Annotated in this window: 47 protein-coding genes; 12 read left to right on the top strand and 35 right to left on the bottom strand. The window is 45.2% G+C overall.

The window, feature by feature from the left end; translation table 11 throughout:
* Nucleotides 1-513: 513 nt before the first annotated feature.
* Nucleotides 514-1,428: a LysR family transcriptional regulator gene (locus BMZ71_RS06820; RefSeq protein WP_218142780.1), complete on the top strand. Its 915-nt coding sequence runs from the start codon at nt 514-516 to the stop codon at nt 1,426-1,428.
* Between the two features lie 82 nt (nt 1,429-1,510).
* Nucleotides 1,511-2,452, top strand: coding sequence for an NmrA family NAD(P)-binding protein (locus tag BMZ71_RS06815; RefSeq protein WP_086989132.1), 942 nt, complete (start codon nt 1,511-1,513; stop codon nt 2,450-2,452).
* A gap of 125 nt (nt 2,453-2,577) precedes the next feature.
* Here BMZ71_RS06815 and BMZ71_RS06810 read toward each other — a convergent pair whose 3' ends face one another.
* The 3 genes from BMZ71_RS06810 to BMZ71_RS06800 all read right to left on the bottom strand — a co-directional run bounded on the left by BMZ71_RS06810 (nt 2,578) and on the right by BMZ71_RS06800 (nt 4,808).
* Nucleotides 2,578-3,186, bottom strand: coding sequence for a DUF4230 domain-containing protein (locus tag BMZ71_RS06810; protein ID WP_086989131.1), 609 nt, complete (start codon nt 3,184-3,186; stop codon nt 2,578-2,580).
* 105 nt (nt 3,187-3,291) lie between these two features.
* Complete coding sequence (locus tag BMZ71_RS06805) at nt 3,292-3,669, bottom strand: hypothetical protein (protein WP_086989130.1); 378 nt, start codon at nt 3,667-3,669, stop codon at nt 3,292-3,294.
* Between the two features lie 11 nt (nt 3,670-3,680).
* On the bottom strand, nt 3,681-4,808 hold the full coding sequence (locus BMZ71_RS06800) for a hypothetical protein (RefSeq protein ID WP_086989129.1): 1,128 nt from the start codon (nt 4,806-4,808) through the stop codon (nt 3,681-3,683).
* A 431-nt stretch (nt 4,809-5,239) separates the two neighbouring features.
* Here BMZ71_RS06800 and BMZ71_RS06795 point away from each other — a divergent pair, with 431 nt between their 5' ends.
* Both BMZ71_RS06795 and BMZ71_RS06790 read left to right on the top strand, forming a co-directional pair.
* Nucleotides 5,240-6,337: an RNA-guided endonuclease InsQ/TnpB family protein gene (locus BMZ71_RS06795; RefSeq protein ID WP_086989128.1), complete on the top strand. Its 1,098-nt coding sequence runs from the start codon at nt 5,240-5,242 to the stop codon at nt 6,335-6,337.
* 152 nt (nt 6,338-6,489) lie between these two features.
* Complete coding sequence (locus BMZ71_RS06790; protein WP_086989135.1) at nt 6,490-8,214, top strand: ABC transporter ATP-binding protein; 1,725 nt, start codon at nt 6,490-6,492, stop codon at nt 8,212-8,214.
* A 285-nt stretch (nt 8,215-8,499) separates the two neighbouring features.
* Here the strand turns inward: BMZ71_RS06790 and BMZ71_RS06785 are convergent, their stop codons facing one another.
* Nucleotides 8,500-9,273 carry an ABC transporter ATP-binding protein gene (locus tag BMZ71_RS06785; RefSeq protein ID WP_086989127.1) on the bottom strand — a complete coding sequence of 258 codons (774 nt, stop codon included), beginning with the start codon at nt 9,271-9,273 and terminating at the stop codon, nt 8,500-8,502.
* Nucleotides 9,274-9,447: 174 nt separating this feature from the next.
* Between BMZ71_RS06785 and BMZ71_RS06780 the strand changes: the two genes are divergently transcribed.
* From BMZ71_RS06780 to ilvA, 5 genes are all read left to right on the top strand, one after another.
* Nucleotides 9,448-10,317, top strand: a complete 870-nt coding sequence (locus tag BMZ71_RS06780) for a patatin-like phospholipase family protein (protein WP_086989126.1) — start codon at nt 9,448-9,450, stop codon at nt 10,315-10,317.
* Nucleotides 10,318-10,676: 359 nt separating this feature from the next.
* Nucleotides 10,677-12,386, top strand: coding sequence for a biosynthetic-type acetolactate synthase large subunit (ilvB, locus tag BMZ71_RS06775; protein WP_086989125.1), 1,710 nt, complete (start codon nt 10,677-10,679; stop codon nt 12,384-12,386).
* Between the two features lies 1 nt (nt 12,387).
* Nucleotides 12,388-12,651, top strand: a complete 264-nt coding sequence (gene ilvN / locus BMZ71_RS06770; protein ID WP_086627981.1) for an acetolactate synthase small subunit — start codon at nt 12,388-12,390, stop codon at nt 12,649-12,651.
* A gap of 87 nt (nt 12,652-12,738) precedes the next feature.
* On the top strand, nt 12,739-13,734 hold the full coding sequence (gene ilvC, locus BMZ71_RS06765) for a ketol-acid reductoisomerase (RefSeq protein WP_086989124.1): 996 nt from the start codon (nt 12,739-12,741) through the stop codon (nt 13,732-13,734).
* 83 nt (nt 13,735-13,817) lie between these two features.
* A complete protein-coding gene (ilvA, locus tag BMZ71_RS06760; protein WP_086989123.1) occupies nt 13,818-15,080 on the top strand; it encodes a threonine ammonia-lyase IlvA in 1,263 nt (420 codons plus the stop codon).
* A 374-nt stretch (nt 15,081-15,454) separates the two neighbouring features.
* On the opposite strand, the gene BMZ71_RS06755 is transcribed toward ilvA, so the two are convergent.
* From BMZ71_RS06755 to opp3b, 5 genes are all read right to left on the bottom strand, one after another.
* Nucleotides 15,455-17,104, bottom strand: a complete 1,650-nt coding sequence (locus BMZ71_RS06755; RefSeq protein ID WP_086989122.1) for a peptide ABC transporter substrate-binding protein — start codon at nt 17,102-17,104, stop codon at nt 15,455-15,457.
* A 160-nt stretch (nt 17,105-17,264) separates the two neighbouring features.
* Nucleotides 17,265-18,209 (bottom strand): ABC transporter ATP-binding protein, encoded by a 945-nt coding sequence (locus BMZ71_RS06750; protein WP_093234127.1) that lies wholly within the window; start codon nt 18,207-18,209, stop codon nt 17,265-17,267.
* Nucleotides 18,209-19,354 (bottom strand): ABC transporter ATP-binding protein, encoded by a 1,146-nt coding sequence (locus BMZ71_RS06745; protein ID WP_086989120.1) that lies wholly within the window; start codon nt 19,352-19,354, stop codon nt 18,209-18,211. Before BMZ71_RS06745 ends, BMZ71_RS06750 begins: the two co-directional genes overlap by 1 nt.
* 11 nt (nt 19,355-19,365) lie before the next feature.
* Nucleotides 19,366-20,412 (bottom strand): oligopeptide ABC transporter permease, encoded by a 1,047-nt coding sequence (gene opp3C, locus BMZ71_RS06740; protein ID WP_177187525.1) that lies wholly within the window; start codon nt 20,410-20,412, stop codon nt 19,366-19,368.
* 2 nt (nt 20,413-20,414) lie between these two features.
* Entirely contained in the window at nt 20,415-21,359 is a 945-nt protein-coding gene (gene opp3b, locus BMZ71_RS06735; protein ID WP_068560758.1) for an oligopeptide ABC transporter permease, read from the bottom strand.
* 169 nt (nt 21,360-21,528) lie between these two features.
* Here opp3b and BMZ71_RS06730 point away from each other — a divergent pair, with 169 nt between their 5' ends.
* Nucleotides 21,529-21,891, top strand: coding sequence for a DUF3899 domain-containing protein (locus tag BMZ71_RS06730; RefSeq protein WP_068560756.1), 363 nt, complete (start codon nt 21,529-21,531; stop codon nt 21,889-21,891).
* Nucleotides 21,892-21,945: 54 nt separating this feature from the next.
* On the opposite strand, the gene BMZ71_RS06725 is transcribed toward BMZ71_RS06730, so the two are convergent.
* From BMZ71_RS06725 to parE, 9 genes are all read right to left on the bottom strand, one after another.
* Nucleotides 21,946-23,622 (bottom strand): peptide ABC transporter substrate-binding protein, encoded by a 1,677-nt coding sequence (locus tag BMZ71_RS06725; protein WP_086989119.1) that lies wholly within the window; start codon nt 23,620-23,622, stop codon nt 21,946-21,948.
* A gap of 333 nt (nt 23,623-23,955) precedes the next feature.
* The gene (pulA, locus tag BMZ71_RS06720; protein WP_086989118.1) at nt 23,956-25,986 is read right to left on the bottom strand and encodes a type I pullulanase; all 2,031 of its coding nucleotides are present in this window, start codon (nt 25,984-25,986) and stop codon (nt 23,956-23,958) included.
* Nucleotides 25,987-26,039: 53 nt separating this feature from the next.
* On the bottom strand, nt 26,040-26,993 hold the full coding sequence (locus BMZ71_RS06715; RefSeq protein ID WP_086989117.1) for a magnesium transporter CorA family protein: 954 nt from the start codon (nt 26,991-26,993) through the stop codon (nt 26,040-26,042).
* A gap of 144 nt (nt 26,994-27,137) precedes the next feature.
* A complete protein-coding gene (locus BMZ71_RS06710; RefSeq protein WP_086989116.1) occupies nt 27,138-27,962 on the bottom strand; it encodes a metallophosphoesterase in 825 nt (274 codons plus the stop codon).
* Nucleotides 27,963-28,261: 299 nt separating this feature from the next.
* A complete protein-coding gene (locus BMZ71_RS06705) occupies nt 28,262-29,191 on the bottom strand; it encodes a manganese-dependent inorganic pyrophosphatase (RefSeq protein WP_086989115.1) in 930 nt (309 codons plus the stop codon).
* Nucleotides 29,192-29,291: 100 nt separating this feature from the next.
* Nucleotides 29,292-30,053, bottom strand: coding sequence for a pyruvate formate-lyase-activating protein (gene pflA / locus BMZ71_RS06700; protein WP_086989114.1), 762 nt, complete (start codon nt 30,051-30,053; stop codon nt 29,292-29,294).
* A gap of 162 nt (nt 30,054-30,215) precedes the next feature.
* On the bottom strand, nt 30,216-32,444 hold the full coding sequence (gene pflB, locus BMZ71_RS06695; protein WP_086989113.1) for a formate C-acetyltransferase: 2,229 nt from the start codon (nt 32,442-32,444) through the stop codon (nt 30,216-30,218).
* 300 nt (nt 32,445-32,744) lie between these two features.
* On the bottom strand, nt 32,745-35,180 hold the full coding sequence (parC, locus tag BMZ71_RS06690) for a DNA topoisomerase IV subunit A (RefSeq protein ID WP_086989133.1): 2,436 nt from the start codon (nt 35,178-35,180) through the stop codon (nt 32,745-32,747).
* 26 nt (nt 35,181-35,206) lie between these two features.
* A complete protein-coding gene (gene parE / locus BMZ71_RS06685; protein WP_086989112.1) occupies nt 35,207-37,276 on the bottom strand; it encodes a DNA topoisomerase IV subunit B in 2,070 nt (689 codons plus the stop codon).
* Nucleotides 37,277-37,458: 182 nt separating this feature from the next.
* On the opposite strand from parE, the gene plsY reads away from it, so the two are divergent.
* Nucleotides 37,459-38,061 carry a glycerol-3-phosphate 1-O-acyltransferase PlsY gene (gene plsY, locus BMZ71_RS06680; RefSeq protein ID WP_086989111.1) on the top strand — a complete coding sequence of 201 codons (603 nt, stop codon included), beginning with the start codon at nt 37,459-37,461 and terminating at the stop codon, nt 38,059-38,061.
* Between the two features lie 70 nt (nt 38,062-38,131).
* Here plsY and BMZ71_RS06675 read toward each other — a convergent pair whose 3' ends face one another.
* The 16 genes from BMZ71_RS06675 to BMZ71_RS06600 form a co-directional block, all read right to left on the bottom strand.
* Nucleotides 38,132-39,004 (bottom strand): aldose 1-epimerase family protein, encoded by an 873-nt coding sequence (locus tag BMZ71_RS06675; RefSeq protein ID WP_086989110.1) that lies wholly within the window; start codon nt 39,002-39,004, stop codon nt 38,132-38,134.
* A gap of 36 nt (nt 39,005-39,040) precedes the next feature.
* Nucleotides 39,041-39,859, bottom strand: coding sequence for a GTP-sensing pleiotropic transcriptional regulator CodY (gene codY, locus BMZ71_RS06670; RefSeq protein WP_086989109.1), 819 nt, complete (start codon nt 39,857-39,859; stop codon nt 39,041-39,043).
* Nucleotides 39,860-39,931: 72 nt separating this feature from the next.
* The gene (gene hslU, locus BMZ71_RS06665) at nt 39,932-41,341 is read right to left on the bottom strand and encodes an ATP-dependent protease ATPase subunit HslU (RefSeq protein ID WP_086989108.1); all 1,410 of its coding nucleotides are present in this window, start codon (nt 41,339-41,341) and stop codon (nt 39,932-39,934) included.
* 16 nt (nt 41,342-41,357) lie between these two features.
* Nucleotides 41,358-41,882, bottom strand: a complete 525-nt coding sequence (gene hslV, locus BMZ71_RS06660) for an HslVU peptidase proteolytic subunit (RefSeq protein ID WP_086989107.1) — start codon at nt 41,880-41,882, stop codon at nt 41,358-41,360.
* Between the two features lie 3 nt (nt 41,883-41,885).
* On the bottom strand, nt 41,886-42,812 hold the full coding sequence (gene xerC, locus BMZ71_RS06655; RefSeq protein ID WP_086989106.1) for a tyrosine recombinase XerC: 927 nt from the start codon (nt 42,810-42,812) through the stop codon (nt 41,886-41,888).
* A gap of 71 nt (nt 42,813-42,883) precedes the next feature.
* Nucleotides 42,884-44,194, bottom strand: a complete 1,311-nt coding sequence (gene trmFO / locus BMZ71_RS06650; RefSeq protein ID WP_086989105.1) for an FADH(2)-oxidizing methylenetetrahydrofolate--tRNA-(uracil(54)-C(5))-methyltransferase TrmFO — start codon at nt 44,192-44,194, stop codon at nt 42,884-42,886.
* Between the two features lie 17 nt (nt 44,195-44,211).
* Nucleotides 44,212-46,281, bottom strand: a complete 2,070-nt coding sequence (gene topA, locus BMZ71_RS06645) for a type I DNA topoisomerase (RefSeq protein WP_086989104.1) — start codon at nt 46,279-46,281, stop codon at nt 44,212-44,214.
* 115 nt (nt 46,282-46,396) lie between these two features.
* Entirely contained in the window at nt 46,397-47,305 is a 909-nt protein-coding gene (gene dprA, locus BMZ71_RS06640; RefSeq protein ID WP_086989103.1) for a DNA-processing protein DprA, read from the bottom strand.
* A 92-nt stretch (nt 47,306-47,397) separates the two neighbouring features.
* Complete coding sequence (locus BMZ71_RS06635) at nt 47,398-48,174, bottom strand: ribonuclease HII (protein WP_086989102.1); 777 nt, start codon at nt 48,172-48,174, stop codon at nt 47,398-47,400.
* Entirely contained in the window at nt 48,171-49,049 is an 879-nt protein-coding gene (gene ylqF, locus BMZ71_RS06630) for a ribosome biogenesis GTPase YlqF (protein WP_086989101.1), read from the bottom strand. The genes BMZ71_RS06635 and ylqF overlap by 4 nt, the downstream gene beginning before the upstream one ends.
* A gap of 86 nt (nt 49,050-49,135) precedes the next feature.
* A complete protein-coding gene (lepB, locus tag BMZ71_RS06625; RefSeq protein ID WP_086989100.1) occupies nt 49,136-49,798 on the bottom strand; it encodes a signal peptidase I in 663 nt (220 codons plus the stop codon).
* Between the two features lie 33 nt (nt 49,799-49,831).
* Nucleotides 49,832-50,380, bottom strand: coding sequence for a signal peptidase I (lepB, locus tag BMZ71_RS06620; protein ID WP_086989099.1), 549 nt, complete (start codon nt 50,378-50,380; stop codon nt 49,832-49,834).
* Nucleotides 50,381-50,542: 162 nt separating this feature from the next.
* Nucleotides 50,543-52,015: a S41 family peptidase gene (locus tag BMZ71_RS06615; RefSeq protein ID WP_086989098.1), complete on the bottom strand. Its 1,473-nt coding sequence runs from the start codon at nt 52,013-52,015 to the stop codon at nt 50,543-50,545.
* Between the two features lie 21 nt (nt 52,016-52,036).
* Nucleotides 52,037-52,738, bottom strand: a complete 702-nt coding sequence (gene deoD / locus BMZ71_RS06610; RefSeq protein WP_086989097.1) for a purine-nucleoside phosphorylase — start codon at nt 52,736-52,738, stop codon at nt 52,037-52,039.
* Between the two features lie 21 nt (nt 52,739-52,759).
* Nucleotides 52,760-52,984 (bottom strand): YozE family protein, encoded by a 225-nt coding sequence (locus BMZ71_RS06605; RefSeq protein WP_068560712.1) that lies wholly within the window; start codon nt 52,982-52,984, stop codon nt 52,760-52,762.
* Nucleotides 52,985-52,999: 15 nt separating this feature from the next.
* Nucleotides 53,000-53,623, bottom strand: a complete 624-nt coding sequence (locus BMZ71_RS06600; RefSeq protein ID WP_086989096.1) for a YpmS family protein — start codon at nt 53,621-53,623, stop codon at nt 53,000-53,002.
* A 180-nt stretch (nt 53,624-53,803) separates the two neighbouring features.
* On the opposite strand from BMZ71_RS06600, the gene trhA reads away from it, so the two are divergent.
* Nucleotides 53,804-54,454: a PAQR family membrane homeostasis protein TrhA gene (trhA, locus tag BMZ71_RS06595; protein ID WP_232309294.1), complete on the top strand. Its 651-nt coding sequence runs from the start codon at nt 53,804-53,806 to the stop codon at nt 54,452-54,454.
* Here the strand turns inward: trhA and BMZ71_RS06590 are convergent.
* The coding region (locus BMZ71_RS06590) for a transposase (RefSeq protein ID WP_143071398.1) at nt 54,451-55,192 on the bottom strand (742 nt) is incomplete at its 5' end. The two genes, trhA and BMZ71_RS06590, sit on opposite strands and share 4 nt — an antisense overlap.

Raw genomic sequence — 55,192 nt, 5'->3', positions numbered from 1 at the left:
GCTAAATGGACAAAATTAATCTCTTTATCACAAGATTGGCTGATGGACCAAACCCCTTAACTTTTGGCACCTGAGCCCTCTAAAAAAAGAGAACCAATTAACTAAACAAACAGCGGAGCGTACTCTTGACAATCCGAATGGCCAATGGTTTAAAATTTTCTGAGCCAAGGGCTACTTTGTGCTGCTCCTTTTGTATACCGTCGCCCTTGACGGCAAAGGAAAAAACCATTGGCTCGGTTGTCAAGAGTGTTTGTTTCACCAAACTTTGAATAGCAGGACTTGGTTTTTCACATCACCTCGTTATTTGGGGCAGTTTCCATAGAATTTTTGGCACTACCATAACTAACGCTAGTATATGCCATTCATCCAAAAATGACAGTCGAAAAGCTTTAGTTGAAATAAATATGTCTATACACTTCCATCCAGCCTCGAATTCGTGAAACAATTCTGTCAAAATCTCTGATTGCCTCTTAACAGTAGGATATGGTACTTTACAGACAGAAGTATTATTGATTGGAGGCGAACCGCATCAACATCGAAAAAATCAAATACTACATTGACCTGGTGGACTGCCGCAGTTTCACGGAGACAGCCAAACGGAACTATGTGTCACAGACAACCATCAGCCAGACTATCGCTTCATTGGAAGAGACGTTCCAGATTCAGTTGATCAACCGCAAAAGAACGCCGATCGAGCCAACGGAAGCCGGCCAGCTTTTCTATGAAGAAGCGCTGGTAATCTGGAAGCAATACCAGAGTATGCAGCAGAAAATGCGCAATTTCCAGAGCAAACAGCGGGAAACCTTATCGATCGAATATTCAGCCATGACAGATATCCAGACGCTTCTTTCCGTCATCCCGGATTTCCGGAAAGAAAACCCGCTCGTCGAACTGAACCTGAACAAGGTGCTTTTGAAGAACATTTCCGACTATCTCGTGAAAGGTATCTATGATGTAGCCATCGCTTTCGACTCCGAATTCGAAGGCAAAAAAGACATCACGACGGTGCCTTTGTACGCCGGCAAATACCAAGCCGTTGTCAGTGCAAACCATACCTTATTTGATAAAGATACAGTTACCCTTGCTGAACTATATCAGCATCCCCTAGTCATGCTGGATCCTTCCGTCATCGGCGTGTCATACGATCTGATGCTGCAGCATGCACAAAAAGACGGCTACCAGCCACAGATCGCCAAAACAGTGGACGATGTCGAAACCGAATTGTTCGCGATTCGGACCGAAAACCTGATCGGCTTCTTTCCGGATAACTACAATCTGAATTTCCTTTCCGATGAAATCCGCATGATCCCGATTGAAGGCTCCTTCCATACATTCGTGATTGCCTTGGGATATTTATCCGTCAATGCAAAGCCAAGTATCCAAGCGCTGATCCGTTCCATTAGAGCGCATTATTCGATTTCCGGATAACCCATTCGCTTTTTGTATTGGAGTTTGATCTTTGTTTCACATATCATGAAGATAGTTAAAACAGACAGGAGACGATACAAATATGGGTAAATTATTATTGACAGGCGTGGACGGTAACCTTGGAAATCAATCAGCGGAATACCTTTTGGATTTAGTCGAAAAAGACCAACTGATTTTCTGCGCATACAGCGAGGCTGCTCTAAAGAAATATGCAGACCTAGGGATTGAAACACATGTCACAAATTTCAATCATAAGGGCGGCTTGGCTGAGGCCTTCGCCAATGCCGATAAAGTCGCGCTGATTTCGATGCCTTTCGTCGGCGCAAAACGTCAAAACGCACATAAAAACGTTGTCGATGCCGCCAAAGAAGTCGGCGTTCAGCAGATCATCTACACTTCATTGGTCAATGCGGCTGACGAATCCAACCCGAGCGTCGAAAAAATCGACCACATCTTCACAGAGGACTATATCAATGAAGTCGGCATGGATCATATTTTCCTGCGCAACTCACAATATGCCGAAGCCATGGTCACCAACTACTTCACCTTCGTAAAAATGGGCGGGGTTATGCAGAATAACCAAGGTGACGGCAAAATGGCCTACATTTCCCGTAAGGATTGCGCCAAAGCCGTTGCGCATGCATTGGCCACTGATAAATACCACGATGCAGTGTTGAACATCAACGGACCTGAATTGATGACCATCACCGACTTCGTGAATTACGGGAACGCAGCGACCGGCAACAACGTCACTTATCAAGCCATCTCCGATGAAGAAAACTACGCCATCTTTGACGCAATGGGCGTGCCAAGAACGACTGAAGGCCAATTCAAAAAAGAATCCGAAGCACCCTTCTCTTCTGAAGGCATGGTCACTTTCGGGGAAGCAATCCGCTTGGGCAAAATGGACAACTTCACGGATGACTTCAAACAGCTGACAGGTGAAGAAGCCATCACAGTGAAATACATGTTCGAAAATGCTGACGATTTCCAAGTCGGCGAACGCCATTCGGAAGATAAATAAATCCAACAAGCAAGAAGGGACTTTCTCAAAGTCAATTGAAATTGACTTTGAGAAAGTCCCTATTTGTGTGGTTTTTCAACATAAAAAGAGTACCCGCTCGGCGGTGATTCTTACCAGTAATAGTTTTAATAGAACTCAATTATAACATCATCGTAACCATTGGAGCTATAATGAGAAATCAACAATAACTCTGCTCTTTTGTCTGCCTCTTCTAAAAAGCCATTGTTAATTTTTTCTTCTTCAAGTTGTTTTTTATGAGCATTTATTTCGTCAATGATGGTCTGAGTGGGATAATCCGAAAATATATTTCCTTTGACATCTTCCACTTTCGTTTTTTCGGTCTCAACAACATTATCGAGTATATAGGATTTCGGCACTTTGACCAATAATCGTTTGGAAACTTCATCATACGATGGTTTAACCTTAGAAAAATCTGTTCCGGCCTTTAGATATCCAGAATATTCGATTAATTTGATTGCCTCTGCAAAATTAAAATCAGGAAATACGGGTACTGGTATAGTCCTATCTGTGCGGCTTATGATTACATTACTGTATTCATACTTTAGTGTTGCCAATTCTGACAGCTCCACTAGTTTCTCCTGCGTTAAAGCTGTTTCTGAGGATTTATTAGTTTGGATGCCGATTATTTCAGTTTTATTAAGTATCAAAAATCCGACTGTCAAAACAAACCATATAGAAAGTATTGGCACTATCATTTTCTTTAGTTTTTTCATGATGCAACTCTCCTCACAAATTAATTTTGAAACAGCCCTTCATTTATTATGCCATCTCAGAGAATAGATCTGGAAATAGTTGAATGTTTGATTCACATCTTAAACTTACCTGAATGGCTTTCTCACGATTTTAGAGATGGTCTTTCGGAATTCCCTCCATTGCTCAGGGTAACAGTTGCTTCCATGCTTTGTAATTGTATGGCCGTCCATCACTATTTCAACATGCCATTGTGTTCCATCGAGGACACCTGGGTCGATAAATTTGGCTTCCCAATTCAACAAATTTATTGTTTCCAGCTGTTCAAGGAATTTTTTTACAGTGGTTAAGCGAATGTTTCTATGAACTGTTTCTTCAAGTTCGCCTTCGCCGCCATGAGTCCAGCTGACCAAATTATTCTCCAAATCTACCTCTACTTGGTAAAAACCACCAAAATAGCCACCAACAGATGCTTCAATCTTTTTAATTTTTTCATATTGGCTCATAATTATTTCCTTTATTGTGCACGGAAGTAGAAAGCTGCCGAATAATTTTCATCATAGGAAATCAGGAAATTGTCTCCCATCGGAGCGTATTTCACGACTCGGCCTGAAACCTCTGCCCCTGGGAAAATATCGTTGTAGTTAAATTCGTTCCCATCCAGAGTCCCATAGGTATCTTGCGCTATCTCGCTGCCAGAAGAGGAAATAATGTCGAACGCCGGTGAGGTTGTATAAGGTGTGTCTTGATTTCCATCCAACAATTTCATCGTTACATCAAAAATGACCCATTCCATGCCTTCTGGTGGTGCTTCATTGAATTGGTTTTCAGCCATTAGGGTGTCCATGGCAGCCTGCCCTTTTGTGACGCCATTGATCTGAAGGGAAATGGTTCCTTCATAATTCTCCGTCCAATCCTCATTGGAATACTCAACCGGAATTTCAATGGCTTGACCTAAAGGCACTGGATTGCTTCTTTTTCCGGCTGCAGAGGACTCGATAGTAGAATCTTCTGTGCTGGTTTCATCGACTGGCTCGGTTTCCTCAAAAGCACCCTCCAGTTCGGTGCTGAGTGACATAAAGCCCGACATGACCACATCCATCATTTCATCAGTAATTTCCGTGATATACCACTCGTTGTCTTCTTTAACTAAATCGATTTTCAATGTTTCTTCTTTGAACGTTTCCGAAACAATCTCTGCCTGTTCCTTCATCGTATCAGCAAACATCTGATTCGTTTCCTCTTCGGTCATTTCCGTACCACTGAATGCCAAAGGTAACATTTTCATTAATGCGGAACTGATTGTTGCTTTAATCAATGGTGCACCATCAATATATTTCGCGTTCATAGTCACGACCGCTTTGTCACCGTCAATTTCACTTCCTGTTACTTCATAAGTCATTTTCTCAGCGTTGGTTTTGAAATATTCCAGTAGATATTCATTCGATTCATCGGTCAGCAGTTCTTCCGGATCCGTCACTTCTTCCTCATTCGTAGAAAGGACTGCAGCTGCCATAGCTTCGGTATCAAGTTGTTGCCCGGCCGTGAAAAACTCCTCTACCGTTGATTCAGGTTTTGCGCCACTACAGCCGGCTAATAAAGCTAGTGACAGCATCGATACTGCAATTGTTCTCCATTTTCTCATTCTCTTACTCCTCCAATTTTCGAATTGTGATCCTAAGCATCCTTCTATATAAACACCTACGGATTACCCAATTGATTAAGCAAATGTTTCTGTGCCTGTAGTATCGCCCATTGATTGAGTCCTGCATCTTATACACTGAATATCAATTACCGAGCATTCTGGAGTACGCCAATCAAGGAATATTTATTTTAATATAATTGTAACACTATACGAATGTTAAGCAACATTATTCAAATATACTTTTTCCGGAAGTCTGCAGTATTTTAAAGGAGCGTATCGATACCTCATTCCATGAATCTATGTTATAACTATATTTGGATGATTTTAGAAGAGGCTTCTAACAGTTAATAAAAATCTTCTCAAATGCATGCAAATCTTTTTTTTTGATCCCGTTTCCTCTATACTTTGCGTATAGAAAGGGATGACTCGAAATGATGCTGACTAAGAAGGTCCGTTTGATTATTACAGACGAAACTTCCAAACTCTGCCAAGCAGCTGGCGTTGCTCGCTGGGCCTACAACTACACAATCCGAATGCAGGAAATGAACCACCGCTTCGGCGGGACGTTCATCAGCGACAATGTCCTGCGCAAGCACATCACCAAGATGAAGAAGCGCAAAAAATACGCCTGGCTGAATGAGGTCTCCAACAATGTCGTCAAACAGGCGGTCAAGGATGCCTGCAAGGCCTATAAAGCCTTCTTCAATGGGCAAGCCCAGCATCCTCGCTTCAAGACCAAACGCCGCTCCACACCGAGTTTCTACAATGACTGCGTCAAGCTGAAAGTGAAAGGCAACCGCGTCTTGTTGGAAAAGATTGGTTGGATAAAAACCAATGAACCGTTGCCCGTGGCCTGCAAATACTACAACCCGCGCATCAAGTTCGACGGCAAATATTGGTATTTGACGGTCGGCGTCGAAGTGACTCCGACTATCGTCGAATTGGACAATAGGGTTGTCGGGGTGGATGTCGGCATCAAGGAGTTGGCTGTCACCTCCGATGGCGTTTTTTACAACAACATCAACAAAACAGCCGCCGTGAGGAAAGCGGAGAAACGCCTCAAGAGATTGCAGAGGTATGCAAGTAAAAAATACAAGAAAGGAATGCCTAAATCTAAACATCTCCTAAAACTAGAAGGTAAAATCCGAAAACAACACCGACGCTTGGCCAACATCCGAACCAATCATGTCCATCAAGCAACGGCGGAGATCGTGAAATCCAAACCCTCCCGCATTGTGATGGAAACGCTGAACATCCGCGGCATGATGAAGGACAAGCATATGGCAAAGGCGGTCGCAAATCAGAAACTCTCTTTCTTCAAGCAATGCCTGCTATACAAATGCGAACTGCATGGCATTGCCTTTGTGGAAGCGGACCAGTGGTTCCCGAGCTCCAAGTTGTGCAACAACTGCGGAACGCTCAAAAAGGACCTGAAACGCAGCGACAGGGTCTATCACTGTACCTGCGGCCACCATTGCGATAGAGATCTGAACGCAAGCTACAATCTGAGGGATTACCAAGCAGTCTAACGGTAACTCGGATATGTACGATTCGTTGCATCGGAATTTACGCCCTCGGAGTGCTGCAGCAAACGAAAGTAGTCCGTCAGGACCAAATCGGGCACGAAGAACAGGGAAGCAAACATAAACTAGATTTAGCTAGATTTATGGCAACGGTACCTATGCTTAAACGTTTTTTCAGCTATTATAAACCCTACAAGCATCTGTTTTTGCTTGATTTTTGTTGCGCTATTTTGGCGGCTGTCCTGGAACTTTCTTTCCCGGTCGTTGTCAACAGCGTCATTGATTCCATTTTGCCTTCCGGGCAGTGGAATTTGATTCTCTTGGTTTCGCTGGGGTTGTTGGTTTTGTACATCGTCAACACTGCGATGCAATATATCGTCGTTTATTTCGGTCACGTGCTCGGGGTCAACATCGAGACCGATATGCGCCGTGAACTTTATGGCCATATGCAGAAGCAGCCTTTCAGCTACTATGATGACCAACAGACCGGCAAATTGATGGCGCGGCTGACGACGGATCTGTTCGAAATCTCCGAAGTAGCGCATCACGGCCCTGAGGATATTTTCATCACCATCATCACCTTGTTGGGATCCTTCCTGTTGATGCTGCAGATTCATGTGCCGCTGGCGATCGCCACTTTCGTCATGATTCCTTTCATCACGATCGCGCTCGTATTTTTCAACAAGAAAATGACGAAGATCAATACCCGCATTTTTGAAGATCTGGGTGAATTCAGCGCAGGTATCGAAGCGTCGGTCAGCGGCATCCGTGTCGTGCAGGCTTTCGCGAACGAAGCCTATGAAGCGAAACGGTTCGAAGGGCTGAATCAAGCCTATCGCCGTTCCAAGATGGCCTTCTACAAAATGATGGGCATCAGTTCTTCCTATAACTATCTGCTGATCCGGTTGATCAACCTGTTTGCGTTGTTCTTCGGCGCCTACTATACGATCCAAGGCCAACTTTCCTACGGCGAGTTCGTCGGGTTCATCCTCTTGTCCAACATTTTTGTGCGGCCGATCGAAAAAGTGAACACGATGATCGAAAGCTATCCGAAAGGCATCGCCGGCTTCAGACGCTTCACCGAAGAGTTGGACCGCACGCCGGATATTCTGGACAAACCCGGTGCCATCGAAGTGAGCCATCTGAAAGGGGATATCATCTATAGCCAAGTGTCGTTCGGCTATGACGGTTCCAAAAAAGTATTGGACAGGATCAATCTGAAGATCCGCGCTGGCGAAACTGTCGCTTTCGTCGGTCCAAGCGGCGCGGGGAAAACGACCTTATGCAACCTCCTTCCCCGCTTTTACGAGGCCACGGAAGGGACCATCACTGTCGACGGCATCAACATCCAGGATTTGACGCTGCGTTCTTTGCGCAACCAAATCGGCGTCGTGCAGCAGGATGTCTTCCTCTTCCCGGGAACCGTCAGGGACAACATCGCCTACGGTAAATTGGGTGCGAGCGATGCCGAAATCGAACAAGCCGTCCGGATGGCCAATCTCGACAAGGTCATCGCAGAGATGCCGCTTGGATTCGATACGATGATCGGAGAGCGCGGGGTCAAATTATCCGGTGGGCAAAAGCAGCGGCTTTCGATTGCGCGCATGTTCCTGAAAAATCCGCCGATCCTGATTTTGGATGAGGCGACTTCCGCGTTGGATACCGAAACCGAACAAGTCATCCAGGAATCCTTGGATAACTTATCTAAAGGTCGGACGACATTGATCATCGCGCACCGTTTGACGACCATCAAGCATGCCGATCGGATCATCGTCGTCGATGAACAAGGGATTTCCGAACAGGGATCACACAAGGAATTGTTGGCTCAGGACGGAACCTACCGCCGCTTGTATGAAGCCCAGTTCCTGGGGATCGACCAGTAGTGAAACAGTCCCTTCTATTTGGGAATTGACCATTAATGCCCAGAAATAACCCGTCAAAACCCTTTTGACGGGGAAAACCAGTTCAAATCACAGTCTGAAAACCCGCCAAAACGACCTTGGCGGGGAAAAAATGTCCGCGGACCACGCGAGATCCCCCGCCAAACCCATTTTGGTGGGGGATTCCACAACCAAATTTGAGCCTCAGAGCATACAATCATATGTCCAAACCAAAAAACCAGAACCGCAACCCGTCGATTGGGTTGCAGTTCTGGTTTTATCAATGCTTCATTTCGGAAAGACCGCCAGCCTGTTCTTGGACATGGAAACTACCTGCACCGGCTTAGCATAAAAATCATTCAGGATATCCTCTTTCAGCAAGTCCACAGTTTTGCCGGTCTTATGGATGGAACCGTCCTTCAGCAGCATCAGTTTCTTGAAGCAAGGCAGGATTTCCTCGGTGTGGTGGCTGACATAGATCATCGTTGGCCCTTCAGGCTCATCGGCGATTCGCTGGATATCCTCCAGAAGTTTTTCTTTTGCGAATAGGTCCAGGCCATTGCAGGGCTCGTCCAAAATCAGTATTTCCGGTTCAGCCATCAAAGCGCGGGCGATCAGTATGATCTGCTGTTGCCCTTGGGACAGGATGCCGTAGCGAAACCCGATCAATTCTTTGCCGCCGCATTTGATCAAGAGCTCCAGCGCCTGTTGTTTTTCAGCTTCAGTCGGGATGGTCCAGACGCCTATCGAAGCGAATTTCCCGCTCAAGACGATGTGTTCGGCGATGTCGTTGGGATTCAGCTGTTGCTGCAGGGCCGAGCTGACCCAGCCTATCCGTTTGCGCAACTCGGGGATGGCCGTCTGCCCGAAAGTCTCGCCCAACACGACCAGTTTGCCGCTGCTGGGCCACAGATAGCCGTTCAAGAGTTGCAGCAAGGTTGTCTTGCCGGAGCCGTTCAAGCCGAGTATGGCCCAATGCTCGCCTTTTTTGGCGTGCCAATTGATGTCGTTCAAAATTTTCCGTTTTTCGCGAATGACGTTCACGTGGTCGAATCTGATCATTCCATCACCCCATCTATAGTTTTGTGGTCATTAGGTATCTTTATTGCGAATATACCACATTTGCCCCATCCGGAAAAGGCTTTCGTCATCGTGTGCCCTGCGCAACAAAATAATGAGAAAAGCATCGCATCACACCGCAATGTCATCTATACTATAGAGTGAGGTGGAAAATGTATGGAACAGAATAAAGAAAAAGTATCCTTAATCATAGAAGGAGGCGCCATGCGGGGCGTCTTTTGCGCAGGAATCATCAGCACTTTGCTGCGTCAAGAAATCTACTTGGATTATGTCATAGGTGTCTCTTCCGGATCGGCCAATGGCATCAATTATGTCAGCCGGGACCTGACCCGCACGAAAGCTTCATTTGTTGATATCGCCGCCAATCCGGCCTTTTCGGGAATGAAATATTTGCTCAACGGACAAGGTTATTTCAATACCAAATATATTTATGAGGATGCAATCACGACCGATATCCCCTTTCAATTCGAGACATTCAAGCAAAATCCAACTTCCATGAAAATCGTTGTCACGGATATGGAAACCGCAAAACCTGTTTATTTCGATAAGGATGACATCGCAACCAGTGCAGAATTGGGTCTCAAAATCAGGGCATCATCCACTGTACCTTTGCTGATGCCCCCAACCCAAATCAATGGCAAATACTATCTGGACGGCGGTATCGTCGACTCGCTTCCGATTGAAAAAGCGATCGCTGACGGCAACCAAAAGCACGTGATTCTGCTTACGCGGCCGCGTGGCTATATCAAGGAAAAGCAGCGCTTCAGCGCCATCATCCGGCGCCATCTGCGGGCTTATCCCGAAGTTGTTGCAGCCATCGAACAGCGGCATATCGCCTACAACCAATCGATGGCGTTGATCGAGCAATTGGAACATGAGAACAAGGCATTTGTCATTGCGCCTGACCAGCTTTCCATAGGCAGGATGGAACGGAACGTGCAGCGTCTGGATGCTTATTATCAGTATGCCGAAAGGGCCGCGGAAAGGCAGCTGCCAGAGTTGCAGGACTTTTTGTCAAGCCGGTGAAGCGCACAAAAAAATCGTCCGGCACGTTCATTTTGGACAATTATTAGAAATAAGTGAAAATAATATGAAAATTACCGTTGACACTCTAATGTAAATCTTATATGATTATATCAATCACTTAAGCAATAACAAATCCATATAGAAATCAGGTATCCCATATGAAAACGATGAATCCACTAAACATTATTATCGTCTTAATGATCTAGGAGTTAAACACTGTAGAAATTTTTTACAGATTGTTTAAGTCCTATTTGTGGTAATCAAATGGGATGAAGCATCCCATCATTGACTGATGAGGATGCTTTTTTTTATTCATATTGCGGACAGTCATAGGAAAAACGAGAAATGGGGAGATAAAAATGGAATCCGAAATGAAAACTAAAACAAAAAAAGGCGTAACCCTTCTTGTTGAAGCGTTGAAAAATGAAGGTGTCGAAGTTCTGTTTGGTTACCCAGGCGGCGCTGTCCTGCACATCTATGATGAATTCTACAAATCCGAATCGAATCATGTTTTGACGAGACACGAGCAAGGCGCGGTCCATGCAGCTGACGGTTATGCCCGTGCTACCGGCAAACCTGGCGTCTGTATCGTTACAAGCGGACCCGGCGCAACGAATGCTTTGACCGGAATCGCGACCGCTCAAATGGATTCCATTCCATTGATTGTGATCACTGGCCAAGTGCATGAGGCAGGCATCGGTAAAGACGCTTTCCAGGAAACTGACATGATTGGCATGACCACACCTGTTACAAAATACAACTATCAAGTGCGTGATGCCAAAGATATCCCGCGCATCATCCACGAAGCTTTCTACCTGGCGAATACAGGCAGAAAAGGACCGGTTGTCATCGATATCCCGAAAAATATCGGTGTCCAGGAAGTGGAATGTGAAGACTGCACAGAAAATATCGGTCCAGTAAGAAACCTGCCGGGCTACAATCCGGAATGTTTGCCCGTACCGGAACAGGTCGCAAAAGTGAACGAAGCGATTGCAGCCAGCAAAAAACCAATCATTTTGGCCGGTCAAGGCGTTATTCACGCACAAGCTGAGAAAGAACTGTTGGCTTTTGCGGAATACTACCAAATTCCCGTTGTGAACACGTTGTTGGGTCTGGGAAGCTTCCCCGTCAAACATGAGCTTGCGTTAGGTATGGGCGGCATGCACGGCTCCTACGCCTCAAATATGGCTTTGATGGAGTGCGACTTGCTTCTCAACTTCGGCGCACGTTTCGATGACCGTGTCGCAAGCGATCCAACCAATTTTGCCCCGGAGGCTGTCATTGTCCATGTTGACATCGATAATGCCGAAATCGGCAAGATCATGCACACTGATATCCCAGTATTGTCTGATGCCAAATTGGCGTTGCTGATGCTGAATGATACGAAGCTGGCAGAAGTGCCTGATCACTCGGTTTGGTTCAATCACGTTATGGACAACAAAAAGCAACACCCTTTCCGTTACGAAAAATCCGATACGTTCATCAAACCGCAACATGTAATCGAGCAAGTCGGTGAATTGACTCAAGGTGAAGCCATTGTTGTTACCGACGTTGGCCAACATCAGATGTGGGCGGCTCAATATTACCCGTTCAAGTACGGCAAACAATTGCTGACAAGCGGCGGCTTGGGAACGATGGGCTTCGGCATTCCGGCAGCGATCGGCGCTCAAATGGCCTATCCTGACAAAACGGTTGTCTGCTTTGTCGGAGACGGCGGCTTCCAGATGACCAACCAAGAATTGGCGATCCTGAATGCCAACAGGTTGAATGTGAAGTACTTTATTCTGAATAATGAAGTACTGGGCATGGTTCATCAATGGCAGAACAAATTTTACAAAGGCCGCTACTCTCATTCCGAGATTCCGGATTCACCTGATTTTGTTAAACTTGCTGATGCTTACGGTATCACAGCTGCGAGGGTATCCGATCCCGATAAAGTGGATGAAGCGATCCAGACAGCCTTGAATTATCCTGGTCCTTATGTCTTGGATATCCTGATTTCCAAAGATGAATTGGTATACCCTATGGTTGCTTCAGGCAGGCCAAATAATGAAATGGAAGGTGTGTAGGATGATGCTAAGATTAATCCAAGCCAAAGTCGTGAATAAACCCGGCGTATTGAACCGTATCACGCAAGTTATCCTGAAGCCGCAATACAATATCGATACCTTAACGCTGACAGGGACGGAAGATTATGACGTATCTTTGATCACAGTCGGCATCAACTTCGATACCTTGGATGCAGCTGAATTATTGACGAAACAGTTGGAAAAACAAGTCGACGTCATCAGCGCAACCGACATCACCGAAAAGCGTTTAGGCCTAAGAGCTTAAATCCAACCAACCGCACTACCCTACTGACCGAATCAAATTGCTTAAAAAGCATTGAGAATATAAAAAAAATAAGGAGGTCATTTCAATATGACTAAAGTATACTACGATCAAGACGTAACAGTAAAAGCACTAGAGGGCAAAAAAATCGCCGTTATCGGATATGGTTCTCAAGGACATGCACATTCACAAAACCTACGTGACAACGGTAATGATGTCATCATCGGAATCCGTGCAGGTAAATCTGCAGACAAAGCAAAAGAAGACGGATTTGAAGTGTTCCCTGTTGCTGAAGCAACAAAACAAGCTGACGTAGTAATGATCCTTATCCCTGATGAGCAACAAGCTGAAGTTTATGCAGCTGAAATCGCTCCTAACTTGGAAGCTGGAAATGCCATCGCATTCGGTCACGGATTCAACATCCATTTCGGTACGATCACACCTGCTGCTGATATCGATGTATTCATGGTCGCTCCAAAAGGCCCAGGCCACATGGTTCGCCGTCAATTCGCTAAAGGATCTGCAGTACCTGCTTTGTTCGCAGTCTTCCAAGATGCAACAGGCAACGCAAAAGATATCGCTCTTGCTTGGGCACAAGGAGTCGGCGCTACACGCGTAGGCGTTTTGGAAACAACATTCAAGGAAGAAACTGAAACTGACCTATTCGGCGAGCAAGCTGTATTGTGCGGCGGAACAACGCACTTGGTTCAAGCAGGTTTCGAAACATTGGTCGAAGCTGGCTACCAACCAGAAATCGCCTATTTCGAAGTGTTGCACGAATTGAAATTGATTGTTGACTTGATGTATGAAGGCGGCATGGAAAAAATGCGCTACTCCATCTCAAACACGGCTGAATTCGGTGATTACGTTTCAGGACCTCGCGTCATCACTTCTGATGTGAAAGACCGCATGAAAGACGTTTTGACTGACATTCAAACTGGCGCGTTCGCAAAACGCTTCACTGACGATTACAAAGCTGGCTTCCCTGACTTCCACGCAATGCGCGCTGAGCAACAAGGCCACCAGATCGAAGCAGTCGGTGCTGAATTGCGTAAAATGATGCCTTTCGTGAATGAACAACAATAATGAATCAGATGTAGGTTGAGAGCATCCTTATTTTTAAGCCTTCTCTCTTCATCATTGTATTCAATAGATTAGGAGCAGATAGAATGACGGATGAGTTAGTGAACAAAGAAGACGTGCTTAAAGCATATAAAGTACTGCGCAACGTGGTCAAGCAGACCCCTTTGCAGCATGATGCGTATCTATCGCAGAAGTATCATGCCAATATCTTTTTGAAACGGGAGGACCTACAGATCGTCCGATCCTTCAAATTGAGGGGTGCTTATTATGCGATTTCGCAGCTGAGCGAAGCCGAAACGGAGAACGGAGTAATCTGTGCCTCCGCCGGCAATCATGCCCAAGGAGTAGCCTATACCTGCAACCATCTGGGTATCAAAGCGACCATCTTCATGCCATCGACAACCCCTTCCCAAAAAATTGACCAAGTCCGTTATTTCGGAAAGGATTATGTTGAAATCAAACTGATCGGAGATACTTTCGACGAGTCGAATAAAGCTGCCCATAGCTATGCAGAAGAACACAAGCTGACTTTCATTGAACCTTTCAATGATCGCAATGTGATTGCCGGGCAAGGCAGTTTGGCAGTGGAAATTCACCAGGATCTCGTGGCAGAGGGAGAAACGGCTGATATGGTATTCGCTGCTATCGGCGGAGGCGGTTTGATTTCAGGCATCAGCAGCTACATGAAGGAAGCCATGCCAGAAACAAAAATCATCGGTGTGGAGTCCTTGGGCGCCCCAGGTATGAAAGCTTCGCTTGATGCGGATAAAGTCACGACTTTGACTGATATTGATAAATTCTGTGATGGGACAGCCGTAGCGACTGTCGGTGACTTGACTTTCAGACACTGCCAAAAAAATGTCGATGACATTCTGGTCGTTCCTGAAGGACAAGTTTGCGGAACCATCATCGATTTATACACTAAACAAGCGATTGTAGCGGAACCATCCGGCGCACTATCCGTTTCTGCCTTGGAACAATACAAAGATGAGATCAGAGACAAAACGGTCGTCTGCATCGTCAGCGGCGGTAACAACGATATCAATCGGATGGCTGAAATTGATGAACGCTCCCTACTCTATCAAGGTCTGAAGCACTACTTCATCGTGAACTTCCCGCAGAGGGCCGGCGCGCTGAAAGAGTTCGTGAATGACATACTGGGCAGTGATGATGACATCACCAAGTTCGAATATACGAAAAAAGTCCATCGCAGTGAAGGTCCTGTGCTGATCGGAATCTTGCTCAAAAATAAAGATGATATCGAAGGCCTGCTCAGCAGACTAGAGAAATTCGATCCGCATTACATTTCGGTGAACGAAAATTCCAAGCTGTATTCTTTCTTGATCTGATTTCGACTAATTTCATACAGTAAGTTAGAGACTGACGCAAGCCAATTAAGAGGCTTGCGTCAGTTTTTTGGTTGGGTTGTTTGGGTTGTTACGGATTGCGGACTGGCCCATCCTTGTGCGGCCGAAACCATGAATAACTGCGAAGTATTCATGGTTTCGGCATGGATATCACAGGAAAGCATGAATATCTGCTAAGTATTCATGTTTAGGGACCAAAATGTTACCGAAAAGATGAATAAAACCAAAGAATTCATCTTTTTGGCCCCGATCCCCATATCTCCGCTAACTATCCATGGCCCTCACGCTCTTCAGAAACCCAAAGAAGGGCCGACTCTCAACAACCGAGTCGGCCCTTCTTTGGGTTCTAAACATTCTTATTCTTCGATATATGCTCGGCTCAGGTCAAATTCATTTCCAACAGAATTGAAGATGATGCCCTTCAAATTAGGATTTCTGAGCTGTGTCTCTGCTTCTTGGTAAAGCGGGATGATTGCTGCATCTTCCATGATAAGCTTGTGAGCAGCCATCAAGTCAGCCCAGCGCGCTTCAGGGTCGTTTGCATTTGTTGTTTTTGAAGAATCGATCAAAGCATCAAATGCCGCATTCGCATATTGGCCTTCGTTATAAGCGGATGTGCTGTACAACAAGTCCATGTAGTTGATTGCGTCGGCGAAATCCGCTCCCCAACCGGTTTGCAACAAGTCGAACTCGTCTTGGTTTGCTAATTCCAAACGGTTTTTCTTCGGTACATTGCGCAATTCTACAGTGATGCCTTCCAAGTTGTTTTGGATTTGGCCTTGGATATATTGGCTGATTTTTTTGTTCTTTTCATCATCATCCCCAACTAAAGAGAAAGTGATTTCTTCTACGCCTAATTCAGCTTTAGCTTCGGCCAAAAGCGTTTTTGCTTGTTCCAGATCATAGTCCAGGTAAGAGCCGGCTTCAGCAGCAAAATCTTCACCCGTCGTCGGGTTGCTTACAAAATCAGCTGGCAGGAAGCCACCGATGGCTGTCGAACCGTCACCGATGACACTATCAACCAATTCATCGCGATTGATGACAAGTCCGATGGCAGCTCGCAGCTTCGCATTTTGCAGGTAGACGTTATCGTGGTTGAATTCGATGTATGCTGTGCGGGCTTTTTTCTGAACGACTACGTTAGGGTCAGTCGCCAATTGTTTAACCAATTCGCCGGTCACTTGTGCATTGTCGACTGATCCTTGCTGGAACAAGTTCACGACAGTGCTTGTTTCTTTGATTACCTGAACGTTGACTTCTTCCAACTGCACTTCGTCAGCTGCGTAGTAATCTTCGTTCTTCACAAGATCCCAAGTCAGGCCAGTGCCGTCCCAGTTCTCGATGGTGAAAGGTCCGTTAGCCAAAATGTTTTCGCTGCTAGTTCCGTACTTGTCGCCTTTTTCAGTGACAAATTCTTCATTTTGCGGGAAGAATGCGCTGAACGCCAATAATGATTCAAAGTAAGGTGTCGGCTGCGTCAATTCGATTGTGATTTCAGTGTCGCTTACTGCCGTTACCCCCAATTTTTCAGGGTCCATTTCTCCAGCCATGATCTCATTGGCGTTCTTGATGGTCTCAGCCAAGTAAGCGTAGGATGCGCCCGCTTCTGGATCCACCAATCTTTGCCAAGCGAATACGAAATCGTTCGCTGTAACAGGCTCTCCGTTTGACCAAACTGCATCATCACGGAGTTTATAAGTATAAGTCAAGCCATCTTCCGATACAGTACCTGCTTCGGCAGCGATCGCGGGAACGGGCTTTCCGTCCGCATCGATTTTCAATAAGCCTTCGATGGCGTGGCTGATGTAGTTTGAACTGTTGATGTCCGTCATCAGTGTTGTATCCAATGTTGCCAATTCTGTCGGTGCCGTATAATTGACTACTTGTCCGCCGGCGCCTTCACTTGCTGTGTTTGCTGCGCTGTCGTCCGTTGCGCCGTCGCCCCCGCAAGCTGCCAGGATGACAGCTGTAGTAGCCAAAATGAAAGAACTTCTTAATCTCCTCATGTAACTCTCCCCTTTTTCTTTTCGTATTTTAATATTATACTACATAAAATCAGGATGTTCCATAATAAATGGGAATTATTATCATACAAAATTCATAAAACCTTCATTTCATTAATTTTCTATGGCAAAAAAGCCCGGAACAAGTTCCGGACTTTTTTTATCAGTAATTTTCGTATTTTGCTTTCAATACAGGAACATCGGATTCACGGCAGTAAACAAAGTGCCCTGGAACGATTTCTCGCATTGCTTCCGGCTCACCGTTATCTTCACGTGGGACATAATTGAAGCGGGTGCGGTTGCGTTCATAGACCGGATCCGGCAACGGTATGGCCGATAACAGGCTTTCCGTATATGGATGCAAAGGTTTGTTGTAAACTTCTTCTGCAGGCGCCAATTCGACCAATTTGCCGAAGTACATAACGCCGATGCGGTTACTGATGTACTTGACCATCGACAGATCATGCGCAATGAACAAGAAAGTCAGTTTTTGTTTTTTCTGCAGTTCCATCAGCAAGTTGACCACCTGCGCCTGAATGGATACGTCCAAAGCGGAAATGGGCTCATCGGCAATGATGAGTTTGGGATTCACCGCTAAGGCTCTGGCGATTCCGATTCGCTGTCTTTGGCCGCCGGAGAACTCGTGCGGATAACGGGAGGAATGATCTTTGTTCAATCCGACCAGATCCAACAACTCCGCAACCCGGTCATCAACTTCCTTCTCGGTGGTCGCAGGTCCGTTGATCTTCAATCCTTCGGCAATGATGTCGCGTACTTTCATACGTGGATTCAAAGATGCATACGGATCCTGGAAAATCATCTGCATATCTTTACGGAAAGCCAGTTGCTCTTTTCTGTCATGCAGTGTATGGATTTCGGTGCCATCAAAAAAGATTTCACCGGAAGTCGGGTTGTACAAGCGGATGATTGCACGACCGGTCGTCGTTTTTCCGCAACCGGATTCCCCTACCAAGCCAAGCGTTTCGCCTTCATATATGTCAAAGGAAACATCATCAACAGCGCGAACTTCATTTTTTGTGCCGACGTTGAAATACTGCTTCAAGTTTTTTACTTCCAGAATTTTTTTCTGTCCTGTTGTGTCATACATTACAGCAGTCCTCCTTTCTCAGTGATTTTTGAATCGATGGACGGGCCGTTGTCGTGAGGCAATACAGCCGGTTCTTTATCTGCAGTGTCCATCACTTTCAGTTCATCGGAAGGAGCGAGTTTCATTTCGGAGAAAGTCGCACGGCGGTTCATGATCCCCTCTGGAGGAATCACGGACGGCGCATCGGGATGCAGCAACCAGGTAGCAGCCGAATGGGTATCGGATACTTTAAAGAACGGCGGATCGTACAAAGTGTCGATCTTCATCGCATACTCACTGCGGGGCGCAAAAGCATCACCATTTGGAGGATCCAACAAATCAGGCGGTGTTCCAGGGATCGCATATAGCGTTCCTTGCGTATCCAGTGTAGGCATTGAGCTCAATAGACCCCATGTATACGGATGTTGCGGATTATAGAAAATTTCATCCACAGTCCCTACTTCGACGATTTTGCCGGCATACATGACGGCAACGCGGTCTGCGACATTCGCCACCACTCCCAAGTCATGGGTGATGAAAATGATTGATGTCTTGATTTTTGTTTGCAAATCCTTCATCAATTCCAGGATTTGCGCTTGGATCGTAACGTCAAGTGCTGTAGTCGGTTCATCCGCAATCAAAATATCTGGGTTGCAGCCCAAGGCGATTGCGATAACGATCCGTTGACGTTGTCCACCCGAAAATTGGTGGGGATACTGTTTCATTCTTTTGGCAGGATTCGGGATGCCTACAAGCTGCAACAATTCTTCAGCTTTTTTATAAGCTTCATCTTTGCTGATGTTTTGGTGCTTGATGATCGGCTCAGCGATTTGCTTGCCGATTTTTTGAGTCGGGTTCAAAGAAGTCATCGGATCTTGGAAAATCATTGCGATTTCTGAACCGCGGATTTTTTGCATTTCTTTCTCGGTTTTGTGGACTAAATCTTCGCCTTTGAACAAGATCTCTCCGTGTTCGATGTTGGCGTTGTTTGCCAACAGACGCATGATACTACGGCTAGTCACTGATTTACCAGAGCCGGATTCACCAACGATGGCTAATGTTTCACCCGGCTTCAGGTCAAAACTGACGCCACGGATAGCTTTTACTTTACCTGCATAGGTATCAAAAGTAATTTGTAGGTCTTTTACTTCCAATATATTTTCCATCTGGTTACCTCCTAATCTCTCATTTTTGGATCGAACGCGTCACGAAGTCCATCAGCCAATAAGTTGAAGCAAATCATGATGACGCTCATGATGCCGGCTGGATACCACATCAGATGCGGCAAGAAACGGAATGTTTTGTAGCCATCGTTGATCAATGTACCAAGCGATGCATTCGGAGCGGGAATACCGATACCGATAAAGCTCAGGAATGCTTCGAAGAAGATTGCCGATGGAATCGAGAACATAACTTGAATGATGATGACGCCAGCCAAGTTAGGCAGGATGTGCCTGAAGGCGATTTTCATCGGTGACTGGCCTAACGTACGGGCTGCCAAAATGTATTCTTGATTTTTCAGTTTTAATGTTTGCGCTCGTACGACACGCGCCATCGAAAGCCATTCAGTCAATGCCAGAGCAATGATGATGGAGCTGATGCCGGGCTTCAAAACAAGCAGCATCAAAATAACGACTACCAAGTTCGGAACGCCGGAAAGGATTTCCAGAATACGTTGCATGATATTGTCGACTTTTCCGCCCAACCAGCCGGAAGTCAGACCATAAACAACACCAAGCGTCAAGTTGAATAAAGCTGCCATAAAAGCAATGAACAGAGACACGCGGGTACCATACAGGATCCGCGACAACAAATCGCGTCCCAGGCTGTCCGTACCGAGATAGTAATAGACGTCCTCTGGAACATTGGATGCTTCGTACTTGTCGATGACTACGCCATTCTGTTTCACGGTCCCATTCAGTCCATTGATGTCGATGCCGGGAATCTTCGGCGGCATGTTAGCATACTGGACAGTTTGGGCATTCGGGTCATGCGGTGCGATGACAGGAGCCAACAAACTGGACATACTGATGATGATCAAGATGATCAAGCTAACCATCGCAACCTTGTTTTTCTTCAGACGGCGCCAAGAATCCGCCATGAAACTCAGGGAAGGCGCTGAGATTTTTTCTTTATCCTGCATACTTGATTCGGATGCCGATTCGAAAAGATCTTTCGTGATCATCGGCGTAGCTGCTGTATTGCGTAATTCATTTTCACTCATTCTTATTCCCCTCCTTCTGTAGCGACTCGGATACGAGGGTCGATGATACCATAAAGGATGTCAACCAACAAAATGACGATGACCAACATGGTCGAATACATCATCGTGACGCCCATGATTGTCGGATAATCATTCGTCAGGATTGATTTTACGAATTGTTCACCGATGCCAGGGATGGCAAAAATATTTTCAACAACCATCGAACCTGTCATCAAACCGACTGTCATTGGTCCGATGATGGTGACCAACGGAATCAGCGCATTACGGATACCGTGCTTGAATGCGACTTCCCAACGGCTCAGTCCTTTTGCCCGCGCGAGTTCGACATAGTCGCTTCCCAATACATCGACCATTTCGGTTCGCATAAACCGGGCCGAATCGGCCAGCGGCGAAATGCTCAGCGCGATCGTAGGCAGAATGGAAGAACGGAAGCCTTCATTCCACAAAGCGATCGGTAACACTTTCAACCAAACTCCGAATACCAATTGCAGAATAACAGCAAAAACAAAGTTAGGAATCGAACGGCCGACGATGGCTGTCAAAGTGGCAACGGTATCCACCCAAGTCCCTTGTCTCATCGCTGCGATCACACCCAGCACAATACCGAGGATCGTCCCTATAATAACTGCTTGAAGCCCTAATTGCATGGAGGGTCCTATTCTGCTGCTCAGCAAATCCGTAACCGGAGTATTGTTGAACTGGAATGAAACACCCATGTCTCCACGTAATAGTCCAAAAATGTAGACTGCGTATTGGACCAAAATCGGTTTATTCAGTCCATACTTCTCATTCATGATAAAAATTTGTTCCTCAGATAACTTGTCTTGGTTACTGTATGGTGTACCCGGCAAAGCTTTCATCAGAAAAAAAGTTATCGATGCAATCAAAAACAACGTAATTGCCATATATAAAATACGCTTGCCGATGTACTTTGCATAACTTTTCATCGTTTGTCATCCTCCATTATTTAGTTTTTTTGTAAATAGCACCTGATAGTATATCATATTTAAATATACAAAAAAGAAAATGAACACCAAATCAAATCATATTTTAATTGAGTTTTCTTTCTTTTTTTTGTACATTTAAAATTGAGAAAACAAAAAGGAGCCAAAATAAGTGAACTTCACAAAAAAAAACGCACTTGTCTCATTATTCATTTTTATATGTGCACTGGTTTATCAACTGATTAAATACGGATCCTTAAGCTGGACCGGAACATCCAACATCCTGTTTATGATAGCGGGGCTTTTGTTGATCATCGGTTTATCCGGACTTGTGTTGGCTTCCGGAAGTTTCGATTTCTTTCACTACAGCGTCAGAAAAACGCTCAGAAGAGAACCAAAGGAGGATGGCTTCAGGGAACCATTGAATCCGCAAGCTCTATCATCTTCTGTCGGGAAAAGTTATCAAAATGTCCTGACTATCGGTCTTTTGCTGTTGGGGATCAGCATAATCTGTCTCTGGGATTATATTTTATAAATAAAACATCCATCTGGCATGAATGTATGCCAGATGGATTTTTTATTGCCTTAATTAATCCACGTTCTGTGTTCCAGAATTTGAAGCCCATTTGTATGAGTAGTCAGCACCGACTAAGTGCTCGCCCAAATCTGTGACATACGGTTTTTGCAGAACTGCATAAGAACGTTGATACAGAGGAGCGATACCCGCATCTTCCATCAAGATCTTTTCAGCAGCAAGCAGGCTAGCCCATCTTGCATCAAGGTCAGTCACGTTTGTGCGTGCTTCATCGATCAAAGCATCGTATCCAGCGTTGGAATAACCAGATTTGTTGTTGCCGTTTTCTGTTTGGAACAATTCCAGGAAGTTGATCGGGTCAGCATAGTCAGCTCCCCATCCAGCTAATTCGATATCGTATTCGCCGGCGGTATCAGCTTCAAGACGGACTTTGAAAGGTACATTACGCAAGGTTACAGTCAAGCCAGGCAGGTTTGTCTCTAATTGGCTTTGCAGGAATTCAGAAGAACGTTTTGCGTTTTCTGTATCATCACTCAACAATTCCAAAGTGATGGATTCAACACCCAATTCAGCCAAGCCTTGTTCGAAGTATGTTTTGGCTTCTTCAGCATTGAAAGTCAGAAGATCGCCATTTTGTTCACGGTAGTCTTCGCCTGTTGAAGGATCCAAAGCAAGTTTTTCAGGAACCAATCCGTTTGCAGGGATGGAACCGTTCTGCAAGACAACATCAGCATATGCTTGTTTGTCGAAAGCCATAGCTAAAGCTTTACGGATGTTGGCATTTTGTAATGGTGTTGCTTCTCTTTGTTGGTTGAATTTCAAGTAGAATACAGAAGAAGTCGGCATTGTGTGCACTTCAGGATCGCCGGTTCTTTGTGCTACGTATTCACCAGTCAAGATCATGCGGTCGATTGCGTCTGTATCATACAGATTCAAAGCAGTGGAAGTTACTTTGATGACTTCTACGTTGATTGCATCCAATTTTACAGCGTCTTTATCCCAATACTCTGCATTTGGTTCATAAGTCCATGATAAGCTGGCTGCATCCCAGTTAGCTAATACAAATGGTCCGTTGTACAATAAAGCATCGCTGCTTAATGCGTATTGGTCGCCTTGTTCTTCAACAAATGCTTGATTTTGAGGGAAGAACATCGCTAAAGTCAACAGATCTTTGAAGTATGGCACCGGAGAAGCTAATGTGATTTCCAGCGTTTTTTCGTCGATCGCTTTGACGCCTAATTCTTCAGGCCCAACTTCGCCAGCCATGATTTCAGTTGCGTTAGCGATAACGCCGTCCATCATGTAAGAATATGAAGCAGCCGATGCAGGATCAACCAATTTGCGCCATGAATAAACAAAGTCTGCTGCCGTTACAGGCTCACCGTTTGACCAGTTTGCTTCATCACGGATAGTGAAAGTGTAGACCAAACCGTCTTCGCTGACTGTAGGATCTTCTGCTGCGATTCCTAATTCAACCGTTCCGTCCAAACCTTGGCGGTACAGACCTTCGTTTACGTTGCTTAAAGCAGTAAATGCAACTGTATCTGTAGCCTGCACAGAATCCATTGTAGGAATTTCAGCGCTTTCAACCAGATTTAACACCTGACCACTGCCGTTCGCACCTGCAGACTCTGATGAATCGGCCGTGCTTCCCTCTCCGCCGCATGCAGCTAATACAAGTGCGGAGCTTAAAGATAATAACACTAAAGATGATAGTTTCTTGTTGCCCATATTTCTTTTCCCCCATTCCCTCTGTTTCTATAATTTCTATAGTAAGCTTAATTATAGTTGTGACTGTTATTAAAATCAAGTTTGGGAATTTAATAAATTGATTAAAATTAGATTAATAAATTCATATTTATCTTTATATATGCAACATATTATTATATTAGTTATATATTGAGAACCTGACATCGAATGTCAGAACATCCAAAAAATAGCGAAAGCGAAACCAAACGCTGTTAAATCGGCAAATACCAGCAACAAACATATGTTTATTAACAAACAATGATTTATTATATTAATATTGATATATTCGCATGATTAAGGTGCATTTAATCGTTCTCACAGGAAATCCATCGAATCTTCTGACTGAAGATCGCCTTCATACTGATTATCTGCGCATAAAACGGAAGTTGTATGGGCTTTGACAAGAATTTTTTCCATGAGGACAGCTTCTGGCATTGACTCCAAAAAGACTTGATTGTCTTCAACAAGGATAGCATATTTCCCCTTTTGTATCCTGAAGATGACATCGCTTCGATTTCCGTTGAAAATGACGATATATTTTTTTTCAGAGTTTGTTAAGGAAAAGGCTACAATGTTGAAATTTTCGCTGAGCATCGTGAAATGGGTGTCAATTTCTTCGTGGGTATGCAGGCGGAAAAGATATTCACTCTTGCGCAAGGCAATCAACCCTTTGACGTAGGCTACTGACTCCTGGAACGTCGTCACCCGCTCCCATTCAAATTGATTGATTTCGTCGGGAGATTGGTAGCTATTGGCTACTCCGGCTTTTGTCCTCAAAAATTCCTGTCCGCCGTGGATAAAAGGAACACCTTGCGACAGCAGGACGATGCTCGTTGCCAAAGTATGCCTTTTGATACGCACCTCTTCACTGTCATCCGGATTGGACCGCAATAATTTATCGTAAAGCGTCAAGTTATCATGAGCTTCCACATACTGGATAACTTGTTCCGGATCGACATAACTGCTGTGGCTGGATAAATGCATGGCTCCCTTTATATTCCGGAGCAACAAATCTTCCAAATAATTTTTGCCGCTGATGAAGCCCCTGTCCTTTTCATCTCCAAAATCACTGCCTTTTAACGCTATCCTGATCGAATCGTTGAAGTGGGCAATTCTGGGCATCGCTTGCGCATTCCTCTGGGAAGCTTTTAAGTCCTCCGGGAGCGGCGTGCTCATTTCCCATCCCTCACCGATGATGATGATGGATGGATCGATTTTATCCAACGCTTCCCGGATCGCATTCATCGTGACCGAGTCATGGATTCCCATCAAATCGAAGCGGAAGCCATCAAGATGGTATTCTTTAGCCCAATATTTGACACTGTCAATGATGTATTTCCGCATCATATGCCTTTCCGAAGCCGTGTCATTCCCGACTCCAGTCCCATTCGCCAACGACCCATCTGCATTGTAACGGTAAAAATATCCCGGTACCGTTCTTTCCAAAGCTTGATCCTTTGGGTCATAGACGTGATTGTAGACGACGTCCATAATTACCCTCAACCCGTTCTCATGCAATGTCCGGATCATCTGCTTCAATTCGAAAATCCTATTGAACGGATCGAAGGGATCCGTTGAGTAGGAGCCTTCCGGCACATTATAGTTCAGCGGATCGTAGCCCCAATTGTATTGCGGCTCCGTCAGATTCGCCTCATCGACTGTGGCATAATCGAACATCGGCAGTATCTGGATATGAGTGATGCCCAAATCGATCAGGTAATCCAAACCAGTTTTTCTGCCACTAGCATTCTGGGTGTTTTTCTCGGTAAGCCCCAGGAATTTCCCTTTGTTCACTATACCACTCGTTTCGGATATGGAAAAATCCCGGATGTGCAGTTCATAAATGATCGCCTCTTCCGGTAACCCAAAAGCAGGCAGCCGTTCTCCCCAACCGTCAGGATTCGTCCTATTCAAGTCTGCGATGACCGATTTCATCCCGTTTACCGTCGTTGCCCGAGCATAGGGATCTACACTGATGGACTCGCGGTTATTCAAGAACAAAATCTTATATACATAAATGGTTCCGTGTTGATCACCGGGCAGATATGCTTCAAATATGCCTTTCGGCTTCTGCACCATCTCTATTTTCGTTGAAGGGCCCTTGAAGGAATCGTCAGCATAAATCCATACCTCCACAAATTTTGCCGTAGGGGTCCATACCCTCAGCAAAGTACCCTCTTTTTCGTATAGCGCACCCAATTCACCGTCATAAGAAAAGTAGTTGTCAAAATCATTTGATCGGACGAAAAGAAACATTTCCTTGTCGATTGTTTCTTTATCCCTTTTATCACTGAAGAGTTTTTCTAAATCATTGCTATCCAACCAACTCTGGAAGTCCTCTACCATGTTGCATCACCACCCATACCTAGTATACCAGCCAAGATTGATTGCTTTTCCTGTCAAAAATAGTCTTTCTTCTTCAACCAGTAGACGGTTAAAAAGCAGATGAAAATCGTAAGCAAGCTAGTGATACCAAACGCCCAAGGATGATTTTCAAAAGGCAAATCAACGTTCATGCCCCAGAAACCGGCTATGATTGTCGGAATCGTCAGGACAATGGTGATCGAAGTCAAAACTTTCATGATGTTATTCAGATTGTTCGCGATTACGCTCGAAAAAACTTCACTCAGCTGATCGATCATCTTACTTGATTCTGTGACCATCACCTCTGCCTGGCTGGAGATATCGATGATATCACGCAATAATTCCTGACTTTGCAAATCGTCGCCTAAGGAAGCATTCTGAATGGATTTCGTAATCAAGGGATGATTTTTGTTGATTGACGTTTCAAAATAAACCAAGCTTTTGTGAAGGGCAATCAAATTATAGAAATGTTCATTGTGGGTCGCACTGGTGATTTTTATTTGCAGATCTTCGATTGTACCGTCAATTTCTCTCAAATGGTGGACAAAACTTTTGGTCAGTTCCCACAAAATATACAGGATGATATGCTGCTGAGTTGTCGCCGGTTCATTTTTGAAAGACTCATTCTTCATGATGCGTGTCAAAAAAGAAGGCGTCTCTTTGCAGATTGTGATCAATGTGTCATTGACCGTGATGATCGACAAAGGATATGTATGATATTCCGTAAATTTTTCCTGAACCGACCGCATTTTAGGGAAAAGGACGATAAGCAGATTGATCGAATCCCCGGACCCATTGTTGACTCTCTCTTGCCGGGGTATTTCATATTCATCCAATGAATCCAGGATATAATCCATCGGGATGCCAAAAGTACTCATCAAATCCGCGACGTCATCACTGTCCGGATTCTCCACATGTATCCATTCAGCCGATTTCCAATTCTTTGTTTGTGAATATACCCCTTTATCCGATAAGTTGAACGCTCTCATTGAAAACCACCTCTTACCCACTATAATCTAAGTGTTGTATTCTATAGGAATAGCATAACGTATTTTGATCAAAATGAAAGCAATAACCCTTTCGAGACGGTCTTAGTCGGTCAGAAAAAATGCCCACCGAGAAAGAGCGGAAAACTACAAGTCAACGACGATTTCCTCCATAGTATAAGCCATTTCGATATAAGGATCTTCCGTGTACCAGTGTCGCGAACTGCCGAGACAGGCGCAATAGAAGGTAGTATCGTTCTCGTGGAACATTTTACGGAAATGGACATGGCCCATGACACTGTAAGCAATCGGATAGCGATCATAGACTTGCATATAGCTTTTGCTGCCCAGGAAAGCGTTGTAGTAATCATAGACCTTATGCGGAAGCGGGATAACAAACTGCGGATGTGTTACAACATGTGTCTGCATGATTATTTTCCGGTTGCTGACTCTTTTCAGGTCATTTTCCAGTTCAGCCAGCATCTCTGCAGCAACAGTACGATCATCTTTTTCCCAATGCACATAACGGCGGTCATTCCATCCGCCGACTTTTAGTTTTTTTCTTGAAAATTCTTCTATCGTATAGCTATCACTGGCGAAGCCATAATCATACCAGCCTGGGTTCCCCACTACTGCCCATTCATCCCCGATAAGAAACGGATTTCCGACAGGATTCTCATCCCGCTGCTTGAACAACTGATAGATGCGGTCCGTATTCTCTTCGTGATTGCGGATGGACCAGAAATCATGGTTTCCGGGCACGAATTGGATTTTCGAAACGTTGTGATCACGCATACGATCGAGGAAAGCGAAGGTATCATGGTAATCGGAAGACACATCACCAGCCAACAAAAGCAGGTCGATTTCTTGATTATAGAGCAATTCCGCCAAGAGATGATCATAGGTTTGACCCGGCGCCAGCCTTTTTGCGTTCGAATCGATATGCAAATCCGACAATACGCCAATTTTCACGTCCTCAACCCCCTTTTTTAACAAGAAAAGCTGAACGGGTTCGTTCAGCCCTGAAAGAAATTTAGGAAATCTGTCCGAATGAGCATCGAAGAGCGCAATAGGACAGATTTATCTAATTTCCGAAGGGCTAACCCGTGAAGCTGGACATCATTTTACATGCATGAAACATTTTTCAAACTTGTGAAACACGTACGGTGATGCACTTCTGAGTTGAAAAAAATTTATAAATTCCTATATGTTTAAAAAAGCGAAGTTGCATATCAGATTATCTGAGTTGCAACTCCGCCCTTTTGCAGTGATTATTTTGAGAATGCTTCCGTTAATGGTGGCACTACTTGTTTTTTGCGCGAAACAACGCCTGGAAGCAGCGCAACGTTATCGATCAATGAGACACCGAATGCTGACGCGACTGTGTCCAAATGCGAGCCTACAGCCAATAAGGCCGAATCGCTGTCGATGATGTTTGTCACCACCAACAAGAAGACGTCGTAACCTTGAACAGCGTTTTCTGTTTCCATGGCAGCGACCAACTCATCTTTTCGGTTCAGCACATCTTGGACGTCGACCGTGTTAACCTGTGCGATGCGCACGTTTTTAGCGCCCATCGGGAATGATTTTGCGTCCAAAGTTAACAATTCTGCGATCGACTTGTCGTCCAAATTCGTTCCGGCTTTCAGCATCGCCAAGCCATATTCCTGCAAAGAGACACCGGCGATTTCAGTCAAGGCTGATGCCGCTGCTTCATCTTCCGGCGTGCAAGTCGGAGATTTGAACAATAGCGTATCGGAAATGATGGCAGAAAGCATCAAGCCAGCGATATCGGCTGGGATCGCGATATTCTTTTCCTGGAACATTTTATACAGGATTGTATTTGTGCAACCGACAGGCTCTGCACGGTAATACAACGGGTTGGCTGTTTCGAAGTTCGCGATGCGGTGGTGATCCACTACGGCATAGACTTCAACATCCTTGATGTCACTGACGCTTTGCTGCGCTTCGTTATGATCGACCAAAGCGACCGTATCCGTTTCGTTTGTAGCAGTCTCGATGACACGTGGGGCGTCTATCTTGAATTGATTCAGCGCATAGATTGTTTCTTCGCTTGGCAGACCTAGAGCCACAGCTTCTGCCTCGGTTCCATTGTGATTCAGATAGTAGGCGTATGCGATAGCGGATGTAATCGCATCCGTATCCGGATTCTGGTGTCCAAAAACTAATAGTTTGTTCATTTAATTCACTCTCTCTTCCATTATCTTAATTTATCATAATAAAAAAGGAAGAAAAGAGCAATGGCAATTCTCTTTTCTCCCTTGAAAAAATAGTATTATTTTACAGATCCAAATAACCTTTGTAATCTTCCGTATGCAACAGTTTTCTTGCATTCTCGACTCGTTCTGCGGTTGGCGGATCGATTCCCTCCAACTGATAAGGGATGCCCAATGTTTGCCACTTATAGACGCCCATTTTATGGTAAGGCAGAACCTCTACTTTGACGATGTTTTTCAATGTTTTCAGAAAAGCATCCAAACGGATCAAGAATTCATCGTAATCGGTACGTTCCGGAATCAGAACATGACGGACCCAAATCGGTTTGTTGATTTCCGACAAATATTTTGCCAGTTCGATAATGCTTTCATTCGGCCACATTGTCAGTTCTTTGTGTTTCTGACTATCGATGTGTTTGATGTCCAGCAGAATCAAATCCGTCACAGCCAATAATTTATTGAATTGGCTGAAGAATGGTTCATCATAAGTGAACGGCAAGCCACAAGTATCCAGTGTTGTATGTACACCTTGCGCTTTGGCTTTCGTGAATAATTCAATCAAGAAGTCGATCTGCAGCAACGGTTCGCCTCCGCTGACGGTAATGCCGCCTTTTTGCCCCCAGAATGGCTTGTATTGCAGAGCCATATCGAGCAACTCATCACTTGTCATTTCATTGCCGCCACCGATGTTCCATGTGTCCGGGTTGTGGCAGAATTGGCAACGCATGCGGCAGCCTTGCATAAATATAATAAAACGGATTCCGGGTCCATCAACGGAACCGAAACTTTCTGTTGAATGCACAAATCCTCTTAAAGGTTCAGTCATTTCGAAAACTCCTCTATCATTTATTTCTTAACCTCATTGTATCTTTTATAAGGAATATTTCCTATCAAAAAGAGCGATTTTTCGCTCCCTTTGATAGAAAACGGATGAATCAAATGATCCATCCGTTTAATTTTATACGATTAATACGCAGGGTGAAACAAATTACATCATTTCGTGCATTGTACGGTTGATTACGTCCATTTGTTGTTCACGAGTCAACTTGATGAAGTTAACAGCGTATCCGGAAACGCGGATCGTCAATTGCGGATAGTTTTCAGGATGATCCATTGCATCAAGCAATGTTTCACGGTTGAATACGTTGACGTTCAAGTGATGGCCACCTTTAGCGATGTATCCATCCAACATTGTTGCAAGGTTGTCTTTTTGTACTTCCTCTTCGCGTCCCAATGCTTTAGGGATGATCGAGAATGTATTGGAGATACCGTCCAATGAATATTTGTAAGGGATCTTAGCAACTGAAGACAAGCTTGCCAAAGCGCCGTGTGTATCTCTTCCGTGCATTGGGTTAGCACCAGGTGCGAATGGTTCGCCGGCTTTACGTCCGTCTGGCGTGCTACCAGTTTTCTTACCATATACCACGTTTGAAGTGATCGTAAGGATAGAAGTTGTCGGGATTGAGTTGCGGTATGTTTGATGTTTCTTAACTTTGCCCATGTATTGTTTCAACAAGTCGATACCGATTTGGTCAGCGCGATCATCATTGTTACCGTATTTAGGGAAGTCGCCTTCGATTTCGAAGTCAATCGCAATGCCATTTTCGTCGCGGATAGGTTTAACTTTCGCGTATTTAATAGCTGAAAGTGAATCGATCGTCACTGAGAAACCAGCGACACCAGTCGCCAATGTGCGGACAACGTGTGTATCATGTAACGCCATTTCTAATGATTCGTAAGAATATTTATCGTGCATATAGTGGATAACGTTCAATGTATTCACATACAAAGCTACGATCCAGTCCATCATAACATCGAATTTCTCGGCAACTTCATCGTAATCAAGGTACTCTGAAGTGATTGGTTGCAATTTAGGTCCGACTTGTTTTTTCTTCGTTTCGTCAACCCCACCGTTGATAGCGTAAAGCAATGTTTTGGCCAAGTTAGCACGCGCTCCGAAGAATTGCATTTGTTTCCCGATTCTCATCGCGGAAACGCAGCATGCGATGCCGTAGTCGTCGCCCCATTCAAGGCTCATGATGTCATCATTTTCGTATTGGATTGCGCTTGTTTCGATAGACATTTTAGCACAGTATTTCTTGAATCCTTCAGGCAATTTAGTTGACCAAAGGACTGTCAAGTTAGGTTCTGGAGCAGCTCCCAAGTTAGTCAATGTGTTCAAGAAACGGAAGCTTGATTTTGTAACCATTGAGCGTCCGTCATGTGCCATACCTGCGATTGCTTCAGTAACCCATTGAGGATCCCCTGAGTACAATTCTTGATATTCTGGCGTACGTGCAAATTTGATCATACGTAATTTCATTACGAAGTGGTCAACGATTTCTTGTGCTTCTTCTTCAGTCAATGTTCCGTTTTCCAAATCGCGTTGGATATAGATATCCAAGAAAGTGGAAGTACGGCCTAATGACATTGCAGCACCGTTTTGTTGTTTAACAGCTGCCAAGTAGCCGAAGTATAACCATTGGAAAGCTTCTTTAGCGTTTGTGGCTGGTTTGGAAATATCGAATCCATAGATGTTTCCCAATTCTTTCAATTCTTTCAAAGCGCGGTATTGTTCGCTGAATTCTTCTCTCAAACGGATGATTTCTTCAGTCATTGTGCCGTCGCCGATCTTAGCGAATTCTTTCAGTTTGTCTTGCATCAGGTAGTCCACGCCATACAAAGCAACACGACGGTAATCGCCGATGATGCGTCCGCGGCCATAAGCATCCGGCAAGCCTGTGATGACGCCGGTTGTTCTTGCTGCGCGCATTTCTGGAGTGTACGCGTCAAATACGCCTTGGTTATGTGTTTTTCTGTAATCACGGAAAATCATTGAAACTTCTGGATCAACTTTGTAGCCAGCTTCTTCACAAGCCTGTTCGCTCATACGGATACCGCCGAAAGGCATCAAGCTGCGTTTAAGTGGTTTTTCAGTCTGGAAACCAACAATTTGCTCTTTTTCTTTATTCAAGTAACCCGCTGCATGTGATGTGATGGAAGAGACAACTTTTGTATCCATATCCAATACGCCGCCAGCTTCTCTTTCTTGTTTTGTAAGATCCATTACTTGATCCCATAATTGAGTAGTGGTTTCAGTAGGGCCAGCCAAGAAACTTTCGTCGCCTGTATATTCAGAGAAGTTGTTGATGATGAAGTCTCTTACGTCGACTTCTTCTTTCCAAGTTTTACCTTTAAAACCTTGCCACTGTTCCATTATATGTTCCTCCTATAAAGTGCCCTCACATTGTGATATGTGTAACAGGTTTCTACACGAACATTATAACACGTACAGATAAAAGTGCAACAACTATCAATCTTTTTTCCGAACTTTTTGTATTATTTGAAATAAATCTTTTTAAACCTTGTTATGTAGGGATTTCCAAAAGAATTTTTACGATTAAAGCTTCTGATTAGTTAGTGAAACCTTTATTTTGACCAAAAATCTGTTTCATAAAAAAACGGAAACTGTACTATTACACAGTTTCCGTTTTGATATTTTGTTTATAACAGAAAATTAGGAAATTCTAATTTGTGAAAAATCAAACTCTTTTTCGATATCCGATACTTCGCCATCGGTCTTCTCGTTGATTGCGAAGCTGCCGTTGGAATATCTCGGACTGAATGGCGTTTCTTTGCTTTCCACCATAATAGTCTTGCCGTTGCTCGTTCGGATTGCATAATGATTAGGGATGGACAGATTGCAATCCATAAAAATGATCCGGTGTGGCTTGGCCTTCAGCTCCTTCAGAAGCATCAACCCTCGTTTTGCTCGACCCAAAATCGGAACTTCTCCGGATTTGAATTTTTTGATGTTCCCTCTTTGTGTAAGCACAAGAATCGGGAACTCATCATCACCTTCTTTAAATGCGGCTCCCCCTACTACAAAATCTCCTTCTTTCAGGTTAATGGACTTAACTCCGCTGGCGCGCGTTCCGATGATGCCCACCTCGCTGACGGCGTATCGCAAACTAAATCCGAAGTGCGTCACCAACAGAACCTCGTAATTTTGCTTATCCTCCAGACGTTGGATTGAAACGATCGTATCTGTCTCGCTCTTCATCTTCATGGCGACTGCCTTTTTATTCCTGTAACCACGGAAAGTCCGGAAATCGCTCATCAGTGTCTGTTTGATGTACCCTTCTTTTGATACAAAAAGAAGGGTACCGGTTGGTTCACCGTTATTCGGAATCATTTCCACACTGATGATTTTCTCCTCCGAAGCGAAGGGAATGTTTTGCGAGATATGATGGCCCGTATCTTTCCATTTCAACTCCGGCAACTCATGTACCGGGAAATGAAGATAGTCCCCCTTGTTGGTGAACATCACGATGGCATCCAGGGTCGAAGCTTTCCCGACAAATAGCGGCTTATCTCCTTCGCGCAAGCCGATTTCTTCGATTGTCGACGCTCCAAAAGAACGCAGGCTGGTACGCTTGTAATAGCCTTCTTTAGTGATTACGACAATGACTTCTTCTATCGGCACCAACACTTCCGTATCGATTTTGATTTCCTCGATCTCATGCTGGATTGTAGTCCTGCGAGGGTTAGCGTATTGCTTTTTGACCGTGGCAAGCTCATTTTTCATCACAGCGTACAATGTTTTTTCTTGCTTCAGAATTTCATGGTACGTCGCAATCTGCTCATTCAGTTCCAACTTTTCGTTTTGCAGGGCAGTGATATCCGTGTTGGATAACCGGTACAGTTGTAACGAAACGATAGCTTCCGCTTGCGCTTCCGAAAAAGCATATTGCCTCATCAGATTCTGTTTCGAGTCCTTTTTGTCTTTGCTGTCACGGATCAATTGAATGACTTCATCAAGGATCGAAATCACTCTGATTAATGCATCCACAATGTGCAGGCGCGTCTCTGCCTTCTTCAGGTTATAATTTGTCCTGCGGGTGATGACGATTTTCTGATGACGGATATAAGCTTTCAGTATTTGGTGCAACCCGACCTGCATCGGACGACGTTCATCGATTGCGACCATATTGAAATTATAGTTCACTTGCAGATCCGTATTCTTGAGCAGATAATTGAGAATCCCCTCTGCATTTGCCTCTTTTTTCAGTTCAACGACAATCTGGAGTCCCGAGCGATCCGATTCATCCCGCACTTCAGCGATTCCTTCGATTTTACGGTTAATGCGGATTTCATCCATCCTCTTCACAAGCGTCGCTTTATTGACGTCATAAGGAATCTCCGAAATGACGATTTGCTGTTTGCCGCCACGAATGCTCTCTATGGACGTGCGCGAACGGACAACAACTTTACCTTTTCCGGTTCTGTATGCATCCTGCAAGCCTTCCAACCCCTGAATGATTGCTCCGGTAGGGAAGTCAGGTCCTTTAACATATTTCATAAGCGCTTTGAGCTCCGCATCAGGATGATCGATCAGGTGCAAAGTTGCATCGATGACTTCACCTAAATTATGCGGCGGGATATCGGTTGCATACCCTGCGGAAATGCCGGTAGCGCCGTTCACCAAGAGATTCGGGTATCTGGCAGGCAACACGGTAGGTTCCTGATCGGTATCGTCGAAGTTCAGTACAAAGTCTACTGTTTCTTTATCGATATCGCGTAGCAATTCTGCAGAAATTTTCGAAAGACGTGCTTCGGTATACCGCATCGCTGCAGCTGAATCGCCATCCATGCTTCCGTTATTGCCGTGCATTTCGACCAATACTTCTCGCATCTTCCAATCCTGACTCAAACGGACCATCGCTTCATAGACACTGGAATCGCCATGGGGATGGTAATTACCGATGACATTCCCGACAGTTTTAGCTGATTTTCGGAAGCCTTTTTCCGAAGTGTTCCCGGCAACATCCATCGCATAAAGAATCCGTCTTTGGACAGGTTTCAGTCCATCGCGGATATCAGGCAAAGCCCGATCTTGGATGATGTACTTCGAATAGCGTCCGAAACGATCTCCCATTACGTTTTCAAGCATCAGCTCTTTAATTTCCAGATTATCCACTATTGTTCACCACTTTCAAAATCTAACGAAATCTGCTCCATGTCGTGAGCGGTCTGTTGACCAGAAGACGCTTTTTTAACTTTATCTTGAAGCTGCGTCTGTCCGCTATCGGAAGTCGGTGCAAGATCTTGCTCCAAAATGCTCTTATCATCGGCCATCGAAAATTCGACATGCTTCTCGATCCATTTTCTTCGCGGTTCGACTTTGTTCCCCATCAGTGTCGTGACACGGCGCTCGGCTTGGGCCTTGTCGTCGATGAGAACCCGGATCAACGTTCTGGTTTCTGGGTCCATTGTAGTATCCCATAGCTGATCCGCGTTCATTTCTCCCAGTCCTTTATAGCGTTGCAAGATGTAGCCCTTACCGATGATGTCGATCTTTTCCTGCAGCTCCTTTTCGGTCCATGCGTATTCTATTTTTTCGTTTTTGCCGAAACCCTTGGATATTTTATAGAGGGGCGGTTGCGCCAGATAAATTTTCCCGGCTTCCAGCAGCGGTTTCATGTATCGATAGAAGAAAGTCAGCAACAGGATCTGAATGTGTGCACCATCCGTGTCCGCATCCGTCATAATGATAATTTTGTCATAATTGCAATCCTCGATATCAAAATCCGCCCCGACGCCCGCGCCTACTGTGTAGATGATCGTGTTGATTTCCTCGTTCTTCAGTATATCTTGCATGCTCGCGCGTTCAGTATTGATGACTTTCCCACGCAGCGGGAGAATCGCCTGGAACTTGCGGTCGCGTCCTTGTTTGGCGGATCCGCCGGCGGAATCACCCTCGACTAGGTATAGTTCGTTCTTTTTCGGATTTTTGCTTTGCGCAGGTGTCAACTTGCCGGACAACAGCGATTCGTTTTTTTGGCGTTTTTTGCCATTTCGCGTCTCTTCACGGGCTTTTCGCGCTGCATTTCTGGCCTCTCTGGCTTTGAGGGATTTCCTGGCAAGCATTTGGGCCGTTTCGCCATTCTCGGTCAGATAGATGCTCAATTTTTCGCTGATGAGGCCATCAACGGCGGCCCGCGCTTGTGGTGTGCCTAATTTTTCTTTCGTTTGGCCTTCGAATTGCAGCAGATTCTCTGGAACGCGCAAGGACAACACTGCCGAAAGACCTTCACGGACATCACTGCCTTCGAGATTCTTCTCCTTCTCTTTGATCAGGTTCATTTTCCGGGCGTATTCGTTGAAGGCTTTGGTGATGGCTGTCTTCGCACCGGTTTCGTGGGTGCCGCCATCCTTAGTGCGGACGTTGTTGACGAAAGACAAAATCGTCTCCGAATAACCATCGTTATACTGGAAGGAAAATTCAATTTCAATCCCATCTGCTTCTCCACTGAAATACACGACATCATGCAGTGTATCTTTTTCTTCATTTAAGTAAGCAACGAATTCCTTGATTCCTTCTTCGAAGTAAAAAGTATCGCTTTGTTCCGTCCGTTCATCTTTCAGCGTGATGGTCAACCCTTTCAATAAAAAGGCTGATTCCCTGAACCGCTCCGCCAAAACCTCATAGGATAACTGCGCTGTTCCGAAAACTTCCTTGTCGGGCAAAAAGTGAATCGAAGAGCCTGAACCTTTTGCGGCACTTTTTGCCTTAGTCAATTTACTGGCAGGTTTCCCGCCATCCTTGAATTTCATCGTATAGACTGTGCTCTCTCGGATGACGGACACTTCCAACCACTCGGACAGGGCATTGACGACACTTGCACCCACACCATGGAGGCCTCCTGAAGTTTTGTAGCCTCCTTGACCGAATTTGCCACCAGCATGCAACACTGTGAAAATGACTTGGATGGTTGGTACACCTGAAGCGTGTAACCCAGTCGGCATGCCGCGGCCATTATCTTTGACACTAATGCTTTGGTCTTCGTGGATCGTGATATCGATTTTATCGGCAAACCCCGATAAAGCCTCGTCAACTGCATTGTCGACTATTTCATATACTAAATGATGCAGTCCACGTGCGTCGGTCGAACCGATATACATACCTGGCCGTTTCCTGACTGCTTCAAGTCCTTCCAACACTTGGATGGAGTCGTCATTGTATTTATTCTCATTATTTTGTGCCATAAAAAAACTCCTTCATCTCTGTTCTGAACCGAACATCTATTCTATCATACTGTATAATTTTCACTTTGAAAAGTATTAAAAATAAGACAGAATTCTGACTCCTATAGGAAAAATGTGGATTAAATGGTAAAATGAACTGGAATTGTTTTATATTGGAGTTTTAAATTAGGAGTGAAGTGAGAATGACAGCAGTCGTCATCGTCCTGGCCTATCTTTTGGGTTCCATCCCTTCAGGCATTTGGATTGGAAAATATTTTTATCATACAGACATCCGCACATACGGCAGCGGGAACAGCGGAACGACGAATACCTTCCGCGTTTTAGGGAAAAAAGCTGGTACAATCGTCTTGATCATGGACATGCTGAAAGGCTCGGCGGCAACTTTACTACCGATATGGTTAGGGGCTGAAATTCACCCTTTGCTGGCCGGTGTTGTGGCAGCATTAGGGCATACCTATCCCCTTTTTGCGGGATTCAAAGGTGGTAAGGCAGTCGCTACAAGCGGCGGCATCATTTTGGCTTATAACCCCCTTTTTTTCACAGAAGCCATCATCGCTTTCGTCATCTATCTTTATTTTTCCAGAATGGTCAGCTTATCCAGCATATTGGTCTGTTTTACGGCAATTTTCCTTTCCTTCTTTTTTAAGGATTGGCCGTTGACGATTGTGACGATCCTTTTGACGGTTTTCATCATCTATCGTCACCGTTCCAACATTTACCGGATCAAGAATGGGACAGAAAGCAAAGTACCTTTCGGCTACAAATCAAAGAGCGTCAAAGAATAAAAGAATAAGGCAGGACCGTAAATCATTGCTGATTTACGGTCCTGCCTTTTTAGTGTAACTAGGCAACGATCTAGAAGAACGCGATCCTGTGGACATAATAACGTTTATTTCCTGGTTCAAGTGGTTGGATGGCTGTTTTCCGTTCCAACACCCCATCCGAATCCGACCTGTCAGCCAATCCGCACCAAGGTTCCAAACAGACGTAAGTTGCGTCTTGCTGCGGCTTCGTCCAAATACCTAAGTAGTCAAAATCTTCATAGGACATTGTAACTCCGTGCTCGCCTTTTTTAGATGCCAACGTCACCGTCGTCGGTTCCGGTGTTTTCAAAATAATGGCATCATTCTGGAATAGTTCTCTTTGCAGCGGGAAATTGTTCTGCTCCACTTCAAGTGCTTTGTCTGCGGCTAGATACGGCCCTTCCAGCAATAAGCGCTCTCGGGAAGTTTCAGGAGTCATCTTGACGTAATAATCTTCGAATGCCTCACCCTCCGTCAACGGAACGTTAAAGCCTGGATGCCCCCCAATCGAATAATACATCGTATTTTCATCAAGATTCTTCACCTTGTAAATGACGGACAACTGGTTCTCGAACAATTGATAAGTCAACTGCAATTCAAACAAAAATGGATAAACATCTTTGAAGTGACCGTTCGGCGCAAGAATGAACGTAATGCTGTCAGTCAGACGCTCATGCACTGAAAATTTCGAGTCGCGGGCAAAACCGTGTTGTCCCATTGGATAAGTGTTACCTTTATATCGGAAGGAGTCCTCCTTCAGGCGTCCTACGAAAGGAAATAGGACAGGGGCATGTCTGTTCCAAACTTTCTCATCAGCTTGCCAAATATATTCGATACCAGTTTTCTTTGCGATTACACTGGATACTTCTGCACCTTTATCTTTTACGGTTACTATAAGGTGCTCATTTTCGATTACAAACTCCATGACATTTCCCCCTAGTTTGGCTTTACACCAATTTGATTACTGATCATTTCTTTGATTCAAAGCCTTTTTTAAAGCATCAAGCAATTCTGGGGAAACGACTCTGATGAATGTCCCCTTCATGCCGAGCGATCTCGTCTCGAGAATGCCGGCTGATTCCAGCTTCCTTAAAGCATTCACAATCACGGAGCGCGTTATATTTTTTTCTTCCGCAATTTTCGATGCGGTGATGCGTTCCTCTAAGGATGGAAAACTCTCAAAAATAGCTTTGACTGCTTCCAGTTCGCTGAAAGACAAGGATTTTATTGCAATTTGGATCAGTGTCGTCACTCTTGTTGCCTCTTCCGTACGCAAATTGATGCTATGCAGCAACTCAATACCGATTACGGTGGCCCCGTGTTCGGCAAGAATCAAGTCGCTGCTGTCAAAAGCCGGAAACATACGTGCCAAAATCAAACTCCCCAAACGCTTGCCGGAAGCAAAAATCGGAACGATTGTTGTGACACCTGTAATAAACAAGTCTCTACTCTCAATCGGAAAGGCAGTGAAATCAGATTCAATGCCGATATTCGCGGTCGTTTGAAATAAAGCAGAGAGATTTTGGGCATACTGTTCCGGAAATTTCTTATCCTCCAGCATTTGTTTGATGCGGGTATTGTTGATATCGGTCGCCTCGCTGTAGCCCAATAGATTTCCGGATAGATCGATCAGATACGTGTTGGCTCTTAAAATATCACCAAGTACGCTTGCCATTTCCGTAAAAGGCAATGCTGTCGCTTCGCCACTGTTAGTGACAAACCCACCCTCTTTTTGAAGCATGTGGTTGATCCTTCTCAACTTTTCTAATAATTCGTCCATGTTTCCCCCCATACGATCATCCATCAGAAAATATCCACAAGGTTTATCTATCCTGAAGGGGATTATTTATGCTTAAAGGATATATCTTCTTAAATCTTTATTTTCTACAATTTTCTCAAGCTTTTCATCGACATAATGTTCTGTTATGGTAATTTCTGTACCAGGTATTTCGGAAGCTTCGAACAACAAATCCTCCAATAATTTTTCCATGATCGTATGCAGCCGTCTAGCTCCGATGTTATCGGTTTCCTGGTTAACCTCAGTCGCGATGGCAGCCATCTTCCGGATAGCTTCCTGGGTGAAAGTGATATCGACGTCTTCAGTTGCCAACAACGCAGTGTACTGCTTTAGCATCGCATTATTGGGTTCGGTAAGGATTCTGACGAAATCATCTTCCGTAAGGTCATTTAATTCTACGCGGATCGGGAAACGACCTTGCAGTTCCGGGATGAGATCGCTTGGCTTGGAAACATGGAACGCGCCGGATGCGATGAAGAGGATGTGATCTGTTTGGAGTGTCCCATACTTGGTGGAAACCTGGCTTCCTTCGACAATCGGAAGGATATCCCGTTGCACACCTTCCCGCGACACTTCACCTGAATTTTGTGATTTGGAAGTGATCTTATCGATTTCATCGATGAAAATGATGCCGTTGGTTTCGGCCAACTTCAAAGCTTCCTGCGAAATATCATCCTTGTTGACCAGTTTGTCGGTTTCTTCCTGCACAAGTACCTCGATAGCATCTTCGACCAAAAGTGTCCGCTGGATTTTCTTTTTCGGCGTCATGGATTCGAATGCCGACTGAAGCATCATCATTTGTTCGTTGTTTCCGCCGCCACCTAAGGGATTTGCTTGTTTTTCCTCCACTTTTATGGAGACTTCACGCTTATTCAGAAGTCCTTTACGCAATTGTTCAATGATTTCCGCTCTGCTCTTGGCGATTTCGGCGGTCACTTCTTCAACTTCTTCTTCCTGACTTTCCGGCAGAGGCATCCCTAGATTCTTGAACATATTTTGCCAGTCATTCATACCTTCCTGTTTGGGCTTAGCTTTTTTGGTACCCGGCCTCATTACCTTTGAGAGCCTTTCTAAAGCAGCCTCATAGGCTTTCGCATAGACATCGCTACGCTTCTGCTTTTCGACAATCTGAATGGCGTTCTCCATCAGGTCCCGGACCATCGACTCAACGTCGCGGCCGACATAGCCGACCTCTGTGAATTTAGTGGCCTCGACCTTGACGAAGGGTGCTTCGACCAATAAGGCCAAGCGTCTCGCCAGCTCGGTCTTTCCTACCCCGGTCGGCCCGATCATCAGAATATTTTTCGGCGTCACTTCTTTTTGCATATCGGCATCCAATTTTTGTCTCCGGTAGCGATTCCGCAAAGCGACAGCGATTGCTTTTTTTGCGGCATCCTGGCCGATGATATAACGATCGAGCTCCTTGACGATTTCTCTGGGTGTTCTGTTGTGCTGTTCCTTCATTATATTAGCCACCTATCTAAAATTCTTCAACAATGATGTTTTCGTTAGTAAATACGCAGATTTCTGAGGCGATTTTGAGGCTTTCGTAGGCGATTTCCTTAGCGGAAAGATCGGAGCCTCTTCTTTTCAGCGCTCTTGCTGCAGCCAAGGCATAATTTCCGCCCGATCCGATCGTCAGGATGCCATCATCCGGTTCGATGACTTCCCCACTTCCGGAAACAAGCAGCATCTGTTCCTTGTTCATGACGATCAACAACGCCTCCAGTTTCTGAAGAGCGCGATCTCCCCGCCATTCTTTAGCCACCTCAATGGAGGCGCGCAGCAAGTTTCCTTTGTACTGATTCAGTTTCTCTTCAAATTTGTCCTCAAGGGTGAACGCATCCGCTACGCCGCCTGCGAAACCGACGATGACTTCATCATGATAGATGCGTCTGATTTTTTTTGCGGTCCCTTTCATGATGACGGATTCCCCCATCGTTACCTGGCCATCACCCGCCATGGCTGAACGTCCGTTGTGCTGCACTGCGCAGATTGTTGTCATTTGTTATTCCCCCTGTTTTTTGCTGTCCCGTTTCGCCCGTGGATGGAATTTGTTGTAATTCCTTTGGAGGGCATCTTTCGTTACATGAGTGTATATTTGCGTGGAAGACAGGCTAGCATGTCCTAAAAGTTCCTGGACTGTCCGCATATCTGCTCCGTTGTTCAACATATCGGTCGCAAACGTATGCCGCAGCATATGCGGATGCAAGGTACCGGTCAATCCGGTTTTTTTCATGATCTGTTTTAATATGTATTCAATACCGCCTGCCGTGAGCGGATCACCCAAGCGGCTCACAAAGAGATAATCGTGATTGCGTTGGTGTTTAGCCATCAATTCTGTCCGGGTCATTTCCAGATATTCCTGAATGGCAGCGGCGGCATAATGGCCGAAGGGCACATAACGTTCTTTGTTTCCTTTTCCGAAAATTAAAATGACACCCAATTCGAAGGAAACATCCTGTAACTTGATGTTCTTGCACTCGCTGACACGCATTCCGGTCGCATAAAACAATTCCACCAGCGCTCGGTTCCGATAGTCGAGCATTTCCGTCCCTTCGGCTGCGCGCAATAGTTTTTCCAACTCTTCTTCGTATAAGTACTGCGGCAAACGCAATTGCTTTTTCTTGAATGAGATATAGGATAAAGGGTTTTCATCAAGAAGGTCATTGCGGATCAGGAAGTGATAGAATCCCCTCAGGCTGGACAATGTGCGCGAAATCGTATTCCGACTCAGTTTTTGTTCGTCCAAAAAACTCAAATACAGTCGGACATCATACAATTTCACCGCCAGCAAATTGCTGGTTCCACTTTCCTCAAGAAAGGATTCAAATTTTTTCAGGTCAAACAGATAGGCCTTGACGGTTTCGTCGGAATAGCGCCTCTCGATAGCCAAATATTTTATGAAACGATCGATTAATTCTTGATTAGACAAAAAAATCCCTCCAACATCTTATGACTAAATTTATCACAATGTTGGAGAGATTTCAATGTAAGTTGGCGAACTTAAATCGTTTGCACGAATTCGTCCAGAGCAGCCAATGCTTTATCGGCTATCATCTGGTTTTTGAGCTGTTTATCGCGGATTTTCTTGCCGCCTAAAGGTTCAATGATCCCGAAGTTGGCGTTCATCGGTTGGAAATGTTTGCTGTCTGTATTTGTGATGTAGTGGGACATCGCACCGATCATCGTCTCTTTCGGGAAGACAACACATTCCTGTCCGCTCGCCATTCTGGCGGCATTGAGGCCAGCCAACAGCCCGCTTGCAGCACTCTCGACATATCCTTCAACTCCGGTCATCTGGCCGGCGAAGAACAGGTCGTCGCGTTTTTGGCTCTGATAGGTGGCGCGCAGAATTTTTGGAGAGTTCAGGAACGTATTCCGATGCATGACTCCGTAACGTACAATCTCAACATTTTCCAACCCCGGGATCATTCGCAGGATCCGTTTCTGCTCTCCCCATTTCAGGTGAGTCTGGAAACCGACAATATTGTATAGGGATCCGGCAGCGTTGTCCTGACGGAGCTGCACAACCGCATAGGGAATCTTTCCAGTCTTCGGATCTTCCAGTCCGACCGGTTTCATCGGACCGAACAGCAACGTTTTTTCACCTCTTGAGGCCATCACTTCGAATGGCATGCACCCATCGAAATATTTTTCTTCCTCGAATTCTTTCAATGGGGCTACTTCAGCCGTAATCAGTTCATGATAGAAGTTTTCGAATTCCTCTTTGGTCATCGGACAGTTCAGGTAGGCGGCTTCACCTTTGTCATAACGCGACTTCAAGTAAACCTTCTCCATATTGATGCTATCTTTTTCCAACACGGGTGCGGCGGCATCATAGAAGTACAATCCTTCCGTTTCAATGAAATGTTGAATCGATTGGCTTAATGGTTCAGAAGTCAAAGGGCCAGTCGCTACCACCGTGATCCCTTCAGGCAATTCCGTCAGCTCATCCAGATGGATTGTGATATTGGGATGTTCTTCCAATGCTTTCGTAACATAAGCTGAAAAATTTTCTCGATCGACCGCCAAAGCGCCGCCCGCAGGAAGCGCGGTCGCATCAGCCGCTTGGATGATGAGGGAATTCAGATGACGCATTTCTTCCTTTATCAATCCGGCGGCGTTCGTGACTTGGTTCGCCCGCAGTGAATTGGTACAGACCAATTCCGCGAAGCCTGAAGTATGGTGGGCAGGCATCATCTTTTTCGGCCTCATCTCATAGAGATCGACTTGGATACCCTGCTCCGCTATTTGAAAAGCCGCTTCGCTTCCGGCCAAGCCGGCTCCGATCACGGTAACTCTTCTACTTGTCATAGTATGCCTCCATAACGTTATTTCTGTATGTCTTCCTCGTATTCACAATGACTGCATTTCACTTGGATGCCGCCTTTGACCTTCTTCTCAACAAGATACTGTTGACATTTCGGGCAATCACGGCCAATCGGTTTGTCCCAGGAGATGAATTCGCACTCTGGGTAACGATCACACCCATAGAATATCCGATTTTTCTTGGATTTCCTCTCGATGACCTCGCCTTTTTTGCACACAGGACACGTCACGTTGATTTTCTTGACGATCGGCTTCGTGTTGCGACATTCCGGGAAATTGCTGCATGCATAGAATTTTCCGAATCTGCCGATTTTGATGACCATCGGATGGCCGCATAATTCGCAATCGAATCCGGCAGGCTCGTCCTTGATCTCAATTTTTTCGATCTCGACTTCCGCTTTCGCTAGCTCTTCGGCGAATGGCTTATAAAAACGATCGACTACTTTAACCCATTCCATTTCTCCCTCTTCGACACTGTCTAGATCTTGTTCCATCCCGGCAGTGAAGGAAATATTCACGATATCCGGGAAATAAGTGGAAATCAAACCGTTTACGATCGTACCCAATTCGGTTGGTTCGAAACGTTTTGCTGTCACTTTTACGTAATAACGCTTCTGGATCGTTTCGATTGTCGGCGCATAGGTCGAAGGTCTACCGACACCGTTCTCCTCCAAAGCTTTGATGAGCGTTGCTTCCGAGTATCGAGCCGGCGGTTGTGAGAAATGCTGATTCGGGTCGATGTCTTTTGAGAAAACCGTATCGCCGACAGCCATTTCCGGAAGAAGGTTATTTTTTTCCTTGGAATTGCCTTCTACGTAGACTTTGCGGTAACCGGCAAAGTTCTCCTTGGAACCTGTCGCGCGGAACATAACATCCTCATGCTTGAGATCTACCTTCATCGTATCGAAGATTGCCGGAGTCATTTGGCTAGCCAAAAAGCGTGCCCAAATCAATTGGTACAATTTGAACTGATCCTTCGTCAAGAAAGGCTCGATTTCGCTTGGAACCCTCAAAACACTTGAAGGACGGATGGCTTCATGGGCATCCTGCGCCGATTGAGATTTTTTTTTCTCACGTTGTTTCTCGATGGCATATTCTGGGCCATATGTACCTGTTATGTATTCATGGGCTTCTTCAATCGAACCGGCTGAAACACGTGTGGAATCCGTTCGCATATAGGTGATCAGTCCAACTGAGCCCTCTTTGCCGAGTGCGATCCCTTCGTAAAGTTCTTGCGCGACCATCATCGTTTTCCGCGTACGGAAATTCAGTTTGTTGGCGGCTTCCTGCTGCATGCTGGAAGTCGTGAAAGGCTGAGCCGGATTACGTTTTTGTTGTTTCTTCGTAACATCGGTGATTTCAAAGACATTGGATGTAATCTTCTCCAGCACCGCATCCGCTTCCTCTTTTGTCTTCAACTTCAGTTTCTTCCCGTCCAACCCGTAAAATGCCGCCTGAAAAACATGTTTGTCCTTCAGGAAAGTGCCGTCTATTGTCCAAGACTCCACAGGCTCGAAACCGGCAATCTCTTCCTCACGGTTGATGATCAGTTTCAGCGCAACGGACTGAACCCGTCCGGCACTCAAACCTTTTTTGACTTTCTTCCATAGTATGGGTGAAATGGAGTACCCTACCAGACGATCCAAGATTCTTCGGGCCTGCTGGGCTGAGACAAGATCCATATTGATCGGTCTTGGGTTTTTGAGTGCTTCTTTAACTGCATCTTTGGTTACTTCATTATAAACGACACGGATATTGTCTGCTGGGTCCAAGCCCAACAAATGTGCAAGATGCCATGAGATGGCCTCCCCTTCTCTATCCGGGTCGGAAGCCAAGTAAATTTTTTCTGCCTTGTGTCCATATTTTTTCAATTCTTTTATAAGGTCGCCTTTACCACGGATGGAAATATAGTCCGGTTGGTAGTCATTTTCGATATCAACCGCCATTCGACTCTTTGGTAAATCGCGTAAGTGGCCTTTGCTCGCTACCACTTTATAGTTTCTGCCAAGATACTTTTCTATCGTTTTGGCTTTAGTAGGTGATTCCACGATGACTAAATATTTATAAGCCAAAGAAACGACTCCTCTCAACGAAATATTTTGTATGTATATTTCTGTCATTTAAATCGTTTCCCATCTTATGCCATAAACTAGGTGTTTGTCAAATGGAAGTTATTTCGAAGATGCTTCAGTTCCACTGCGTTCTCATTTCCTCCAGCACGTCAGTCGCATTCAAAACGCAAGCAGCACCGGCCTTTATCAATTGATTGGTACCGACGCTGAGGTGGCTGGTAATATTTCCTGGGACCGCAAAAACATCTCGATTTTCCTGCAAGGCTAGATTCGCAGTTATAAGGCTTCCACTCTTTTCTGTTGCCTCGATCACCAGTGTTGCCGATGAGAGATTGGCGATCAAGCGATTTCGCATCGGAAAATGATATCGTTCCGGCTTTGAGCCCAAAGGATACTCACTGATGACAAGCTGTTCCGCCATCATTTTCCGCTGAAGGGAAGCATTTTCTCTTGGATAGGTGACATCCAACCCTGTTCCGATGACCCCGATCGTTGCTCCACCGTTTTCGATTGCATAAGCATGAACCATCTTATCGATTCCCTTGGCGAGCCCGCTCACCATCGTGATGCCCTCCACAACCAACGGCGGTATCATTTCATTCAGGACTGCCTTTCCATAGGCGGACGGACTGCGGCTGCCTACGACACTTAAACACGGCTGCTCCAATAAACCGATATTACCCGCGCAGAACACCACAATTGGAGGCAGATAGCTATTAAACCAGCCCTCCGGATAACCATTATCCAGAATGGTCAAAATCTGAATATCATTGCTCCGGTAAAGTTCCAGTAATTCCTCATAAGACATCCTGCTGTAGGCTGTTTGTATGGCTGACTTTAGTTTCTGCTGTTTTGATTCATTGGCCATCGGAACATAACCTTTGATGTTCTCTTCTATTGAATAATCCGGATCCCTCATCCAAGACAAATAGAGATGCTTCATGAAATGTGGCGTGCACACGCCAGTCATTGCATGATAAATCAACTTATCGCGGACCGTCAGATCCTCGTGGTTCATTTCCATAAAAAAACTCCTTTGCGTACAATCTGATAAGATAATACGCAAGGAGTTGCATTAAGCTTTATTCAATTGTTTGCATTTGGAGTACAGAATGTTTACTGATCTCTCAGCATGCTTTTGATAGGATCAAACGTCTTCCGGTGGATAGGGGTAATACCATGCGATTCCAAACCGGATAAATGCAGTTGGGTGCCATAGCCGGCGTTCTTCTCAAAACCATAGTAAGGATATTGAATCGCATATTCGGACATCAGGCGATCACGGTATACTTTCGCGACAATGCTCGCCGCAGCGATGGAGACCGATTTGGCATCACCTTTAATGATCGATTGCTGCTCGATCGGCAAAGGAAGCTTCATGGCATCGATCAGCAGGCTGTCCGGTTCTTGTTTCAGATTGGCGATCGCCTGCATCATCGCCAGTTTCGTGGCTTCATAAATATTCACGGCATCAATCGTTTCCGGGGAAATCAATCCGATCCCGACATCGGCAATGGCCATGATCTGATCGTATAGTTGCTCCCTTTTTTTTGCAGAGAGTTGTTTCGAATCGTTGACCGGAAGGAAAGGGAGCTCTGCCGGCAGAATGACGGCGGCAGCGACCACCGGGCCGGCTAACGGGCCTCTGCCGACTTCATCGATACCTGCGATGGCAAGCCGGCCATTTGCCTTCAGTTCCTCTTCGAAGGCCATCATCTGGATTTGCCGTTCTTTCAAGGCGAGGTCGAGTTGATAATTCCGCTCCCACGATTTGATCGCGGCTTGGACGCCTTTGCGGGAGTCGGCTCGGATCGTTGTCCATCGTGGATCTTCCAACGATCGGATTTCCTGCAACTGCTCCTTGATGGCAGCGATGCTCAATGGTTTGTTCATTCCGCTAAGTCCTCTCCAGCCTCCGCCAGTTTAACGGGAACCTGATCCAAAGTATAAGGCCCAAGTTTGCCGCCGCGGATATCAAAAATGATTCTCTCGCTGGCACGGCTGTAATCCTCGCCAAAGCGCAGTTTCGTGGTCAATTCCATCAACAGGTCCGGAATCGCTCCTTCGAATTCTTTTTCGTCCACCTTATAGAATGCCTGCAATCTGCCTGGATAATACTGCATAAAATGACGCAACGCGAATAAAGCGACATCATCCTTGTGGAAAACGGTATCCTTGATTGCTCCGGTTAGGGCAAGTTTTTGACCGATCAGCTGATCCTCGAATTTAGGCCACAGTATCCCCGGAGTGTCCAACAACTCGAAATCACCGCCGATTTTCAGCCATTGTTGCCCTTTTGTCACACCAGGTCGGTTTCCGGTCTGGGCTCGATTCTTCTGCATCAATTTATTGATCAAAGTTGACTTCCCGACGTTAGGGATGCCAAGGATCATCAAACGGATGGCGCGAGGTTTGACGCCTTTAGCGATCATCGCCTGCGTTTTATGCGCCATCATCGCTTTCAGTTCTCTTTTGATGTTCTCTACATCTTTATTGTTAAGCGTCGAAATCGAAACGGCTCGCTGCGCTTTGTTATCCTGTTTGAAGTATTCCACCCATTCTTTTGTGGCTGTCTTATCCGCAAGGTCAGCCTTATTGAGCACAATCAATCTTGGTTTGTTTCCGATGATATCGTCGATCAATGGGTTCCGACTCGATTCCGGAAGGCGCGCATCCAGCAACTCAATCACCAAATCGACCATTTTTAATTTTTCTAACGCTTCACGTTTCGCTTTTGCCATGTGGCCTGGAAACCATTGTATTAACATATTGACACTTCCTTTTCTAAGTAAATCCTTCGCTTCCATTTCAAGACAAAACACAAGTGCAAATACACTTGTGTGCGGTTGTCTCTTTATTCTTCTGCCCCATTATCAGCAATGATCCCTATTTTGTTTAAAGGCCACAGTCTTAAATCAGCTGTCCCTTCGATTTGCGCTGCGGGGATAAATCCGAAGACACGACTATCTTTCGAAACAACGCGGTTGTCCCCCAAGACGAAATACGTATCTTCAGGAACGGACGTTTCCCCAGTCATGTCAAATAAGGTTTCATCCAACATCAGCATTTGTCCTGAATCCTCTCTCAGCGGCTCCAGATAGTGCTCCTCGATTTTTTCGCCGTTGATATAAAGTTCATCCTGGAAATAAGTGATTTCGTCACCAGGAAGCCCGATGACGCGTTTCACATATTCTTCATCCGTCCCGTCAGGAGCAGGAAACACGACGATATCAAAACGATCAACTTCGGCCAATTTGTTCAGGATCAGCCGATCTCCCGTCTCCAAAGTGGGTACCATCGAATCACCGACAACCTGGAACGGATAAAACAGATAAGTCCGGATGACAACGAACAGCACAAAGGCAATCGCCACCGAAAGAAGCAGGCTCAGCGCTTCCCGAAAAAAGCCACCTCGTTTTTCCGGTTGAATATCTTTCTTTTGTTCGACTCCGAATCTTTCGTTCCTTGAAACAAAACCAGAGTCTTGGTAATCATGATTTTTATTTCCAAATGACATCGAATCACCCTTTCTTATAAACCCAGTCGGTTCTTAATTTTCAATAAAGCCAAAATCCTCAAACGGAAAATACACCATTGCAGCTTTTCCGGCTATATCAGCCTGTGGCACAAAACCGAATATCCGGCTGTCCCGGCTACGCACTCGATTGTCCCCAAGCACAAAATAACTATCCTCCGGGACTATCTCAACTCCTGTCAAGGAAAACAAATCAAAATCAGAAGTGAAAACATCCATTCCCTGTTGCTGCTCCGTCCCAAGAAAAGGCTCTTCGATGACCTCTCCATTCAGATACAGCTGATCCTCACTGTATGAAATGGAATCACCCGGTAACCCGATGACTCTCTTGATGAGCGTTTGCCCATCTTCATTGCTGAAGATGATGATATCAAAGCGATCAATGTCCGAAAATGTCTCATATAAGAGATAGTTGCCCTGTGCTAGCGTTGGACTCATTGAGTCGCCTTCAACTTTCAACGGAATGAAAACATAAAAACGGATGATGAGCACCAGCAACAAGGCTAAGATGATCGCCTTCACCCAATCCCAAATCCCATCCTGCATCTTTTTATCTACTTTCATCGGTATCAACCTTTTTGGTTATAGTTTACGAAAACAATACTCATAGTTTAGCATATTTTACGCACAAAAAGAATTGCAACAAATCCAAAGGCGATACTTCCAAGCAATTCCGGACATTACAAAAAGGTTTGGCCCTTCGAAAAAGCAGCCAAACCTTTCGGACTATTCGTTCCCCATCAATATTTCCACAGCTTTATCATACTGTGTATCGTTCTCCGTAAGAACTTCGCGCAATTTTTCAACAATAGCCAACGCGGTGTCGCCCGTTACGATTCCGGTTGCATCCAGCTCATTTGCAGCTTGGAATGAGGCTACCTGTTCGACAGTAGCTTCATCGTAGTAACCGTCTGCTTCGACCGCGTATCCGATGGCGTTCAGCATCGCTTCCACATTCTTGACCTCTTCCGAGACAGTTCCTTCTTCATAGGTTGCCGTAGAATCGATAATCGTTAAAGTGGCGTATTCCGGAAGAGCAACTTCGTAGTCCACAGCAATGCCTTTTTGGTGGATCCAGTTGCCGTTTGGCGTCAGCCACTTGGCAACCGTCAATTTCAACTCGCTGCTTTCGGTCAACGGATACACTGTCTGCACAGTCCCCTTGCCGAAGGTTGTCGTCCCAACCAACGGAATTTCGGATGATTCCTGCAGAGCTCCCGCGACGATTTCCGATGCACTGGCACTTCCCTCATCAACAAGCAGTACGCTTGGTTCGGTTATCTTGAAATCTCCGAACTCGCTTTCGCTGGCCACAATCTTATTCGGCTCGGCATCTTTTTCTTGCGTCTGCATGATGACGTCGCCGTCGTCAAGGAACATATTGCTGATCTTCAGAGCTTGATCCAACAAACCGCCTGGATTCTGCCTGAAATCAAACACAAAGGATGTGGCGCCTTGTGTACGCAGATCCGTTACAGCGCTGACGATATCGTCATAGGTCGGCGTCGAGAAACTGGAAACGTGGACGATGCCGATTTCCGGATATTCTTCATCCAGTTCAAAAGTCACCGTTTCGATCGGAATCGTGTCTCTGGTGATATTCACTTTGAATGTCTGGTCACCGCGAACGATTTCCAGGACCACTTCACTTCCTTTTTCGCCTCTGATCAGCGCGACTGCTTCGCTTGCCGTTAAGCCCTGCAATGATTCGCCATCCGCACTGAGAATGATGTCATTCGGCAACAGTCCTGCTTTTTCAGCTGGAGAGCCCTTGATCGGCGAAACGATGACAATCTGCTGATTCAAGGACATGATTTCAGCTCCAATTCCTTCGAATGAGGCGGAAATCGTCTCATCCAAGTTCTCGCTCTCTTCTGTGTTCAAGTATTGACTGTAGGGATCGCCGACTGCTTCCACCATGCCGCTCAAGGCACCCTCAATCAACGCCTCTTTATCGACACCTTCGACATAATTATTGAGCAGTGTCTGATAGACAGCTCCGATGCGTTCGGATGCAGCTATATCCAATGTCGAACTGTTTGTGCCTTGGATAATCTCTACTGTCGATGGGAGAGTAACGCTCCTGCCGATCCACGCATACGTCCCGCCAATAGCCGCAATTGCGACGATAAGTAAGGACAGGAAGTAGATGGAGAGCTTGACTCCACGTTTTTTTAGTTTATGACCGTTGTTGCCCATTCAAAGTACACCTCTTTAAGATTATAGGATAGATTCTAAAGCAACGAGCATCATGTCATCGAACGTAGTTTCACGCTCTTCGGCAGTCGTCTCTTCCCCTGTCAGGATATGGTCGCTGATGGTCAATAAAGCTAAAGCTTTCCGGTTGTATTTGGCGGCCAGCAAGTAGAGACCGGCAGCTTCCATTTCCACGGCCAGAACGCCATAGTCAGCCAACTTTTGTTTATCCAACTCTTCATTGTAGAAGCGGTCCGAAGACAGGACATTGCCGACGTGGACGGATAGATTTCTTTCCTTCGCAACCAGGTAGGCATTGTGCATCAATTCAAAGCTACAGATTGGCGCAAAATTGACTTGACCATTGAATGTATTGCTGACAACGCTGGAATCGGTGGTCGCTCCTTGGGCAATGACGATATCACGCACATGGATATCTTTTTGGATTGCCCCTGCGGAACCGACCCGGATTAAATTCTGTACATTGTACTCAGTGATCAATTCGTTTGCGTAAATCATGATGGAAGGCAAACCCATCCCTGTGCCTTGGACAGAGACACGTTTACCTTTGTATGTCCCCGTATATCCGAACATGTTCCGGACAGAATTGTACTGTTCGACATTCTCCAAATAGGTCTCGGCAATATACTTCGCTCTCAATGGGTCGCCCGGCAATAAAACAGTTTCCGCGATTTGACCAGGTTTTGCTGCAATGTGTGTACTCATTTCATTTCCTTCTTTCTTTATCTAGTTTTGGTTTCTCTCGATGTATACTTCGAACAACTCATCAAATACGGACATGAACTCTGTGTACTCTCCGCTCAATTCCAGGTAATCGGCAAGTTCGTGATAATCGGTCATTTGCTTCGGAAAGCCGATATCCTCGGAAACCCGGTTCGCAAATGCTGTTTTTTTGTCCTTTTTGTATGGGTCTCGATACGTCAGGATGAAAAGGTAAAAAGATTGTCTCATAAATTAGGCCTCTTTCTATTTTAACAAATTTTCTGCTGGTATGCTTACTTCAAACGAATATTCTTTCGTCTCTTTATCGATCGAAAGCAAGCGGATGGCACTCTCTTTCGGAAGTTTGATGTTGGCCAAATTCATCAGTACGGTTTCCGAATCCGCATCCAAGCTGACGAATGCAGGCAATTCCAAAAATTGAGCCAAAAGAGTCAAGGCTTCCTTTTCGGGCAAAGACAGCCCACCTAGGGAAATATCGGTCACCTTCAGCTGCAGATTACCGTCCGTTGTCGCATGCGGCTCTCCTGTTAGAGCGAACAGGATCGAAAGCCCCAAAAGTACAGTCTCTCCTTTTAAAGTCACCGCATCCGTCATCTCCAACGAGTAGCCATCCAAGCTCTGCTCGGATTTCAGATATTCATTGGCGATGACCGCCAATTCGTTATTGCTCAAGGACAACCCTATCGAGAGCTGATCCGCTGATTGCGTCGTGGTTAGAGCATCAGTCGCTGTTTGGCTAGGCTGAACCATCGCAATTTTCGAGAAAATCCAAATTGCTGCCAGCACCAGTATGAGCGACAAGGTTATGAATCCAATTTTCCATGGATTCGGACTATTCCTCACACTTCTTTGTTGATTGATTCCCATTGAACTCGCTCCTTTAAAGATATCTTTCTGAAAGTCCCAATCTTTTTTTGCGGAAGGGATACTATGATTTTCTAAAGCTTACCATTTAATGTGCTATAATGCATTCAGAAGGACGTTGTTGGAGACTGTTTTTTTCTTTGGCCAAAAAAAATTGCTGTCAGGCAACAAGGAGGAATGAATGTGACTACTTTTCCGCAAACAGAAGGCAGACGCAAAATCATCGTAAACGAAGTGTTGAATGCCGTAACGCATGGAATCGGGACCTTGCTTAGCATCGTAGGATGCGTCTTACTCATTTTGAAGGGGTCCCAATCAGGAAACGTTACAGAAGTCGTAGCTTATGCCATTTACGGTGCTTCGATGATTTTACTTTTTCTGTCATCGACGCTCTATCACAGTTTCAGTATGACCCGCTTCCAAAAGATATTCCGCTACATCGATCACGCAGCCATATATTTGTTGATTGCAGGGACGTATACGCCGTTTTGTTTGATTGCGGTACGTAACGGTCAAAGCAGAGCTTTGTTCATTGCCGTTTGGGCAATCGCAATCATCGGCATTATCCTGAAGATCTTTTTCGTCGGAAAATTCAACGGTATTTCCACCCTCTTGTACTTGGGTATGGGATGGATGGCGCTGTTCATCATTCAACCGATGTACCAGACACTCGGTCTGAACGGCATTGTGCTGATCGCTTTAGGTGGTTTGAGTTACAGTTTGGGGACTATTTTTTACTCGAACAAAAAATACGGCTTTATGCATGTCATTTGGCATCTCTTTGTTATGGCAGGCGCCGCTTTTATGTTTTTCGGCATCTTCTTGTATGTTTAAAAACAGAAAATCAATAACATCATGCAAAGCAAAAATTGGGACTGGGAAATAACTAGCTCCAAATAAAAAGAAACACAACAGAAACCAGCCTTTTTTTGACTGAGGATCTGTTGCGTTTCTTTTTTCGTTGAATGATGTGAGAATTGGGCAGTCCACCTGCCCAATTCCAGCATCAATTTCGTCAAGTTCATGGCCATGAGCATCAGGCCGATATCATTGTGAACGGCTTGTTTGCCTCGCACATGAACCCGGCGCATACCAAAATGACCCTTCATGCGACCGAAAACCGTTTCTACGTCAATCTTTCTTTGCGCGTAGATCCGTTTCCCCGTTTCGCTTTCCAGGTTTTCTTTTACTTGTTGCTTGAAGTACTCCCAGTTGTAGTTGACAGAGGTTGTTCGCAGCTTGCCCTTCGGGGTCCTCGCCAGCTCGTTTAACCGGCTGTCTTCCTGCTCTTTATCTGCTTTGTAGACCTTGAACTGACGCTGAAACCCATTTTTATCGGTCCGGGTGCTGTAGTGGGAGAAGCTGAACCACACCCCATCGGGGTCCACGTATGTATCCGCAATTTCGTCATAGTCCCAGTTAGCACGGTACTGGGGATTATTTTTATATTTTTTTTTCTGTTCTGCATGGTACATACCGTACGGAATCAACGGCACTTTTTCGTAATCGTCGATGATGCTTTGATAATTTTCTTCACTGCCATACCCCGCATCGGCCACAATATATTGAAAC

The sequence above is a fragment of the Trichococcus flocculiformis genome (genome assembly GCF_900113645.1).
Classification (GTDB): Bacteria; Bacillota; Bacilli; order Lactobacillales; family Aerococcaceae; genus Trichococcus; species Trichococcus flocculiformis.
The sequence above is the reverse complement of the archived record's forward strand: the minus strand, read 5'-3'. Positions and strand labels throughout refer to the sequence as shown.

Bases quoted from the DNA above. Each gene is read 5' to 3' on its own strand.
- BMZ71_RS06815 (WP_086989132.1), top strand. From the start codon at position 1,511: ATGGGTAAATTATTATTGACAGGCGTGGACGGTAACCTTGGAAATCAA.
- BMZ71_RS06810 (WP_086989131.1), bottom strand. From the start codon at position 3,186: ATGAAAAAACTAAAGAAAATGATAGTGCCAATACTTTCTATATGGTTT.
- BMZ71_RS06805 (WP_086989130.1), bottom strand. From the start codon at position 3,669: ATGAGCCAATATGAAAAAATTAAAAAGATTGAAGCATCTGTTGGTGGC.
- BMZ71_RS06800 (WP_086989129.1), bottom strand. From the start codon at position 4,808: ATGAGAAAATGGAGAACAATTGCAGTATCGATGCTGTCACTAGCTTTA.
- BMZ71_RS06795 (WP_086989128.1), top strand. From the start codon at position 5,240: ATGATGCTGACTAAGAAGGTCCGTTTGATTATTACAGACGAAACTTCC.
- BMZ71_RS06790 (WP_086989135.1), top strand. From the start codon at position 6,490: ATGCTTAAACGTTTTTTCAGCTATTATAAACCCTACAAGCATCTGTTT.
- BMZ71_RS06785 (WP_086989127.1), bottom strand. From the start codon at position 9,273: ATGATCAGATTCGACCACGTGAACGTCATTCGCGAAAAACGGAAAATT.
- BMZ71_RS06780 (WP_086989126.1), top strand. From the start codon at position 9,448: ATGGAACAGAATAAAGAAAAAGTATCCTTAATCATAGAAGGAGGCGCC.
- ilvB (WP_086989125.1), top strand. From the start codon at position 10,677: ATGGAATCCGAAATGAAAACTAAAACAAAAAAAGGCGTAACCCTTCTT.
- ilvN (WP_086627981.1), top strand. From the start codon at position 12,388: ATGATGCTAAGATTAATCCAAGCCAAAGTCGTGAATAAACCCGGCGTA.
- ilvC (WP_086989124.1), top strand. From the start codon at position 12,739: ATGACTAAAGTATACTACGATCAAGACGTAACAGTAAAAGCACTAGAG.
- ilvA (WP_086989123.1), top strand. From the start codon at position 13,818: ATGACGGATGAGTTAGTGAACAAAGAAGACGTGCTTAAAGCATATAAA.
- BMZ71_RS06755 (WP_086989122.1), bottom strand. From the start codon at position 17,104: ATGAGGAGATTAAGAAGTTCTTTCATTTTGGCTACTACAGCTGTCATC.
- BMZ71_RS06750 (WP_093234127.1), bottom strand. From the start codon at position 18,209: ATGTATGACACAACAGGACAGAAAAAAATTCTGGAAGTAAAAAACTTG.
- BMZ71_RS06745 (WP_086989120.1), bottom strand. From the start codon at position 19,354: ATGGAAAATATATTGGAAGTAAAAGACCTACAAATTACTTTTGATACC.
- opp3C (WP_177187525.1), bottom strand. From the start codon at position 20,412: ATGAGTGAAAATGAATTACGCAATACAGCAGCTACGCCGATGATCACG.
- opp3b (WP_068560758.1), bottom strand. From the start codon at position 21,359: ATGAAAAGTTATGCAAAGTACATCGGCAAGCGTATTTTATATATGGCA.
- BMZ71_RS06725 (WP_086989119.1), bottom strand. From the start codon at position 23,622: ATGGGCAACAAGAAACTATCATCTTTAGTGTTATTATCTTTAAGCTCC.
- pulA (WP_086989118.1), bottom strand. From the start codon at position 25,986: ATGGTAGAGGACTTCCAGAGTTGGTTGGATAGCAATGATTTAGAAAAA.
- BMZ71_RS06715 (WP_086989117.1), bottom strand. From the start codon at position 26,993: ATGAGAGCGTTCAACTTATCGGATAAAGGGGTATATTCACAAACAAAG.
- BMZ71_RS06705 (WP_086989115.1), bottom strand. From the start codon at position 29,191: ATGAACAAACTATTAGTTTTTGGACACCAGAATCCGGATACGGATGCG.
- pflA (WP_086989114.1), bottom strand. From the start codon at position 30,053: ATGACTGAACCTTTAAGAGGATTTGTGCATTCAACAGAAAGTTTCGGT.
- pflB (WP_086989113.1), bottom strand. From the start codon at position 32,444: ATGGAACAGTGGCAAGGTTTTAAAGGTAAAACTTGGAAAGAAGAAGTC.
- parC (WP_086989133.1), bottom strand. From the start codon at position 35,180: ATGCTTGAAAACGTAATGGGAGATCGTTTCGGACGCTATTCGAAGTAC.
- parE (WP_086989112.1), bottom strand. From the start codon at position 37,276: ATGGCACAAAATAATGAGAATAAATACAATGACGACTCCATCCAAGTG.
- plsY (WP_086989111.1), top strand. From the start codon at position 37,459: ATGACAGCAGTCGTCATCGTCCTGGCCTATCTTTTGGGTTCCATCCCT.
- BMZ71_RS06675 (WP_086989110.1), bottom strand. From the start codon at position 39,004: ATGGAGTTTGTAATCGAAAATGAGCACCTTATAGTAACCGTAAAAGAT.
- codY (WP_086989109.1), bottom strand. From the start codon at position 39,859: ATGGACGAATTATTAGAAAAGTTGAGAAGGATCAACCACATGCTTCAA.
- hslU (WP_086989108.1), bottom strand. From the start codon at position 41,341: ATGAAGGAACAGCACAACAGAACACCCAGAGAAATCGTCAAGGAGCTC.
- hslV (WP_086989107.1), bottom strand. From the start codon at position 41,882: ATGACAACAATCTGCGCAGTGCAGCACAACGGACGTTCAGCCATGGCG.
- trmFO (WP_086989105.1), bottom strand. From the start codon at position 44,194: ATGACAAGTAGAAGAGTTACCGTGATCGGAGCCGGCTTGGCCGGAAGC.
- dprA (WP_086989103.1), bottom strand. From the start codon at position 47,305: ATGGAAATGAACCACGAGGATCTGACGGTCCGCGATAAGTTGATTTAT.
- BMZ71_RS06635 (WP_086989102.1), bottom strand. From the start codon at position 48,174: ATGAACAAACCATTGAGCATCGCTGCCATCAAGGAGCAGTTGCAGGAA.
- ylqF (WP_086989101.1), bottom strand. From the start codon at position 49,049: ATGTTAATACAATGGTTTCCAGGCCACATGGCAAAAGCGAAACGTGAA.
- lepB (WP_086989100.1), bottom strand. From the start codon at position 49,798: ATGTCATTTGGAAATAAAAATCATGATTACCAAGACTCTGGTTTTGTT.
- lepB (WP_086989099.1), bottom strand. From the start codon at position 50,380: ATGAAAGTAGATAAAAAGATGCAGGATGGGATTTGGGATTGGGTGAAG.
- BMZ71_RS06615 (WP_086989098.1), bottom strand. From the start codon at position 52,015: ATGGGCAACAACGGTCATAAACTAAAAAAACGTGGAGTCAAGCTCTCC.
- deoD (WP_086989097.1), bottom strand. From the start codon at position 52,738: ATGAGTACACACATTGCAGCAAAACCTGGTCAAATCGCGGAAACTGTT.
- BMZ71_RS06605 (WP_068560712.1), bottom strand. From the start codon at position 52,984: ATGAGACAATCTTTTTACCTTTTCATCCTGACGTATCGAGACCCATAC.
- BMZ71_RS06600 (WP_086989096.1), bottom strand. From the start codon at position 53,623: ATGGGAATCAATCAACAAAGAAGTGTGAGGAATAGTCCGAATCCATGG.